Genomic DNA, 52,919 nt, shown 5'->3' on the forward strand with positions numbered 1-52,919 from the left:
CTATGTCAAACCCGAGGGTGCGCGCCGCTGCATAAAGGTTGGAACCGTCAATAAACAATGCCAACCGGTCATCTTTGTAAAACATTTTATGTCCCCTGAAACCAGCCCTCGGGCTCATCGACGGGAGTGGTGGCGACCGTCAGATGCTGCCTTTGCGGACTGCAGAACGTTAAATCGTGTAAAACATCGGCTGCCGCAACAGACCTCAACCGAAAGTGTAACATTGCTGTCACCCTCCGAAAAGCGCGTCATCATTGCAGCAGGCGCAAATCTGCCTGTAAAACCTGGCAAAAACGGCCCCGGGGCCTCAGCCCCCGAGGGGCCCTGTGGGACAATCAGCCGCGTCGCCGGGCAGCTGGAATCATCAGGTTTTAAAGGGCTGATCGCCAGTCCTGTATACCGTACCCCGGCTTTTCCCGCCGGTTCGGGGCCGGATTATGCAAATGCCGCGTTCTCGGCCCTCTGGAGCGGTAGTGCGACAGAGGCTCTGGCCGCTTTGCACGCCATCGAGGCCGAGGCCGGGCGGGAGCGGCTGACCCGCTGGGGCGCGCGGACACTGGATCTCGATCTGATCGCGGTGGACAATGCGGTGCTGCCGGATCGTGCGGGCTTTGACACCTGGCTCAATCTGCCTGCCGCAGATCAGATCCGTCGCAGCCCGGATCAGCTGATTTTGCCCCACCCGCGCCTGCAGGACCGGGCCTTTGTGCTGGTGCCGGTGGCCGATGTGGCCCCCGACTGGCGGCACCCGGTTCTGGGCCGCACGATCCGCGAACTCTGTGACGCGCTGCCCGCGACGGAACGGGCAGAGGTGCGGCTCTGGGATCACAGCGAAACGTGACCGCCCTGCGGCAGGGCCGCCCTTGTCAAGCCCCGATATTTCAATTAAACGATTCCTTCCCATGCCCTATCCAAACCGGAGTACCACATGGCCCGCGTGACGGTCGAAGATTGCGTTGACAAGGTCCCGAACCGTTTCGAGCTGGTGATGCTCGCTTCGCATCGTGCCCGTGAGATTGCTGCCGGTTCCCCCATCACGGTTGAGCGTGAGCGGGATAAGAACTCGGTTGTTGCCCTGCGCGAAATCGCAGAAGAAACCCAGCTGGCAGATGCACTGCGCGACCGTATGATCGCCAGCCTGCAGACCCAGATTGAGGTCGATGAGCCGGAAGAAGACAAAATGTCTCTGCTGATGAGCGCCGAGATGGACCGCCCTGCCTCTGACGATATGTCGGAAGAGCGCATGCTGCGGATGCTCGTCGAAGCACAGCGCGAAGACTGACGCGCCCTTTTATATAAGACCCGGACGGACCTGCGATGATTGATGTTGAAGATCTGATCGCGCTGGTCCGTCTTTACAACCCGCATACCAATGCAGCGCTCATCCGCGAGGCCTATGCCTATGGGATGAAAATGCATGAAGGGCAGTTCCGCCGCTCAGGCGAGCCCTATTTCACCCATCCCGTTGCCGTCGCCGCCATCCTCACGGAAATGCGGCTGGATGATGCAACGCTGATCACCGCGCTTTTGCACGACACCATCGAAGACACCAAATCCACCTATACTGAGGTGGAGCGGATGTTTGGCTATGAAGTCGCCGAGCTCGTCGATGGCGTGACCAAGCTGACCAATCTTCAGCTGTCCTCGACCGAATCGAAGCAGGCTGAGAACTTCCGCAAACTCTTCTTCGCGATGTCGAAGGATCTGCGGGTCATTCTGGTGAAACTCGCGGACCGGCTGCACAATATGCGCACCATCCGCTCGATGAAGCCGGAGAAGCAGGCGCAGAAGGCCCGCGAAACCATGGAGATCTATGCGCCTCTCGCCGGTCGCATGGGGATGCAGTGGATGCGCGAAGAGCTGGAGGATCTCTCCTTCCGCGTGCTGAACCCTGAGGCGCGCAACTCGATCCTGCGCCGCTTCATCACGCTGCAGCGCGAATCGGGCGATGTGGTGCATGTCATCACCAATGACATCCGCACCCTGCTGGAGAAGGCCGGGATTGAGGCCAATGTCTATGGCCGCGCCAAGAAACCCTATTCGATCTGGCGCAAGATGCAGGAAAAGGATCTCGCCTTCTCGCGTCTCTCAGACATCTATGGCTTCCGCGTGATCACCGACACGATGGAAAACTGCTACGCGGTTCTGGGCCTGGTGCATCAGCGCTGGCGTGCGGTGCCGGGGCGCTTCAAAGATTACATCAGCCAGCCGAAGCAGAACGGCTACCGCTCGATCCACACCACGGTCTCGGGCCGTGACGGCAAGCGCGTCGAAGTGCAGATCCGCACCCGTGAGATGCATGAGGTGGCCGAAGCCGGTGTGGCTGCGCATTGGTCCTATAAGGACGGTGCACGCACGGTGAACCCCTTTGCGGTCGATCCGGCGCGCTGGATTGCGCAGCTGACCGAGCGGCTGGAAGAGGCGGATCACAATGAGTTTCTCGAGCATGTGAAGCTTGAGATGTATCAGGATCAGGTCTTCTGCTTCACGCCCAAGGGCGATGTGGTGCAGCTGCCGCGCGGGGCGACGCCCCTCGATTACGCCTATGCCATTCACACCCGCATCGGCAATGCCTGCGTCTCGGCCAAGGTCGACGGCATCCGCGTGCCGCTCTGGACGCGGCTGAAGAACGGGCAATCGGTCGAGATCATCACCGCCGAAGGTCAGAAGCCCCAGGCGACCTGGATCGACATTGTGGTCACCGGCCGCGCCAAGGCCGCGATCCGCAAATCGCTGCGCGATGAAGACCGCGAGCGCTTTGTGAAGCTGGGTCGCGAACTGGCAAGGGTCAGCTTTGAGCGTCTGGGCAAGAAAGCCACCGATAAAGCGCTGGAAACCGCCGCCCGCACCCTCTCGCTGCCCGATGCCGAAGAGCTTCTGGCACGGATCGGCTCGGCCGAACTGACCGCCCAGAAGGTTGTGGCGACGCTTTACCCTGAGCTTTCGGTCAGCAATACCGAAGTGGACGAAAGCCGCCCCGTGGCCGGTCTCGCCGATGATCAGACCTTCCACCGCGCCAGTTGCTGTCAGCCCCTGCCCGGAGAGCGGATCGTCGGCATCACCTACCGCGGCCGCGGTGTGGTGGCCCATGCCATCGACTGCCCGGTGCTGGAGGAATACGGCGATCAGCCCGCGCGCTGGATCGATCTTCGCTGGCATCCCGGCCGGCACGCGGCGGTCAATACCGTCTCGCTCGACATCACCATGGCCAACCACTCGGGCGTGCTGGGGCGGATCTGCACGCTGATCGGCGATCGTCAGGCGAATATTTCGGACATCGTTTTCACCGACAAAAAGCCGGATTACTACCGCATCCTCTTTGATGTGGACCTGCGCGATATTGAGCATCTGCACACACTGATGATGACCCTTGATGCGGAAACCGATGTGGCCCGCGTCTCGCGCCGCCGCGATCCGTCGCGCAAACCGGGCAGTTAAGCGCCGCCTTGCGGCTTTTGTTCAAATTCCGCCGATTTCCCGATTGTGATCGGCGGGGGGCTGCGCCACATCTGTGAAAGCGCCCACATCAGAGAGCCACAGGTCCGCCCCCGCGGGCCCTGCCGGATCTCTGTCTGAAAAGGACTGCCCCTCTGGTTTTCAAACGCCGCGACAGCCGCCCGCTCTGGCGCTCTGCACTGGAAATGATCTGGCCGAGCAGCGGCTGGAAGCGGGCTGCGACCTATGTCTGGCACCGCATGCGCCGCCTGCCCGACACGCCGGAGCGGATCGCCCGCGGCCTTTTTGCCGGGGTCTTCATCTCTTTCACCCCGCTTTTTGGCTTTCACTTCCTGGGTGCGGCGGGGATTGCCTGGGCGATGCGCGGCAATATTCCGGCAGCACTCCTGGGCACCTTTGTCGGTAACCCGCTGACAACGCCCATTTTTATGACGCTTTCGCTTGAAACCGGCTATTGGCTTCTGGGCACGGAAAACCGCCTGACCCTGTCGCAGGTGCTGCCGTTCTTCTCTGAGGCGTCAGCGCAGATCGCCCGCAATCTTTTGTCCTTCTGGACCGGCGGCGAGAGCGACTGGACGCCTTTGCGGGAGTTTTTTACCCGCATCTGGTTTCCCATGCTGGCCGGGTCGGTCATTCCCGGCACGATCGCCGGGCTGATCTTTCAATGGGGCAGCCTGCCGCTCATCCGCGCCTGGCAGCGCCTGCGCGCGCGCCACCGGGATGCGCGCATCGCTGCGGCCCGGGCGCGGGGAACAAAGCCGTGAAAGCGGTTTCCTTCCCCGGACCTCAGGGCTAATCTTCGCCCAAATTCGCTTCTCACCGGAGTTCTGCAATGTCGGCAGCTCAAGCCCTTCGCCTTGGCGTCAACATCGACCATATCGCCACGTTGCGAAATGCCCGCGGCTCGGCCTATCCTGATCCGGTGCGCGGGGCGCTGCTGGCCCAGGCTGCCGGTGCCGATGGCATCACCGCCCATCTGCGCGAAGACCGCCGCCACATCATCGACAGCGATATTGAACGGCTGATGGCCGCCATCTCGATCCCGCTGAACTTTGAGATGGCCGCCACCGATGAGATGCAGGCAATCGCGCTGCGCCATAAACCTCATGCGGTCTGCATCGTCCCCGAAAAGCGCGAAGAGCGCACGACCGAGGGCGGCCTTGACGTCCTCTCCGATGAAGCGCGTCTGACTGACTTTATCGCGCCCCTGGCTGCGGCAGGCTGCCGGGTCTCGCTTTTCATCGGCCATGATGCGCGTCAGATCGAAGCAGCCGCCCGCGCCGGCGCGGCGGTGGTGGAACTGCACACCGGCCACTATTGCGATCTTCACGCCGAAGGCCGCATGGCCGAGCGCGACAATGAGTTGCGCGATCTGATGGGCGGCGCAGCGCTTGCCGCCTCGCTGGGCCTTGAGGTGCACATGGGCCACGGCCTCAGCTTTGAAACGGTCGAACCCATCGCCGCCATCCCGGAAGTGGTTGAGCTGAACATCGGCCATTTCCTGATCTCGGAATCGGTTTTCATGGGCCTTGATCCGGCGATCCGCGAGATGCGCCGCCTGATGGATCTGACCCGTCAGGCCATGGCCTGATCATGCTGGCGCCTGGCGGAATGATCCTCGGCATCGGCACGGATCTGGCGAATATTGATCGGATTTCCGCCACGCTGGACCGCTTCGGCGACCGCTTTCGCAACCGCGTTTTCACGGAAGCCGAGCAGGCCAAAGCCGAGCGGCGTCGCGAAGTGGTCGCCACCTATGCCAAACGCTGGGCCGCCAAAGAGGCCTGCTCAAAGGCGCTTGGCACCGGCCTGCGCATGGGCATCGCCTGGCGCGATATGGAGGTCGCAAACCTTGCGACCGGCCAGCCGGTGATGAAGGTCCACGGCTGGGCCGCCGACCGTCTGGCCGCGCTGACACCTCCGGGCCATGAAGCCATTATCCATGTCTCGCTGACCGATGATCACCCCTGGGCTCAGGCCTTTGTGGTCATCGAGGCCCGCCCGCTGGCGCGCGATCCCGTCGCTTGACAGCCGCCCCCCTCACGCGCACATAGCACCGAAGCTCAGGAAAGACGGAAAATGGCAGCCAAAGCGGAAAAAAAAGACGGCATCTTTGAAACGGTGAAGACCGTGGTCTACGCGGTTGCGATCGCGGCTGTCTTTCGGACCCTGCTGTTTCAGCCCTTCTGGATCCCGTCGGGCTCGATGAAGGAAACGCTGCTGATCGGGGATTTCCTCTTCGTCAATAAGATGGCCTATGGCTATTCGCGCTATTCCTGCCCCATGGGGCTTTGCCCCTTTGAGGGCCGCCTGCTGGCCTCAGAGCCTGAGCGCGGTGATGTGGTGGTCTTCCGCCATCCGGTCAACGGCTCGGATTTCATCAAGCGCCTGATCGGCCTGCCCGGCGATACCGTGCAGATGGTGGACGGCAAGGTGGTGCTGAACGGTCAGGAACTGCCCCAGACCCCGGCCGGAGATTTCATTGAGACCTATGAGCCCCAGGGTCCGATGAGCAATGAGCCGCGCTGCGCCAATGCCCCGGTGGGCCAGGGCGGCACCTGCATCAAGCCGCGCATGATGGAGACGCTGCCCGGGGGGCACAGCTATCCGGTGCTTAATATCGACAACGGCGGCTTCGCCGATAATACCCCGGTCTTCACGGTTCCGCCGGGGCATTACTTCTTCCTTGGTGACAACCGTGACAACAGCCAGGACAGCCGCTACGGCCGCGCCGTGGGTGGGGTGGGCTTTGTGCCCGCGGAAAATCTGATCGGTCGCGCTGACCGCATCATGTTCTCTTCGGCGGGCAAGTCGCTCTTCTTTTTCTGGACCTGGCGGGCAGATCGTTTCTTCAAGGCAGTACAGTGAGACTCTCGGCAGACCTTCAGGCATTTCAGATCAAACTCGGGCATGACTTCCGCAGGCCCGAGCTTCTGGTCCGCGCCCTGACCCATCCCTCCATCGCCACCGCCACCCGGCCCGACAACCAGCGGCTGGAGTTCCTCGGCGACCGCGTGCTGGGCCTTGTGATGTCCGAAGCCCTGCTGATGGCCGACCGTGCCGCCTCCGAAGGCCAGCTTGCCCCGCGCTTTAACACCCTCGTGCGCAAGGAAACCTGCGCTGAGGTCGCGCGTGAGCTTGGCATCGGCGATGTGCTGCGCCTTGGCCGCTCGGAAATGCTTTCCGGCGGGCGGCGCAAAGAAGCGCTTCTCGCCGATGCCATGGAGGCGGTGATCGCCGCCGTCTACCGTGATGCGGGCTTTGAAGTGGCCAAGGCCCTGGTGCTGCGCCTCTGGGGCAACCGCGTCACGGAGGTCCGCGCGGATGCGCGCGACCCCAAGACCTCGCTGCAGGAATGGGCCCAGGCCCGCGGTCTGCCGCCGCCGAGCTACACAGAAATCGCCCGTGAGGGTCCCCCTCACGAGCCCCGCTTCACCATCGCCGTCCGCCTCGCCTCCGGCGAGGAGGAACAGGCGAAAGCCGGTTCCAAACGCGCCGCCGAACAGACGGCCGCCCGCACGCTTCTCGCGCGCCTGGAGACTACCTCATGAATGACGACATCCACGACACCCCCGAAACGCCCGAGACGGTTTTTGCCGAAGGCCCGCAGCGCGCGGGCTTTGTCGCTCTCATCGGCGAGCCGAACGCCGGCAAATCGACGCTCCTGAACCGTATGGTCGGCGCCAAGGTCTCGATCGTGACGCATAAGGTCCAGACCACCCGCGCCCGCATCCGCGGCGTGGCCATGGCGCCGGCCGCCAATGCGCAGATCGTCTTTGTCGACACTCCGGGCATCTTCCGTCCGCGCCGCCGCCTTGACCGTGCCATGGTCACCGCCGCCTGGGGCGGTGCTGCCGATGCCGATCTGGTCGTGCTGCTGATCGAGGCGCACCGCGGCCTCACGGAAGGCACCAAAGCCATCATCGAGGCGATCCGCGACAAGCTGCCGGGCAAAACCAAAGTGGCGCTTGCGATCAATAAGATCGACCGCGTCAAAGCCGAAACCCTGCTCGCGCTGACCCAGGAAATGAACGAAGCCTATCCCTTCGTCAAAACCTTCATGGTCTCAGCAGAACGCGGCTACGGCGTTGAGGATCTGCGCAACTGGCTAGGCAATGAGCTGCCCGAGCACCCCTGGCTCTACCCGGAAGACCAGATCGCCGATCTGCCCATGCGCATGATCGCGGCCGAAGTCACCCGCGAAAAGCTGACCCTGCGCCTTCACGAAGAGATCCCCTATCAGCTGACCGTTGAGACCGAAAAGTGGGAAGACCGCAAAGACGGCTCCACCCGGATCGATCAGCTGATCTATGTCGCCCGCGACGGCCACAAGGGCATCATCCTCGGCGCCGGCGGCTCGACCATCAAAGCGGTCTCCACCGCCGCCCGCCAGGAGCTGACCGAATTCCTCGGCCGTCCGGTCCATCTGTTTTTGCAGGTAAAAGTCCGCCCCGAATGGCTCAATGAAAAAGAGCGCTATTCGGAAATGGGCCTCGACTTCAAAGACGGCGACGCCTGATTTTGGTTTTTTAAAAATACTCCGGGGCCCGGGGCAGCGCCCCGGACCTCTCCACCCGGACCAACGGCCCCGGCTGACGCCCCCGCCCGCAGCGCCGACCCCGGGGCATCCCACGGCACCGCCACTGCCCCGCCTCTCTCCCCCAGCCCGCGCCAGGGACATAATATGAGCCCCCCCCGTCTTACCGCTGATTTCTGGGTGAAAGCCTATCTCGCCCGGCTCCGGCTGACGGATATTGCTGCCTACGTCACCGCCAAAGGCGATCCGGACGCAGGCTCAGTCGTGGTGAAATGCGCCACCCTCGACGGTCAGGCCCGCGCTTTCTGCCGCAGCTATGATCTTATGAGTGGCGCCCGTCTCTGGATGGAACTCGCCTCCGGTCCGGAGACCGAGGTTGATGAGGCCTTACAGCGCGCGCGCAGCCGCGACCCCGACCTCTGGATCATCGAGATTGAGGACCGTCAGGGCCGCACCCTGCTCGATGAGCCGGGACTGGCTGAGTGAGACCGGGCCTGACCCGTCTCAGCCCAGAACCGGGACACAGATCAGGATCTCAGCGTCATCGGGCTGGACACCAGGCTCAAGACTGTCGGCATAAAGTTCAAAAGGCTTGCGGCTGTCATCAATCTGCTCACCCGAGCCCGGGATCCACTCGTCATAAAGCCAGCACCAGGCTTTCATCAGACTGTTGAATCCCCCCTTATGGGTCAGCACCGCATAGCGGCCCGGCTTCAGGTCAGAGGGGGTCATCCCCTCAGGTGCCGCCATCACCTCTGACATCAGCACGCCCAGATCGGCGCGCTGCTCTTCCGGCGGGGTGGTGCCGGGATCATCGTGATAAAAACCGACAATAGCCTCAACCTCGGGGGCGAAAACCTGCGCGGCGGCCAGAATTTCCTCAAGCTTTTCAAACCCTTTTTCAACTTCGGAATAGGGCCCCGTCCAGGGCATCAGCAACATGGGCTGCTGTTCAAGGGTTGTCACTCGTACCGGATACATAGGGGGCTCCTTAACTTATTTGCAGGAAACGCCCCGACAGGCCCCGAGTTTCCCGGCGCATGCATTTAAAACAAGTTTTCGAGGAAGGATCACATACTCTTGATTAACTAAATTCTTGGATGATTAATGGTGGAATTAATCAACCTTAAAGATAGTCATGAAGACCTTTCTCCTGATCGGCGCAGTTCTTGTCTCCGGCTGTGCAACGATCACCCGTGGCAGCGAAGACGTGCTGCAGATTGTCACCCAGCCCTCCGGGGCCCAGGTGCAGACCAGCAATGGGATGAGCTGCGCTTCCACCCCCTGCGCGCTGAAAATGCCGCGTCGATCCGACCTCGTGGTCACGATCTCAAAGCCGCGCTGCCAGACGGCTCAGGTCAATGTCACCCACAGAACGGCGGATGCCGGGGCAGCCGGGATGGCCGGTAACGTCCTCGTCGGCGGCCTGATCGGCCTTGCGGTGGATGCCGGCAGCGGCCCGACCCAGGAGCTGGTCCCCAATCCGGTCACGGTCAATCTGAACTGCCGCTGAGCGGTGCCTGCCCCGCTGCCCCGGCCCTGTGCCTGCGGCGGGGCAGCCCCCCGACCGGGGTCAGGCCTGGTCAAATGCGGATCGGACGCGTGATCGGGTTGAACCTGCGGCCACACTTCTCCATATAGGCAGGGTTCCTCCGGAGGTCCGTAGTTGATGCAATATCTCGAATTCGAAAAACCCCTCGCTGAAATCGAAGGCAAGGCGGAAGAGCTGCGTGCCATGGCACGGGCGAATTCAGAGGCTGACGTCAGCAAAGAAGCCGATGCGCTTGACCGCAAGGCCGAAGCGCTGCTGAAAGACCTCTATAAAGACCTGTCGGCCTGGCGCAAATGCCAGGTGGCCCGTCACCCTGACCGGCCGCATTGTAAAGATTACATCGACACGCTCTTCACTGAATACACCCCGCTTGCGGGCGATCGTAACTTCGCTGACGACCATGCCGTCATGGGCGGTCTGGCGCGGTTTAACGACCAGCCGGTCGTGGTGATCGGCCAGGAAAAAGGCCATGACACCAAGTCGCGCATTGAGCGCAACTTCGGCATGGCCCGCCCGGAAGGCTACCGCAAAGCCGTCCGCCTGATGGAAATGGCGGCCCGCTTTGGCCTGCCGGTCATCACTCTGGTCGACACCCCCGGTGCCTATCCCGGCAAAGGCGCGGAAGAGCGCGGCCAGTCCGAAGCCATTGCGCGCTCGACTGAGAAATGCCTGCAGATCGGCGTGCCGCTGATCTCGGTCATCATCGGTGAAGGCGGCTCGGGCGGCGCCGTGGCTTTTGCCACCGCCAATAAAGTCGCCATGCTGGAGCATTCGGTTTATTCGGTCATCACGCCGGAAGGCTGCGCCTCGATCCTGTGGAAAGACGCCGACCGCGCCCGCGACGCCGCCGAAGCGCTGCGCCTGACCGCGCAGGATCTGCTGAAACTCGGCGTGATCGACAAGATCATCCGCGAGCCGCTGGGTGGCGCACAGCGCGACCGCGAAAGCACCATTGCGGCCGTGGGCGATGCCATTGCCGCAATGCTGAAAGATCTGAACGGCAAATCGCCCGAGGCTCTGGTCAAGGCGCGTCGTGAGAAGTTCCTCGGCATGGGCGCGCGCGGCCTCGCCGCCTGATCGCATCGGGCTTTGTAAAAGAAACACCGGCAGCGCCTCTGGCCTGCCGGTGTTTTTCATTCAGAAACAGCAGATTGGTTATTTCAGGCAGTCGCTGATCTTTACTGCCAGATCCCGCATCAGCGCCGCATAAAGCCCCGGCCCTTTCGGCAGTGATGAGCCTGACGGATCCAGCGCCGCGCCCTTTTTTACCGAACTCCCCTCAAGCACGGTGTCAAGAAGCCGCTCAGACTGGCCCACCTCCGGGAAGGCGCAGACCACCTTCTCTTCACTGAGGCGCGCGCGCAATGCGCTCAGATGCTGCGCCCCGGGCCCCGCCGCATCGCCCCCCGCCACGGTTCCCGCAGCATGCAGCCCGTAATGTTCCGTGAAATAGCCATAGGCGTCATGGCCCAAGACGAAGGGACAATCCTTCACCGGGGCCAGCAGGTCGCGCAATTCACCGTCGAGCGCCCGCAGTGATGCGGCGGCGGCTTTGGCATTGGCCTCATAATCGCCGGCATGATCGGGATCTGCCTCAGAGAGATGACGCGCGATCAGGGTGAGCCAGTAGAGCGCATTGGCCGGCTCCAGCCAGGCATGCGGATCATTCGCGCCATGGGCGTGGTCATGCCCCTCATGATCGTGGTGGTTATCATGGTCCCTGGCTTCATGGTCATGCCCTTCGTGACCATGGGCGTCATGGTCGTGACCGGCGTGGTCGTGATCCCCGTGATCGTGATATTCATGGTCATGGTCATGCCCGTGACCGCCAGCGGCTTCTGCCCAGGCCCGCAGTCGGGTGCCCGGGGCCTGCAGCAGCGGCAGAGCAGACGGACCGCCGCCTTCCAGCGCGCGCGCCATCCAGGGCGCCATATCCGGCCCCGTCCAGATCACCAGATCTGCCCGCGCCAGGGCCGAAGCCTGGCTGGGGCGAAGAGCAAAGTTATGCCCATCCCCCGCTTCATCCATCAGCAGCACCGGCTCTGCCCGCTCTCCGGCGACCAGCGAGACCAGCGCGTGCACCGGGGGCAGATCCGTCACGATGCGCAGCTCTGCCGCCTGCAGCATCAGCGGCATCAGCGAGACGACCGCCGAAGTGCTTAAGAATTTCAGCATCACGGGCTCCTTTGCGGGCTTTCCTTCGGGCGACAGTTTCTGTATGTGATAATATAACATGTCAAGCGGTGAAATTCGGATGCATCCCACGGCCTTTCATCACCACGAACACCACCACTGCACCGGTGCGGTCCTCGAGCAGGCGGAACTTCGTGCCCGCGAGGCAGGCGTGCGGCTGACCCCGGTGCGCCGGCGCACGCTGGAGATCCTGCTGGAGGAACATCGCGCCATGGGGGCCTATGAGGTGCTGGACCGGCTGGCCACAGAGGGCTTTGGCCGTCAGCCTCCCGTGGTCTACCGCGCCCTGGAATTCCTTGTGGAACAGGGGCTTGCGCACCGCGTCCAGCGGCTGAACGCCTTTGCCGCCTGTATGCATCCGGCGGAAGATCATGAACCCGCCTTCCTGATCTGCCATCTGTGCAAACGCATCGCCGAGGCCCCCGCCGATGAGATCCGCGCGGCGCTGATCGCCACGGCGTCCGCCTTTGGCTTCAAGGTTGAAGGCATGAGCCTGGAGGCCACCGGGCTTTGCCCCGATTGCAGCGAGGGCGATGATGCTCGTTGAGGCAAAGGGGCTGACCATCCGGCGCGGCAGCGAAACACAGCTCGCGGCGGTCGATTTTCATATCAAAGCCGGTGAGATTGTCACCGTGCTGGGGCCGAACGGCTCAGGTAAATCGACGCTGATGCGTGCGCTTCTGGGAATTTTGCCACCGTCTTCGGGCGAGGTGCGTCGCGCGCCGGGGCTGGTGATCGGCTATGTGCCGCAGAAACTGGCGGTTGACCACAATCTGCCGATGACGGTGCGCCGCTTCCTCTCGCTGCCCAAACGGGTCAGCGATGCTGAGGCTTTTGCCGCCCTCAGCCGCACCGGCGTCGATTCGGCCTTCGCGCAGCGGCAGATGTCGGCGCTTTCAGGCGGGCAGCTGCAGCGCGTCCTTCTGGCCCGGGCGCTGCTGGCCAAACCACAGCTTCTGGTGCTGGATGAGGCAACCCAGGGCCTGGATCAGCCGGGAGAGGCGGCCTTTTACCGCCTGATCGCCGAGATCCGCGAAGAGACCGGCGCGGCAGTGCTGATGGTCAGCCATGATCTGCATGTGGTGATGGCCGCCTCTGACCGGGTGGTCTGCCTGAATGGCCATGTCTGCTGCGAGGGGACGCCGCGGGTGGTGTCAAATGCGCCGGAATATCGCGCGCTCTTCGGGCTTGGCACCCAGGGGGCGCTGGCGCTTTACCGCCATGAACATGACCACGGGCATGATCACAGCCACGACCAGGCCCCCGGCCTGCATCTGCCCGCCACCCATCACCACGGACCCGGCTGCAACCACGGACATGCCCATAATGCCTGATGAATTTCTGATCCGCGCGGGTCTTGCCGGAGTGGGCGTGGCCCTGGCTGCCGGGCCTTTGGGCTCTTTCGTGATCTGGCGACGGATGGCTTATTTTGGGGATGCGACTTCTCACGCCGCTATCCTTGGTGTGGCACTGGCGCTTGCGCTGAACCTGCCGGTGCTGGCGGGAACGGCGATCGTGGCGCTGGCTATGGCGGGGACCGTTTCGGCCCTGGCCGGGCGCGGCTGGGCCATGGATACGCTGCTGGGTGTGATTGCGCATTCGGCGCTGGCCTTCGGGCTGGTTGCCGCCTCGCAGATCCCGGGGGCGCGGATGGGGCTGGAGAGCTGGCTTTTCGGCGATATCCTCGCGGTCAGCCGCGCCGATCTTTGGGTGATCTGGGGCGGTGCTGCGGTGGTTGTGGCGCTGCTGGCCTGGCGTTGGCAGGCGCTTTTGACCTGCACGCTGAATGAGGATCTGGCGCAGTCGTCAGGTCTGCATCCGGGGCGCGAGCGGCTGATCCTGACGCTGGCTCTGGCGCTGACGGTTGCGGTCTCTCTGAAGGTGATCGGGGCGTTGCTGATTGCGGCGATGCTGATAATCCCGGCGGCCGCCGCGCGGATCGTGACCCGCACGCCTGAGAGCATGGCCGCGACGGCGGCAGGGCTGGGCGCATTGGCCGCCCTTGGTGGTCTTTTCCTTTCGTTTCAAAAGGATACAACGGCCGGCCCTTCGATCGTGGCGGTGGCAGCTGTTCTTTTTGCGGTGCTTCTGGCGTCAGGTGCGCTGCGCCGCAGGGGTTAAACGCCAAGGCCCAATTCCGGGCAGTTCAAGGGTGCGGCACTGCGCGAGGCTTCGGTGAGTGAGCGGGTCTGGCCGAGGCCCAGAAACTGCGCCGAAAGGCCGGATGCCGCGACCTCAAAGCGCCAGCATTGTGGCGCATCGCGGTGCTCATAGAGAAAGCAGATCCGGCCCGGCTCAGGCTCAGTCCAGGTGCCATAGTGGCAGGCGCCGCCTTCAGACTGCCAGATGACCCGGCGATCCCGCAGATATTGCTCGGCTCCATAGGGGGTGCCGTGGCTCTGCCACCGCAGGGTCTGCCCGGTCACTGAGGCTTCAAAGCCCGCCCCGTCCAGCGCATCTGCGGGGGAGGCCATGAGAAGAACCAGAAACAGGGATGCACGCATAACAACCTCCACCCTCACAGGAAGCAGAGTGGCAGATCGCCACCGCCTGCGGCCAGTCACATTTCAGCGCGGCAGATGTCTGTGCATCACCCGAAACCACAGCGGCGGCATCAGCGCGAGGACGGCCATCACCGGAAGGCTGTAGGGCAGCCGCAACCCGCCCTCCGGGAGCAGAAGACCGGGATAGGCGCGGCGCGGATTGGCATGGTGATCGGCATGACGCGGCGCATTCAGCATCAGCGCCGAGGAGGCCCAGGCCGGTGCATCCCAGGAATGCTGCGGGCCGATCGGCTCCAGCCGCCCGTCGGGCTGCCGCGCGCGACGCAGCCCGTAATGCTGCACATAGTCCGACAACAGCAGTTGCACCTGGGCATAAGCCGCCAGCCCCGCCCAGATCAGCACGCCCCGCGCACCGCCGAGCGCCAGGGACAGCGCCGCCGTGGCCAGTGTGATCGCCGCATAGATCCGATAGGGCGAAGACGCCCCCGCCCGCAAAGCCGCCTCTGCGGCGCGGCCGGCGCGATATTCCGCAGGCCAGACCCGCAGCAGATAGCGCCAGAACCCCTCCCCCCGCCGGGCGGTATTGGGGTCGCTGTCACTGGCCACATAGCGGTGATGTACCAGTCGGTGCGCCGAGGCATGATGTCCGTAACCTATTGTTGAATATAGAAGAACACCAAGACCACGCAGAAAGCGGCTGTCGCGGTGGATCAGTTCATGCGCATTGGAATTGGACACCTGCCCCAGCCAGAGCGCAAAGCCCGCAAACAGCGCCAGCCGCGCGCCTGTGCTCAGGGACGGATCGGGCTGAGACAGCCGCCAGATCAGCCAGGGCAGCAGCAGAAGATGCAGCACCGCCAGCACAACGCAGAGGGCCTGCGCCGCCGGAAACTCCTCTGCCTCAGGCACCAGGGGGGCGGCCAGCGCGGCAAAGCGGTCCAGCGCGGCGACCATAACCGCAATAAAGATCAACGAAAGTGGCGCAGCCCAGCCGCCACAGGCCGCCCCGAACAGAAACAGCGCCACCGGCGCCAGCGTCATCGCTGAAAACAAAGACAGCGCCCGGCGCGTGGCAGCAGTTCCGGCAAAGTCAGTCACGGCATTCACTTTCTGACGGTCCCGTCCTGAGGCAGAACCGTCAGTCTCGCAGTCAGTTCCTGCGAAAAGGTTACACCCTGACTGCCTCAGCGCAAAGTTTCGAGAATCCAGTCGAGGGTGATCGGCATGGCGATCATCTCGCTCGACCCCGCGCGCCGCTTCAGCGCCAGCCGCGAGGCCGGGCGCAGCCAGGCCAGTGCCTTTGCACGCTGCACGAGTGCCCCCGACAGCCCTTCAGGCGCAGTTGCCAGCCAGGCTTTCAGCACGATGCCCGCCTCTTCCGCGCCGTCTGGCCGCAGCGAGAACAGCGAATGCAGCAGTACCAGCATATCCTGCGCCATCAGTTTCCGGCTGCTCTCGCCCCGGCGGTAGCGCTCAAAGTCGATAAGCCGCGCCTGATGACCATCCCAGCAGATATCGCGCAGCTTCGGGCGGCCATGGACCACCCCCGCGCTGTGAAAGGCCCCGAGAGCGCGGCCCGCGGCCTCAAGCGCGGGGGCGAGCTCTGCCGCGCTTTGCGAGCCGCGCAGGAAATGCGCAACCGGCGTGCCGATTTCGGTGGTGGCGAAGAAATCCCGCCCTTCGGCACGGATCGCCGGAACCGGAAGGTCCTGTTTGGCAAGATCTTTCAGCGCCAGGCGGTCGGCCTCAAAGGCGCGACGGCTGTTGCCTTTCAAAAGCCGCCACCACAGCGAGAGGCTGTCTTCCTTTTGCTTCAGCCAGAGCGCTTCGCCGCCGCCCTCGACCCGCTGCACGCGCTGCGGCGGCGCGCTCAGCGCCTGCGCCAGCGCCGCACGCAAAGGGGCGGGAAGGTTGGGGTCGATGTACTCAAAAGCGGGGGGCATGCAAAAATCAGATCCAGAGGCAGCCAAAAGGGGCCGAACCTGCGCCATATAGGCCGGAGCGGGGTGTTTTTCCACCTCCTGCATTGTCTGCGCCGCTTTCCACCGCCCCGGCCTTGCGCTAGCAGAGGGAAAGCCATCACGACTGAGGGGCCGGCCATGTCATTTTTCGGAAAGCTCAAGGAGCGTCTGTTCAAATCTTCCTCCCGCCTCTCGGACGGGCTGGATGAGATTGTCGCCGACCAGAGCAGCACGGCCGCAGATGCCGATACCGGTGCAGAGCCGCCTGCGGCGCCCCCTGCCGCCGCACCTGCCGCTTCTGCCCCCGAGGCCCCCGCTGCGCGGACGGACCCCGCATCGTCCCCTGAGCCCGCCCGCGGGCCGGAGCCGGAGGCAGAACCCGAACAGCCCGCCGCCCGACCCGGCTTTTTCGCGCGGCTGACCGGTGCCGTGATCCCTGAGACCGAGCAGCGCCGTCTGGTCGATGATGAGATGCTGGAGACGCTGGAGGATCTGCTGATCCGCGCCGATATGGGTGTGGAAACCGCAGCCCGCGTCACCGCCAATATCGCCGAGGGCCGCTTTGGCCGCCGCATCAGCGCGCGCGAGCTGCGCGAGGCGCTGGCCGGTGAAGTCGCCCGCATCCTGGAGCCTGTAGCGAGACCGCTGCCGATCTATCCCAAGCGCCCGCAGGTGGTGCTGGTTGTGGGGGTCAATGGCTCCGGCAAGACGACGACCATCGGAAAACTCGCCTCGCAGTTCCGCGCGGCGGGCAAAAAGGTGGTGATTGCCGCTGGTGACACCTTCCGGGCCGCTGCTGTGGAGCAGCTGCAGGTCTGGGGCCGCCGCGCCGATGTGCCGGTGCTGACGGCGGCGCAGGGTTCGGACCCGGCCTCCCTGGCCTTTGATGCGCTGACCCAGGCGCAGCGCGACGGGGCGGATCTTTTGCTGATCGACACCGCGGGCCGGCTGCAGAACCGTCAGGATCTGATGGAGGAACTGGCCAAAATTGTGCGCGTGTTGCGCAAGGTCGATCCGGATGCGCCGCATAACACTCTGCTGGTCCTGGATGCCACCACCGGTCAGAACGCGTTGGCGCAGGTTGAGGTTTTCCGTAAGATCGCCGATGTGACCGGCCTTGTGATGACAAAGCTTGACGGCACGGCGCGCGGGGGGGTGCTGGTGGCGCTGGCCGATAAATTCGGCCTGCCGATCCATGCAATCGGCGTGGGCGAGCAGATCGACGATCTGGCCCCCTTTGATCCGGAAGAATTTGCCCGCGCCCTTGTGGGGGCGTCGGACTGATCGGAGGGGCAGGCGCTGTCCGGGCTGACAGCGCCGGGGGCTTTGCGCCCCCGGACCCCCGCAGAGTATTTGGAAAAAGCCAAAGACCGGCTGCGCTGATGCGAAGGGACGAGGCCTGTGACTGAGCTGATCCTTTCGCTGGAGGGCACCGCCGAGGGGCGGCAGATCGCGCTCTGGCTGGCGCTGCTGGCGGCCTTTTGTCATGCAGTGATGAGTGCTTTGCAAAAGGGCCGCTTTGATCCCTGGCTGATGCGCGGCGGGATGGATCTGACCTATGGGCTGATCGCGCTGCCGCTGGTGATCTTTGTGGCGCCGTTTCCGGCCGCGCATCTCTGGCCCTTTCTGATCGGCTCTTTTCTGCTGCACAGCCTGTTTAAACTGGCGCAGGGGGCGGCGTTTTCCCGCGGGGCTTTTACGGTGGTTTATCCCACCAGCCGTGGCACCGGGGCGCTGGTCTCGATCGCGCTGGCCTGGGTGCTCTTTGGCGAGACGCTGGCGGGCTGGCAATGGGCGGGGCTGGCGCTGCTGATCACCGGGATCGGCGGGCTGGCGCTCTGGAACCTGCGCTATGTGACGATGAGCCGGGAGACCCTGGCCCCGGCGCTGGCCTTTGCCGGTCTGACAGGGGCGCTGGTTGCGCTTTACACCAGCTTTGATGCCTGGGGGCTGCGCGCCTCGGGGCCGGAGCCTTTCAGCTTCATCGCCTGGTTTTTCCTGCTCGACAGTCTGCTCATGCCGTTTCTGGCGCGGCATCGTTTTCGCGCCCTGCCCCGCGCCGATCTGCGGCCCATGGTCCTGCGGGCCATTGCGGGCGGGGTAACGGCCTGGATCAGCTTTGGCTCAATTCTCATTGCGACGCGGATCGGCAATCTGGCCGAAGCTGCGGTGGTGCGCGAAACGGCGACGGTCTTTGCGGCGCTGCTGGGCTGGCTGATCCTTGGGGAGCGTTCACGCCCGCAGCAGATTGCGCTGATGGGTCTCATTGCGCTTGGCGCGATCGGGGTCAAACTCTTCGCCACAGCCTCGTGACGGGTTCTGCCCCAAAGCAGACCCGTGACAGAGGCCCGGGCAGAAGGTTATCTTTGCGTGAAAGTGATGGCCTGGCGCTTGTGCCGCCCGGGGCGGGCTGCGAAAAACCCGGTCAGATCTGAGTTCCTGAAGGATGCGAGAAATAATGTCGGAGAAACGCGCGGTCAGCCCGCTTGTCAAACTGGGGCTGGAGCTGGGTCCGGTGGTCTTGTTCTTCATCGCCTACAGCCGCTGGAAAGATGAGGTTTTCACCTTCGGGGGCACCGATTATTCGGGCTTCATCGTTATCACTGCGGGCTTTATCCCGATCATGGTGCTCTCCACCCTTCTGTTGTGGAAGCTGACCGGGCATCTGAGCCGGATGCAGCTGATGTCGACCATTCTGGTGGTGGTCTTTGGCGGGCTGACGGTCTGGCTGAATGATGACACCTTTTTCAAGATGAAGCCGACGATCATCTATGCGCTTTTCGCGGCGCTGCTGGGGATCGGTCTTCTGCGCGGTGAATCCTGGCTGGCGGCCGTCATGGAAGGCATGGTTCCCATGACCCATGAGGGCTGGATGGCGATGACGAAGCGGATGTGCGGCTTCTTCTTTGCTCTCGCGGTGCTCAATGAGGTGGTCTGGCGGACGATGTCGACCGATACCTGGGTCAGCTTTAAGACCTTTGCTCTGCCGCTCGCGCTCTTTGTCTTTATCATGTCGCAGAGCGGGCTGATCGCGCGCCATAAACTGCCGAAAGATCCGGGGCAGTGATTGCCACCCTGGGCGCCCTGGGGACCGGTTTTGCGCTGGTTTACTGGCTGAAAGGCCGGGGCGCTGAGGGGGAAAGGGGCTGGCGCTGGTCGTAGCCAAGACCGCCGCGACGGCCTGTCTGGCGCTGGCGGGCCTGGTGGCGGGGATAAATCCGCTGATAACGGCGGGTCTGGCCTTTGGCGCTTTGGGCGATTTTGCCCTGGCGCAAAAGGGGCAGCGCGCTTTTCTGGCAGGGCTGGTCGCCTTTGCCATCGGGCATCTGCTTTATATTCCGGGCTTTCTGAGCGGTTTCGGTGCCCCCATGGCGCCGCCCCTTTGGGCCCTGGCGCTCCTGCCGCTGTTTCTGAGCACGTTTTACTGGCTTTGGCCCCATGCGGGGGCGCTGCGGCTGGCCGTCACCTGCTATGCGGCGATCATCTCTCTGATGGGGCTTGCGGCCCTGATGGTCCCGCCCGGTGAGGCCCGGGAGCTTCTCAGGGCGGGGGTTTTGCTCTTTGTCGCCTCAGATGTGATCCTGGCGCTGCGGCTGTTTCGACTGACAGCGCCGCGCGCGCGGCAGATCGCCTCTCTCACCCTCTGGCCGCTTTATTTCGCGGGCCAGGGGCTGATTTTGCTGGCAGGTCTCAGCGCTTAGTCGCGCTTGCCGAACAGCGCCTTCTGCGCCTCTTTGCTCATCGGCGCGTTGGAGCGCTTTTCAGCCCCCACATCCCGCCCCGTCGCAAAGCCGGGCCGCGCGGCGAGGGCATCAAGCCAGCGCTTCAAATGTGGTTTGTCGGAGATATCCTGTTCCTGCCGCTCCCAGAGGATCGCCCAGGGCCAGATCGCCATATCGGCAATCGAGAGGAAATCGCCCGCCACAAACTCATGTTTTGCAAGCTGACGGTCGAGCACGCCATGCAGGCGGTTCACCTCGCTGCGGTAGCGATCCTGCGCATAGGGCAGCACCTGAGGCGGATCGAGCTGCGGCGCATAGGTCAGGAAGTGATGCGCCTGGCCTGCCATGGGACCAAGGCCGCCCATCTGCCACATCAGCCACTGCTCTACCGCCGCCTGTTCGCGGGCGTTGGAGCCGCCGAATGTGCCGGTCTTGCGTGCGAGATACTGCAGGATCGCGCCGCTTTCAAAGATGCTGATCGGCTGGCCGTCAGGGCCATCAGGGTCGGTGATCGCAGGCATGCGGTTGTTCGGCGCGATGGCCAGAAACTCAGGCGCGAACTGTTCGCCTGCGCCGATGTTGATGTAGTGCAGCTTATAGGGCAGCCCCATCTCTTCGAGGGCGATGGAGATTTTCCAGCCATTGGGCGTGGGCCAGTAAAAAACTTCGATGGGCTGAGCCATGGGACCTCCTGATTTATGCCGCGCCGGGGAACCCGGCAGGGCCTCGCGGGCTTTCCCCCCGCAGTTCCGGCGTCAGTCAGAAGGAAAGGACGTCAAATGTCGATACTCAATTCTCTGGTCACGGCCCTGACCGGCGGCGGGGCGGGCGGCGCATCCAAAGGCGGCACGCTGGCCAATATTGCCCGCGTCGCCATGCGCAATCCGCAGCTTCTGGCGGTGGCCGCCGCAATGTTCACCAGCGCCAATAAACACGGCGGCCTGACGGGCATGATCGATAAATTCAAACAGCACGGCCTTGGCGATGTCGCCCAGAGCTGGGTCGGCGAGGGCGAGAGCAAAGAGGTCAATGCCGATCAGATCCGCGAAGTCTTCGGCGAACAGGGCATTGAGCGCATCGCTCAGAAATCGGGGGCAACGCCGCAGGAAACCCCGGATCTTCTCGCCTCTGTTCTGCCCGGTCTGGTCAATATGCTGACCCCCGGCGGCCGCACCCCGCCCCAGGCGGAAGCCCCGAAAAGCAGCGAAGATGTGCTGGCCATGCTGCAAAACATGCTCAGAGGCCGCTGAGCCTGCCCGGGCGGGGGCCGGGCTTCCGCCCCCGCTTGACCTTCCGATACAAGGGGCGTAAGCGCGGGTCGTGGCGCTTTGTTTCCGGATTGCGGGCCACGTTAAATAAACCGCTAAAGAGGAGCCACGGCCCCGGACAGATCCTGTCCCCGACCCGGCCCCCTCATCTTCCGGAGGCTTGTGTCGAAGGGGATACCTTATGAGCACCGACTGGAAAACGCGCACGAAACTCGTTCACGAGGGCGTTCGTCGCAGCCAATTTAACGAAATGTCGGAAGCCATCTTCCTGACCCAGGGCTTTGTCTATGACAGCGCCGAACAGGCAGAGGCCCGCTTCATCAACTCGGATCCGAACGAGTTTATCTACGCCCGCTACGGCAACCCCACCACCCGCACCTTTGAAGAGCGCGTCGCAGCGCTTGAAGGCACCGAAGACGCTTTTGCCTGTGCCTCGGGCATGGCGGCGGTCAATGGTGTGCTGACCTCGCTGCTGAAAGCCGGGGATCACATCGTTGCGGCGCGGGCGCTTTTTGGCTCCTGTATCTATCTGATGTCGGATGTGCTGGGTCGCTACGGCGTGAAGGTCACCTATGTCGATGGCACCGATCTGAACGCATGGCGCGAGGCCGTGACGGAAGAGACAAAGCTCGTCTTCTTCGAATCCGTCTCGAACCCGACGCTGGAAGTGATCGACATCCGCGCCGTGGCTGAGATCGCCCATGCCAAAGGTGCGCTGGTCGTGGTCGACAACGTCTTCGCGACCCCGGTCTTTTCGGATGCCGTCGCCCAGGGCGCGGATATCGTCGTCTATTCGACCACCAAACATATCGACGGCCAGGGCCGTGCGCTTGGCGGCATCATCTGCTCCACCAGCGAGATCATCCGGGGCAAAATTGAGCCCTATATGAAGCATGCCGGAGCGGCGATGAGCCCGCATACTGCCTGGCTGATGATCGGCGGTCTGGTGACCCTGGATCTGCGCTGCCGGGCCATGGCCGATTCGGCGCTGGCGATTGCCCGTGCGCTGGAGAACCACCCGAATGTTGAGCGTCTGATCTATCCGGGTCTGGAGAGCCATGCGCAGCATGCGCTGTCGATGGAACAGATGAACGGCTCGGGCGGCACGCTGATCGCGATCGACGTGAAGGGCGGCAAGGATGCGGCCTTCAAGGTGCTGAACGCGCTGACCATCGCCAAGATCTCGAACAACCTCGGCGATGCGAAATCCATCGCAACCCATCCGGCGACCACCACGCACCAGCGTCTGCCGGAAGATCAGAAGGCGCTTCTGGGGATCACCCCGGGCCTGCTGCGCATCTCGATCGGCCTGGAAGACAAAGACGATCTGATCGCAGATTTCAAAGCCGCGCTCGACGCGCTGTAAGATTTAAGCGGCTGCGGGAAACCGCAGCCGTTTCACCTCTCAGGGGCAGCTTTGCAGCTCAGCCCCTGCCCCTCTGCCGGGATCAGACCTCCGTCTTTTTCGCGCAGCCGAAAGGCGAAAGTGATCCCCGGTCCTGCGGGGAACGTGCTGGCGGAGGCATAAAGAAAGATCACGCCGTCTTTGCGGCTTTCGGCCCTGCCTGCGCCCAAAAGCGCGCCACGCGGGCTTTGCAGAAGGAAACTGCCGTCCCGGTCCAGGGTCAGCAGGATCTTGCGCCGGGTGTCACCCTCGTCCCAAAGGCAATGAAATGCCCCTTCCGGCAGCGCCTGGGCCAGAGCGGGCCAGAGCAGCAGCAGAAGGGCGAGCGCTTTCATCTGAGGTTCAGACCTTCCAGGGGATCACTCAGAACAGCTTTCATCCGGGCCGCCACGTAATCAATGAACAATCGCGTTTTCGGGTCCTGAAGCTTGCGATGCGGCATCAGGACGGAGAGCTGAACCGGCAGCGGCGGGGTTTGCCGCGCCACCGGGACCAGCGTGCCTGCGCGCAGGTGGTCGGCCACCTCAAAGATCGGCTTCATCACCACACCCCGTCCATCAAGCGCCCAGCCGGTCAGCACATCGCCATCATCGGATTCAAACGGCCCCGAGACCTCAAAGCGCTGCGGGCCCTCAGGCGTGACCAGCGTCCATTGAAACTCCCGCGCGCCGGGGTAGCGCAGGTTCAGACAGTCATGGCTCTGAGCGATCAGATCCGCGCCGCTCTCCGGCAGGCCGCGTTTGGCGATATAGGCGGGTGCTGCGCAAAGAATGCGCGGGCAATCGGCCAGCACCCGCAGTTTCAGGTCCGAATCCTGCGGGATGCCCAGATGAAAGGCGAGATCGAGCCCCTCTGCCGTGACATCAATACCCCGGTCTGAGAGGCGCAGGCGCACGTCGATCTGCGGCCATTCATCCTTGAAATGTGGCACCAGCGGCGCGATCAGCCGCCGCCCGACGCCGAGCGGGGCCGCGATGAACAGGGTGCCGCGCGGATTGGCCCCCGCATCGGTGACCGCAGCCTCTGCCTCTTCAATCGCCTCCAGGATGCGGCGGGCGCCGTCATAGAAAATGCGGCCATTGCCCGTCGGCTGCAGCATCCGGGTGGTGCGGTTGAAGAGCCGCACCCCGAGATGCTTTTCCAGCTCTGAAATCCGGGCTGATGCCACCGCCGGAGAGGTGCGCTGGTCGCGTGCTGCAGCCGACATGCTGCCCAATTCATAGACACGCACGAACATGCGGATGGTGCTGACATAAGACATCGGCAGGCCCCCCCGGTGCGACCGGCGTTTTTCGGTGATTTTTTGAAACTGCCTTGCGATTATCCAAGGTAACGAAAGGGTGTGCAACCGTATACCATCGGCAGCGTAGCGAAGAGGAACGGCCATGTATGATCTGATGGTTTTTGGCGCCTGGGCGGAATTTGCAGTGCGCTGGCTGCATGTGATCACGGCAATCGCCTGGATCGGCTCAAGCTTTTATTTCATTGCGCTGGATCTGGGGCTGCGCAAAGCGCCCGATCTGCCGGAAGGGGCGCACGGCGAGGAATGGCAGGTTCATGGCGGGGGTTTTTATCACATCCGCAAATATCTGGTCGCCCCCGCCTCGATGCCCGAGCATCTGACCTGGTTTAAGTGGGAAAGCTATGCGACCTGGATGTCGGGCTTTGCGCTTCTGGTGCTGGTCTATTACCTCGGCGCGAATTTCTATCTGGTTGATCCCAATGTGCTGGATATTCCGGTCTGGGGGGCGATCCTGATCTCAATGGGTTCGCTGGTCTTTGGCTGGCTGGCTTATAACCAGCTCTGCAAGACCTTCGTGAACGCAAACCAGACCGTTGTGATGGTGGCGCTGTTCTTCGTGCTGGTGGGCATGGCTTATTTCTACACCAGCGTCTTTTCGGGACGGGCAGCGCTGCTGCATCTGGGGGCTTTCACGGCCACCATCATGTCGGCCAACGTCTTTATGGTGATCATTCCGAACCAGAAAATCGTGGTGGCGGATCTGATTGCCGGGCGTAAACCCGACCCGAAATACGGCAAGATTGCCAAGCAGCGCTCGACGCATAACAACTATCTGACGCTGCCGGTGCTGTTTTTGATGCTCTCGAACCACTACCCGCTGGCCTTTGCGAGCGAGTATAACTGGATCATCGCAAGCCTTGTCTTCCTGATGGGCGTCACGATCCGGCATTACTTCAACTCAAACCATGCCCGCACCGGCAATCCGATCTGGACCTGGGGCGCGACGGCGGTGATTTTCGTGCTGATCATGTGGCTGTCCTCGGTGCCCTTCCGCACGCAGGAAGAGGCGGCGCTGTCGCCCGCTGCCGCGCGCTTTGCCGAAGTCGAGGGTTTTGACCAGGTGGCAGAGATCGTCATGGGCCGCTGCGCGATGTGCCACACCGCCGAGCCTGCCTTTGAGGGTCTGATGTGGGCGCCGAAAGACGTGCATCTCGACACCCCTGAGCGGGTTGCCCATCATGCCCGTGAGGTCTGGCTGCAGGCGGGGATGAGCCATGCCATGCCCCCGGCCAATCTGTCGTTCATGGAAGAGGAAGAGCGTGCAGCGATCCGCGCCTGGTTCCGGCGCGCGGCTGAAGGCTGAGAGCCGGGTCTGAAGGGGGCCGCTTCGCGGCGGCCTCCGGCGGGAGTATTTTTCAAAAGCCAAAGCTGAGACGCCCGGCCCCGAGAGGATCGGGCGTTCTAGTTTTTGAAGCGGGCTTTGAAGCGCTGCCAGCGGGACCCGGCGCGGGCGCGGGCGCGGGCGGCATCGGCGCGGGCGTCGATTTCATCAATGCGGTCGGTGACGCGGTCGCTCATCGGGTCGATCACGCGCTCGCGGAAGCGCGCGAACATGCGCCAGATCAGGATGAGCAGAAGCGCCAGTGCGATCAGGATCGAGATTGCGGCCCAGGGGAAGATCGAGACATCCGGGCCTGCGACCGGGCGGATCGAGATGGCATTGGGGAAGATGGAGAAGAACTCATTGCGCCAGCCGTAGTGTTTGACGGCGACCCATTTCGGGTTCTCGGCGGTGGAGTTCATCGAGGAGGACAGCGCCTGAAGATCGAAGCTGTTGAATTTGAAATAGGGCGGCCAGCCCCAGGCGGTGTCTTCATTGCGGTAGACCATGGGTTTGCCGTTGGGGCGGATGGTCTCAATGAAGAAGACATCGCGGGTCATGCCCTCGCTGGCCATGCCGCTTTCGGGGGCGGACCAGAAGAAGGAATTTTCCCCGAAGTCGATGCGCTTGGTGCCCGCGCCGACAATGCGGACCACATCGGTCTGCGGCAGATTGTAGTGAAGCACTGAGCCGATCAGCAGAATGACGACCAGCAGCAGGCCGCGCAGAAACCAACGCATCGGCAGATCCTTTCAGTTAAAATTTGTTAACCACACCAATACAGCAATTGTGACCGGTGGCACGATCCAGATCGCCATGAGAAGCCGGCGACGGGCGGATTTATCGTAAAGCCTGAGGCCTGCGGCGATGAAGTCTTCGCGCCGTCCGGCGTGGGGTTTGGCTTCCCAGCGTCTTTCCAGCCGCTCCCGTACCAGAGAGCGGGCGTAGAGGGCGACGAGGACATAGGTGATGCTGAGGATAACCAGAAGAAAAACCGCGAGGCGCAGGAGGCCGATCATGGCACTTCCCCCTTGCGGCGGGCCAGGCGGATTGTGGCTGCCGCAAGCGCCGACCAGAGCAGCAGCCAGAGCAGATAATCAAGCGCCAGCCAGGGCAGCAGGCCACCGCCCCAGGCGTCGAAGCTGGCGGGTTTGCTGAGGACCCTGTCGTTCCACCAGAAGGCCATGGCCGAACTGAGTGCGCCGAGAAAGACCAGCACGAGGGCCGGCGTGGTGACCCTGCCGCCTTTTCTGCGCGCAGCCTCAATCAGGGCGCGGAAGGCGGTGAGGATCATCATCAGCGGCATGGCGATGGCGAGAAGTGATCCCAGGGAGGAACCTGCGGGGGCCATGGGGGGTCCTTAGCGAAACGAGCCTTTGTGCAGCATAGACCGCCCGCCCCCCTGCACGCCACGGCTTTCGGCAGGCTTCCCTGAGAGAAGGCTTGCCTTGCAAAATCACCTCGCGCATCGTTGCGACATTATGACCGAGACACGCATCCTTTCCGAGATTACCGCGCGCCGTGACGATCTGATCGCGCTGACCCAGGGCCTTATCCGCATCCCGACGCTGAACCCGCCGGGGCGCAATTACCGAGATATCTGCGACTATCTGGCTGCGCGGCTGGAGCCGAAGGGCTGGAAGGTCGAATTTATCCGCGCGCTCGGCGCGCCAGGGGACAGCGAGACCTATCCGCGCTGGAACCTGCTGGCCCGCTATGAGGGCGGATTGCCGGGCGACTGCGTGCATTTCAACAGCCACCATGATGTGGTCGAAGTGGGCCACGGCTGGACGAAAGACCCCTTCGGGGGCGAATTGGAAGACGGCAAAATCTACGGGCGCGGCGCCTGCGATATGAAGGGCGGGCTTGCGGCCTCGATCATCGCGGCGGAGGCTTTTATCGCGGCCTGCCCTGAGTTTAAGGGCGCGATTGAGATCTCAGCCACCGCCGATGAGGAATCGGGCGGCTTTGGCGGCGTGGCCTATATGGCGGAGAAGGGTTACTTCAGCCCTGAGCGCGTTCAGCATGTCATCATCCCGGAGCCTTTGCACAAAGACCGCATCTGTCTGGGCCATCGCGGCGTCTGGTGGGCGGAGATCGAGACCAAAGGGCGGATCGCCCATGGCTCTATGCCCTTCCTTGGCGACAGCGCGATCCGGCACATGGGTGCGGTGCTCGAAGAGATGGAGCATCAGCTTTATCCGCATCTGACCACCAAACACACCGAGATGCCGGTGATCCCTTTGGGGGCGCGGCAGTCGACGATGAATATCAACTCGATCCATGGCGGTGAGCCGGAGCCGGAGCCGGGCTATACCGGCCTGCCTGCCCCCTGTGTGGCGGACCGCTGCCGGATGATCATCGACCGGCGCTTCCTCATTGAAGAGGACATCAAAGAGGTGAAGGGCGAGATCACCGGGCTGCTGGAGCGGGTGAAGGAAAAACGCCCGAACTTTCAGTATGAGGTCCGCGATCTCTTTGAGGTGCAGCCCTCGATGACCGATACCGATGCCCCGGTGGTGAAGACGGTGGCCGGCGCGATTGCGAAAGTGCTGGGAACCCATGCGGAATATGTTGTCTCGCCCGGGACTTACGATCAAAAGCACATCGACCGCATCGGCAAGCTGAAGAACTGCATCGCCTATGGGCCGGGGGTGCTGGATCTGGCGCATCAGCCCGATGAATGGGTGGGTGTTGAGGATATGATCGACAGCGCCAAAGTCATGGCACTGACGCTGCAGGAACTGCTTTTGTAACGATGCCGGGGCGGCGATTTCGCCGCGACACAGACTAAAGGGCCCCGGAGAGGCCCGTGAGGAGGATAGATGTTCAACCGTCTGAAGCTTTCCGTGGCCGCCCTGGCGCTGGTGGCAGCGCCGGCGCTGGCCGCGAATGACAGTGTGATTATCGGCATTGCGCTGGAGCCGCCGACCCTGGATCCGACCAGCGGGGCGGCTGCGGCCATCCGTGAGGTGACGCAGGTCAATATCTATGAGGGTCTGACCCGCTTTGGTCCCGACGGCTCCATCCTGCCGGCGCTGGCGAAATCCTGGGATATTGAGGAAAACGGCAAGGTCTGGATCTTCCATCTGAATGAAGGTGTGAAATTCCACGACGGCTCAGATTTTGATGCGGAAGACGTGAAATTCACGCTGGAGCGCACCACGGCTGAGGGCTCCACCAATGCGCAGAAGCAGCTCTTCAACGGTATTGAGACCGTGGAAGTGGTTGATGCGAAAACCGTGAAGATCACGCTTAAAGCGCCGGATGCGAACTTCGCCTTCAATATGGCCTGGGGCGATGCGGTGATGATGGCCCCGGAATCGGTGGCAGATAACGCCACGAAGCCCGTCGGCACCGGTCCCTATAAGCTGGGCGAATGGGTCAAAGGCGACCGTATCGATCTGGTGGCAAACCCGGACTATTGGGGCGCAAAACCGGCGATTGAAAAGGCGACCTTCAAGATCATCGCCGATCCGACTGCCGCGCTGAACGCGATGATGGCGGAAGACGTCGATGTTTTCCCGATCTTCCCGGCACCGGAAACTCTGGCGCAGTTTGAGGGCGATTCGCGCTTTCAGGTGCTGAAAGGCACCACCGAGGGTGAGACGATTCTGGGGCTGAACAACCAGAAAGCGCCGCTCGACAATGTGAAGGTCCGCGAGGCCATTGCCCATGCCGTAAACCGCCAGGAGATCATCGATGGCGCGATGTTCGGCCTTGGCACGCCGATCGGTACCCATTTTGCGCCGCACCATCCGGCCTATGTGGATCTGACCGCGCAGTCGGCCTTTGATCCGGAGAAGGCCAAAGCGCTGCTGAAAGAGGCAGGCGTTGAAAACCTGAAGCTGCGCCTGGCGCTGCCGCCGCCGATGTATGCCCGTCGCGGTGGCGAAATCATCGCTGCGCAACTGCGCAATGTGGGGATTGAGACGGAAATCTCGAATCTGGAATGGGCGCAGTGGCTGGAACAGGTCTTTAAGGGCAAAGACTTTGATCTGACGATCATTTCTCACGTCGAGCCGATGGATATCAATATCTACGCCCGCCCGGATTACTACTTCGGCTACGGCAAGCCCGAGTTTGTGGCGATCCTCGATGAGCTGGCGGTAACCGCGGATGACGCGAAACGCACTGAACTGCTGCAGTCGGCGCAGAAGATGATCGCGGATGATTACGTCAACGTATACCTCTTCCAGCTGGCGAAGGCCGGTGTGGCAAAGGCGGGGCTGAAGGGCCTCTGGCCGAATTCTCCGGCCCCGATCATCGATATCGGTGCGCTGTCCTGGGAGTGATCTTCGCAAAGTTCTCAAAGCCGGGGGAGACCCCGGCTTTTTCATGGAAAGTTCAGAAATGCTTATTGAAAAATTGACCCGCGACGGCATTGAGCCGGAAGTCACCCGCCCTGAGCCGGAGAAGCTGGTTTCGGGGGATCCGGTGCACACCACCTGGAACCTTGATGAGGCTGAGGGGCTTTATGCCGGGCTCTGGCAGTCCACGCCCGGTGCCTGGCGGGTAAATTATGAGGAATGGGAATATATCCGCGTCCATGAGGGCCATTCGGTCCTCACCGGCGATGACGGCAGCCGGGTCGAGCTTCGGGCCGGAGACAGCTGGCTGATCCGGCCCGGCTATTCGGGCGTCTGGGAAGTTCTTGAGACCACGCTCAAGGACTATGTGATCAAAGTCTGATCACGCCCCGTTCACTCCTGAACTTTACGCACGAACTCGGACTTCAGCCCCATCTGGCCGAAGCCCGGGATCTTGCAGTCGATGTCGTGATCGCCGTGCACCAGGCGGATGCCGCGCACCTTGGTGCCGACCTTCACCATATTGCTGGAGCCCTTCACCTTCAGGGTTTTGATCACCGTCACGGTGTCGCCGTCCTGCAGGATGTTGCCCACGGAATCGCGGATCTCGCCCAGGGCGCCGGCTTCCACGCCGCCGGGGGTCCATTCATGGCCGCACTCCGGGCAGGTCAGACCCGCTTCGCTTTCATAACAATAGACCGATTTGCACTCGGGACAGGGGGGCAGAGTGTCAGACATGACAGGTTCCTTGGTCGTAAAAGAAAGCGACACCGGAGCGATCCGGTGCCGCCAAAGTCAGAGCCGCTGAGGCGCTTAGTCCAGCGTTTCAGTGGTCCGTTCGATTTCAGCCGCAACCAGAAGCTGCGCCTGCTGGCGCTCTTCCGCGCCGGCCAGCCATTCGGCATCCGCAGCCAGGGCCGCATCCACCGCCGCATCCCCCTCAAGCGCGCGGGATTCAGCCACCGAGCGGATCTTCACCGTCGCGCCGCTGTCCACCGCTTCATAAAGCGCCAGGATATCCTGGTTATAAAGCCGGATGCAGCCCGCAGAGGTGGCCCGACCGATCGAGGTGAAATCCCCGGTTCCGTGGATACGGAACATGGTATCGCGCCCGCTGCGGTAAAGGTAAAGCGCCCGTGCGCCCAGCGGGTTCAGCGGACCAGACTCCATCCCGGCAGCTTTATCGGCGTAAAGCTCGGGCATGGTGCGGATCATGTTTTTGGTCGGCGTCCAGCGCGGCCAATGGGCCTTGCGGCCGACGTAGGTCGTGGCCTTCAGCCCGCGCCCCTCATCGCCCACCGCGATGCGGTAGCGGTCTGCCGACCCGTCAGCGCGCACGTGATAGAGATATTTCACATGTGGATCGACAACGATGGTCCCGGGTTTCTCACTCCCGTTATAGGCGACCGTGGTGCGGCGGTTTTCCGGCGGAACATAACGCGCGGGAACGGCCGGAATGGTGAAACCGCCATCCTCGATGGCACCGTAGCCCGGCACCTCCTGGGGCGTGACGGAAGCCGGCGGCGCACCACAGGCAGCGAGAAAAGCCGCGGCGCTCAGAGCACAGACGGCACGAATAATGGTGACAGACACGTAACCTATTCCCCCGGGGAAATGAACGTTGGGCAGCTGCGCCTATTGCACCGGCTCAGGCAGGCCCGGTCAAGGTCTGCAAAGCCTCAGCCGCGATGAAAGCCGAAAGGCGTTACCCCCGTGCCGCAGCGCGTCTGCGCCGCCCTTCCCGCCAGAGTGTGAAAATTCCCGAAGCCACAACCACCGCAGCGCCGAAAAGCGTCAGCCCGTCGGGGAAATACCCCGAGATCAGCCAGCTGAGCAGCAGCGCCCACAGGAGCGCTGAATAGCGAAAGGGGGTGACGAAGCTGACATCCCCTGTCCGCATGGATCGAATCACCGAAATATAGCCCGTCACCAGGGCACAACCTGCCCCGAGCAGCAACGGGATCGCCTCCGCAGGCACCGCGTCCCAGGGCTCACGAGAGGCGATCGCCAGCGAGACGAGAAAGACCCCGCTCGCCGCCAGAAAGGCGACACTGGCCGAGGGGATGTCTTTCGGCAGCCGCCGCGTGCTCAGATCGCGCAGCACCACAAAGCAGACCGAGATGAGCACAAAAACCGTCGGCAGCCCAAAGCCGTCAGAACCGGGCCGGATGATGAGCAGCACCCCGCAAAACCCCGCGCAGATCGCCAGAAGACGCGGCAGCCCGACCTTTTCGCCCAGAAAAAGCGCAGCCGCTGCCGTCACCGCGAGCGGCGTGGCCTGCAGAATGGCCGTCACAATCGCCAGCGGCAGCGCCACCAGCCCCAGAAAAAAGGTCACCGTTGAAAGCACTTCGGCAAAGGTGCGCAGCCCGATCAGCCTGCGCTCGCGCCAGAGGCGGTCGAAATGCAGCCCCCCGCTTACTTTGCCGACCAGCAGCAAAAGCGGCAGCGTCATCAGACCGCGCAGCGCAACAGCCTGATAAAGCGGCATCATCTGCGAGACCTGCTTCATCAGCGAATCGCCGATGGTAAAAGCTGCCATAGCCAGCAGCATGAAGCCCGCGCCTTTCAGATTCTCCCCCGAGGCCAGACCTGCGCCCCCGGAACCGTCACTGCCAGTCATCTCGCGGACCTTCCCTCTGCCCTCAGCAAAGGCCTAGCATGGCCTTTTCACCCCTGCCAGAGCGGCGGTGCCGGGAGAGCCGGGCGGCGGCATTTCCGCCACGGGGGACCGGGCCAGTCAGTCAAATCTGAAGCATTTTTCCCGCGAGGTCGCCCCGCGCACCAGGGTCAGCCGGGTTTGCGCCACGCCCATGGCTTTTGCCAGCAGTCGGCGCACGGCGTCATTGGCCCTGCCATCCTCCGGCGGGGCCGAGACGCGGACTTTCAGACCGTCTGCGGTCTCTTCAATCGCATCACGGCCGCCGCGCGGGGTCACGCGCAGGCGGATTTCGGTGCCAGGCTCGGCCAGGCGGGACAGATCAGGCAGGCTCATGCCCCGGGTTTAGCCGCGCCTTTCATCTGCTGGCAAGAGAGCGGCGCTAAACTGGCGTCTTTGCGTTAACTTGGATGCAATCACAGAAGGAGGCGCCCCATGACTGCCCAGCCCACAGGCCGCACGGCCCTTGTTCTTGGCTCCGGGGGCGCGCGGGGCTGGTGTCACATTGGTGTGCTGCGCGGGATCGACGCGCTTGGTCTGCGCCCGGATATGCTGATCGGCTGCTCGATGGGGGCGCTGGTGGGGGCCGCCTGGGCGGCGGGCAGGCTGGATGCGCTTGAGGATTTCGCCCGCAGCCTGACCCGCAGCCGGGTGCTGAGGATGCTGGATCTGCGCCCGGGCTCAGGCGGGCTGATCGGCGGCGGCGGTATCTCGCATCTTTTGGGAAGCCTGGGGCTGAGCGGGTCTTTTTCGGATCTGTCGCTGCCCTTCACGGCGGTTGCAGCGGACCTGAATCTAGGACAGGAGATCTGGCTGCAACGGGGGGATCTGGCCCCCGCGATCCGCGCCTCGGCCGCCATGCCGGGGATCCTGGCGCCCCAGTGGCTGGAGGGGCGCTGGCTCATCGACGGGGCGGTCGTCAATCCGGTGCCGGTCTCGGTCGCCCGCGCCATGGGGGCCGTCAGCGTGGTGGCGGTCAATCCCACCACCCGGGTGCTGCGCCCCACAAGCCACCCCCTGCCCCCGGAGGGTGAGGCTGCAACGGCTCCGGCCCCCTCGCGCTTTGCGCGGCTGATCCCGCTCCGCTCCGATAAACTGCCGCGGGCTGCGCCGCCCGCGCCGGGGTATCTCTCGCTGGTGGCCCAGGCGCTCGACATTATGTCAGAGCGGATCCGCCGCAGCCGTCTGGCCGGGGATCCGCCGGATCTGCTGATCGGGGCGCGGCTGCAGGATCTTTCTGCTCTCGATTTTCACCGTGCGGCAGAGGCGATTGATGAAGGCCACCGCATTGCGGAACTGCACCGCGATGTGCTGCGCGAATGGCTCAGGCCGTCAGCTTCGACAACAGCAGAAAAACCCCCGCCGAAAGCGCCGCCGTCAGCGGCACCGTGATGATCCAGGCCGTCAGCATGGTCAGCACATGCGAGCGGCGCACCAGGCGGCGGCGGTGGCGCTCTTCCACCGGGGCATCCGCTTTTCCGCGAAGCTTGCGGCCCCGCGCCGCCTCGCGCCATTCGCGGTAAAAGCCAAGGCCGAAGATCGCCCCCACCGCGATATGCGTTGAGGAGACCGGCAGCCCCATGGCCGCCGCCGCAATCACGGCCACCGCCGTGGCAAGCGCCACGCAGAAAGCCCGCACCGGATTCAGCCGGGTGATCTCTTCGCCGACCAGCAGCACAAGGCGCGGGCCAAAAAGCAAAAGCCCCAGCGCGATGCCCGCCCCGCCAATGGCCATGACCCAGAAAGGAAGGCCCACGGCCTCCATATAGGCCCCGCCGCCCCCCTCTGAATAGACCCCCACGATCGCCGCCAGAGGGGCGACCGCGTTGGAGACATCGGAGGCCCCATGCCCGAAGGACAGCAGCGCCGCCGAGACGACCAGCAGCGGAGAGAACAGCTTTTTCAGCGCCTTACGCTTGTTCGACAGCCCCTCAGCCTGCCGCCGCACCAGGGGCCGTGCGCCCCCCCAGGTCAGCAGCGCCACCACGAGCCCCAGCCCCAGCGCCGTGCGCCAGCCGCTGCCCGTATGCACCGCCAGGCCCTTTGCCCCCAGATAGACCGTGAAGGCCCCCGCCATCAGCGCCATCAGCACCGGCAGCCAGAGCCGCGCTGCCGCAATCCGGTCCTCAGCCTCTGCAATCGCGTGGTTGATGAAGGCCAGAAGCGCGGCCGCCAGCAGCCCGCCCACCAGCGGCGAGACCACCCAGCTGAGGGAGATCACCCCCAGAAGTCCCCAGTCCACCGCCTGCGGCCCTGCAGCGGCCAGAGCCGCCCCTGCAACGCCGCCGATAATCGAATGGGTGGTTGAGACGGCGGCCCCCGCCCAGGTCGCCAGATGCAGCCAGAGCGCCGTGGCCAGCAGTGCCGCCATCATGGCCCGCACAAAGGCCCCCTCGGAGGGGAAGACTTCAGCATGGATGATCCCGTCTGAGATCGTCGCCACCACATCGCTGCCCGCGATCAGTGCACCCGCCATCTCGCAGACCGCCGCCAGCACGAGCGCCCCGCCCAGGGTCAGGGCCCGCGCGCCCACGGCGGGGCCGACGTTATTGGCGACATCATTGGCCCCGATCGTCAGCGCCAGATAGGCCGCAAGGATCGAGGCCAGGATCACCGGCAGACCGCCCCCCGCAGAGACCGGCACAATGCCCGAGCCCAGCGCCACAATCGCCACGAAGGCCAGAGCCAGCCCCGGTGCCAGCAGTGGCCGCGCCACATGGCGCCCCGCAAGCTCCAGCGTGCCGATCCGGCCCAGGTCTTTATCGAGCGTTTTCCATTGCGGATCGGGCGGCAGCGCCATGGCGGTCAGGGTCTCCGGGTCGGTCAGGGGGGGCCTGCGACCTTCGGCGAAAGTGCAGCAAAGGACAAGTGCGGCGGATCAGCCCTGCGGCGGCGCTCCGCCCAGACGCTCGCTGAGGGCTGTAATCACCTCTCCGAGGGCGTCGACATCAGCGCGGCGGGCGGCCAGATCGATGGGCCACATTCTGCGTTCGCGTTTTCCGGCCTCGGGGTAGTCGTCGAGCAGTTCAGTCCCGGTCATCACAAAAATCGCCAGATCCGTCGGCACCTCAAGCCCGCCGTTGCGCCGCTTGTTAGAGGGGATCCGGGCAAATTCCTCAGGCATCATCCGCCCCTTCGCCCCCGCCTCTTCCCAGGCTTCAATCTCGGCCGCTTCCGCCAGGGTTTTGCCATCCATCGGCCAGCCCTTGGGGATGATCCAGCGACCGGTATCAAGGGTCCGCACCAGCAGCACCTCATAGCCCTCAGGCCCCTCGCGCAGGCAGATGACCCCGGTCTGCAAGGCCCGGGGCCGGAAGATCATACCGCGCAGAAATGCCATCAGGCCCAAGGATCTTCCTTTCCGTCCAATACTTTACGCGCAAAGCCAACCGCCCGCGCAATATGGCTTTTCTGCACCGGGTGTTCCATCGGCAGACGGGTCATCACCCATCCCACCGAGGCGCAGCAGCGTGCCAGCGTCATCACCGGTAAAAGATCCGCATCCAGCACACGCACCGCGCGATACCCTTCACAAAGCGCCTGCACGAGATCCGGCAATCCCGGCTCGCTCAGGCTCTGGCTGAGCAGAGTGCCAGGATCATAGGCGCGCAGGCCAAAGCCTGAATCGTCAAAGTCGATCAGGGAATAGCCCTTTGGTCCGGAAAGAACATTCTCGCGCAGCACATCAGCGTGGATCAGACCGTAATCGCCTGAAATTTGTGCGGACTTTGCCCGCTCAAAGACAACTGCCTGAGATTTGTGCAAAATATCGCGGTCTGCGGAGGTCAGCAGCGGGTGATCCGTAAAGCGCCCCCAAAGCGGGTTTTCCCCGGCCAGCCCTTCGGCATCCCAGGAGGGGCGGGTGAACCCCTGCGGCAAAGAGAGCCCGTCGGTGGCCTGATGACAGGTGGCGATCAGACGGCCAACGCCCGCCATCAGCGCCTCTTTCGCGGCCATTGTGCCCGCAAGGGGCAGAGCTGCCGCGCCGATGGCCTCTCCCTCAACCCAGTCGATCACCGAGACGAGCCGCCCGCCGGAGAGCTGCTGCAACAGCTCTCCCGACAGCGCAGGCAGCGGCGCAGGGACCGGCGCCCCGGCCGCGGCCAAAGCCGCGCACCACCAAAGCTCGGACCGGATGGCCGAGGGTTCCTGATAACCGCGCCGGTGAAGCCGCAGGGCAGCCGGACGCCCCTCCGGCAGGGTGATTGCATAAACGGCATTCTCACGCTCGGTGATCGGGCGCAGATCCCGTGCCCCCCAGAGGGCGGCGGCCTCAACCGCCTCCGCGCTCATGCCCGCACCGGAGTGCTGTTCAGCGCGTCCTGCAGAGCGGCGATCAGCATGTCAGCGTTTTCGCGGGTAAAGGGCATCGGCGGGCGCATTTTCAGCGTGTTCCGGTTGCGTCCGATGTTGTTGAGAATAACGCCGCGCTCCAGCATGGCCTCGATGACATCGGCTACAAAGGCGGTGGCGGGTGCACCTTCGGGCGTCAGGAACTCCAGACCAAAGAAGAGCCCCTGCCCCCGTGCCTCCGCGATCCAGGGGTGCGAAAGACTGCGCAGACCGTCCAGCGTATAGGCTCCGACCTCGCGGGCGTTCTGCTGCAGGCCCTCTTCTTCCATGACATCCAGCACCGCCATGGCCGCAGCCGCCGAGACCGGATTGCCGCCGAAGGTGTTGAAATAGGCGAAAACTTCGCGGAAGGCACGCATCACATCGGGCCGCGCAAAGACTGCGCCGATGGGATGGCCGTTGCCCATGGGCTTGCCCAGGGTCACGATATCGGGGGCAAAGCCTAAGACCTCATGGCCCCAGAAGGCCTCTCCGGCGCGGCCGAAACCGGGCTGCACCTCATCGCAGATGATCACACCACCCGCCGCCCGCACCGCAGCCACCGTGGGATCGAGGAAGCCCTTTTTCACACAGGGCAGCCCCTCATTGGCGAACAGCGGGCAAAGGATCAGCGAGGAAAATCCAAAGCCCCGGGTCTCAAGCTCAGCAATCGCCGCCTTCACATGCGCGGCAAAGGCCTGGGCCTGACCTTCCCGACTGCCGCCCACGGGGGCCAGGCTGTCGGGCGCAGGCACCCGGATGATATTTTGCGGATAGCCCCCCACCGGCGGGCGGCGCGACGACAACCCGGAGGTCAGGGCCGAATTGCCGTGATAGGTATTGTCGGTGGCGATAATCCCGGTCTTGCCGTTCACCGCCTGGGCCATGCGCAGCGCCAGATCATTGGCCTCGGATCCGGTGCAGACCATGATGGCCTGGGTGGTCTCATGGCGGAAGGTGGCGCCCAGGCGCTCGATATAATCCAGCACGCCTTCGTGCAGATAGCGGCTGTGGGTGTTCAGCGTCAGGGCCTGGGCGGTGATCGCCTCAACCACTTTGGGGTGCGAATGCCCGACGTGGGGGACGTTGTTGTAGCAGTCGAGATAGCGTTTGCCCGCTTTGTCCCAGAGCCAGACCCCCTCACCCTTCACCAGATGGAGCGGGTTGCGGTAAAAGGTCGGCACCTCCGGCCCCATCAGCCGGGCGCGGCGCGCGAGCAGATCTTCGGTCATTCGTCTTCGTCCCCCACTTTGGCGCGACTGGACTTCAGCGCGCCCCTTGCCTGCTTTGCTGCCACCCGTCTGCGCTGACTGGCAAGGGTGGGCTTTGTGGCAATGCGGCGTTTCGGGGCCACAAGGGCCGCGCGGATCAGCTCAACCAGCCGCTCACGGGCGATTTCGCGGTTGCGCGCCTGTGACCGGGTCTCCTCTGCCCGGATCAGGATCGCCCCGTCCTCAAGCCACCGCCGCCCGGCCAGCCGGCGCAGCCGGTTCTTCACCGGATCGCTCAGCCCCGGCGAACGCGCCGCCTCAAACCGCAGCTCAACTGCAGTTTCCACTTTATTTACATTCTGCCCGCCCGGACCCTGAGATCGGGTAAACTGCTCTGTCAGTTCCCAGTCTTCGATCCGGATTTCATCCGTTATCCGCAACATAGGGCCACGCTATCGCGTCTGCGGCTGCGGCGCAAAGGCTCTGGCAAAAGCGGCCTCGCAGACCCATATGACCTGCGAAGGAGCCAAAGCCATGACCGTACAGATGATCCCGGCCTATAACGCCGCCGGCCAGCTTGCCCCGATGGAAAAGCTTGAGGTGCACAGGCGGGGCCTGCGCCACCCTGCGATCTCAGTTTTTGTGCGCCGTGGCGAAGAAATTCTGCTGCAACAACGGGCCTTTGGCAAATATCATACCCCCGGCCTCTGGGCGAATACCTGCTGCACGCACCCGCATTGGGAAGAAGAGATGCAGGCCTGTGCCAGCCGCAGGCTGCGTGAAGAACTGGGAATTACCGGGCTGACGCTTTCTGCGGCCGGAGAGGTCGAATACCGCGCCGATGTCGGCGGCGGACTGACCGAGCATGAGGTTGTGCAGATTTTCACGGCCGAAGCGCCGCCGGATATGCCCCTCGCGCCCGCTGCCGAAGAGGTCGCCGCAACCCGCTGGATGACCGCTGACGCCCTGCGCGAGGCGATCCGAATCACACCCGAGGCTTACACCCCCTGGTTGCGCATCTATATCGATCAGCATTACGATCAGATTTTCAGCTGATCGCACAATAAAAAGGCACCGCAGACTGCGGTGCCTTTTTTCTGTTTTTCTGTCTCAGATCAGATCGGAAGATCAATCTGCGCCACGGAAGGGCTGCACATATTGCAGCGCCATATCCCAGGGGAAGAAGATCCAGGTGTCCTGGCTGACCTCTGTGATGAAGGTATCCACCTGCACGCGGCCCGCCGGTTTGGCGTAGACGGTGGCGAAATGCGCTTTGGGATAGAGGCGACGCACCAGCTCAATGGTTTTGCCGCTGTCGACCAGGTCATCAACGATCAGGATACCTTCGCCATCGCCCAGAAGATCGGCCTGGGGCGCTTTGGTCACCACGGCTTCGGCGCGGTCCTGATGCGAGTAGCTTTTGACCGAAATGGTATCGACCACGCGGATGTTCAGCTCACGCGAGACGATCATCGCCGGAACAAGACCCCCGCGGGTGATGCCGACCACAGCTTTCCAGGTGCCGCCTTCCCCAGGGCCGCGGCCGTCAAGGCGCCAGGCAAGCGCACGGGAATCGCGGTGGATCTGGTCCCAGGAAATGTGGAACCCTTTTTCATGAGGCAGACGCTCGGGAGCCATAGGATCCTCTCAGGTAATGGCGATATGACAAGGCTCCAGCCCCGAAGCACCACCATCCGGCCCCGCAACGGCTCTGACGCCTAAATAAATACGGCGGCTGCCCTCAGGGAGAACAGCCGCAGACCGAAGCCGGTCGGCTTCACAGCCTGATTGTGCCACAGCCGCCCCGCCAAGCCAAGCGCTGAGCCACCGGCTGCGGCGAACTGACGAAAAAATCTCAAAGATCGAGGCCCGGAAGTGGTCTGCGCCGCCGGGCATCGCAGCGGCAGCCCCACCCTGTTCTGCACCGGATTTGCAGCGCAGGAAGGCTTTGCAGAGCTTCACCTCTTCCCGGACAGGGTATAGGTCTGAGACAGGATCCGGCAGCCGCGAGAGGGGACGACCATGGACCGCACTGGTATTTTCGCAGGGGAAACCCCGTCAGAAATCGCCCGCCGCTGGCTGGCCGAGGCAGAGAAGACCGAACCCAATGATCCCAATGCCATCGCGCTTTCGACGGTGGATGCGGATGGGCTGCCCAATGTGCGCATGGTGCTTCTGAAAGACATCGGCGAGGATGACTTCACCTTTTACACCAACTACACCTCAGCCAAGGGGCGCGAGATTGAGGCCAGCGGCAAAGCGGCCTTCGTGATGCATTGGAAAAGCCTGCGCCGCCAGATCCGGGTGCGCGGTCTTGTCAGCCGAAGCGAAGGCCCGGAGGCCGATGCCTATTACGCCAGCCGCAATCTGCAGTCGCGTCTGGGCGCCTGGGCCAGCCGGCAGTCTGAGCCGCTCGACTCGCGCGCAACACTGCTGGCGGAGGTGGCAAAGGTCACTCTGAAGCAGGGCCCGTCACCCAGGCGCCCGCCCTTCTGGGGGGGCTTCCGGATCACGCCGCTTGAGGTCGAATTCTGGGCCGATGGCGCCTTCCGTCTGCACGACCGCTTCCGCTGGCGGCGGGAGAGCGTTGAAGCCCCTTGGGAAATTTTGCGTCTTAACCCCTGAGGGATTGCGCATCACTCTTTCGCATAGATTGCGCCGGGGCAAACTTTCCTAAAGCTGCGCCCCGGAACTCCTGGCGATTGACCTTGATTAACACATCAGGCAAGGGCACAACCACGGAGTGTGAGCTGAGACTGGGGAAAAGGCTCGAACAATGGAAGATAACAGCAAGATCCTGGATCGGGAACGTATCCAGGGTCGGGTAAAGTGGTTTGATCCGGTAAAAGGCTTTGGCTTCATCGTCAGCGATGAAGGCGGACCGGATATTCTTTTGCATGCAAATGTGCTGCGTAATTTCGGACAGGGCTCGATCGCGGACGGGGCCGAGATCGATGTCGAGATTCAGCGGACCGCGCGGGGGACGCAGGCCGTTGAAATTATTTCGATTCGTCCGCCCGAGAGCACCGGGCCGGCGCTGACTGAGGATCTCTCGCCTGAGATGGCAGAGCGGATCGGCGATCTGGCCATTGAGCCGGCGCGGATTAAGTGGTTCGACAAGGGCAAGGGCTTCGGCTTTGCAAATGTGTTCGGACGTCCTGAAGATATCTTCGTGCATATTGAAATTCTGCGACAGTCAGGTTTTGCTGACCTTCAGCCCGGCGAAGCCGTAGGCCTGAGAATCATCGAAGGGAAGCGCGGTCGTATGGCCGTGCAGGTGCTGTCATGGGAAGCTGCTTTACGCGACAACTGACGGGGGCTCTGGCTGCCGTATTTCTGGCGGGCGCTGCTGCGCCTGTCACCGCACAAACCTGCCGCCCCGATCTGGTGGAGCTGAAAGGCGCCTCCGGCGAAATGCGGTTTCGCGTTGAGGTGGCCGACAGCGATGCCACCCGCGCGCGGGGTCTGATGTGGCGCGACCATCTCGACCCGGGTGCGGGGATGATCTTTATCTATGACCGCCCCGGTCCGGGGCAGTTCTGGATGAAAAACACGCTGATCCCGCTCGATATGATCTTTGCCGATGAGACCGGCACGATCCGTCACGTTCATTCCAACGCAAAGCCTCAGGATGAAACCATCATCGACGGCGGAGATAACGTGCTGGCAGTGCTGGAAATTAACGGCGGTTATGCCCGGCGCATGGGGATTAAGCCCGGCGATGTGATGCGACATCCGGCCTTTTCGCAGGAAACTGCAGCCTGGCCGTGCGACTGACCTTTTCAAGCCGCAAATCCTTCGCTAAGGAGAGGGCAGTCGGGGCGTAGCGCAGCCTGGTAGCGCGACGGTTTTGGGTACCGTAGGTCGAGAGTTCGAATCCCTCCGCCCCGACCATCTTCCACAAATAAGACGTCAGATCCGGAGCTTATGGCGCCGGATGTGCTGTGGCCGTCATCCCGCCCGCTCAGCGTGGTGGCGCATGCGGTTGGTGGCGGCGACCAGGTCTGCTGCGATTCCCGGCTCGGACATGGCATGTCCGGCCATGGGCACCATCTGCAGCTCCGCCCCCGCCCAGCCTTCGGCCAGACGCGACGCCGCAAGCGGCGGGCAGATCATGTCAAAACGACCCTGAACGATGATGGCGGGAAGATGGGCAATGCGCGCGCGATTTTGCAAAATCCAGCCATCCGTCTCCAGAAAGCCAGCGTTATGGAAATAGTGGCACTCCAGCCGCGAGAAAGCCCTTGCGTAATCGCCCGGGACATCGCCCGCCGCGATATGGCGGGCTGAGGCCAGTGCGTTCTCCCATCCGGCCCAGATCCGGGCGTGGCGGATCTCCTCGCTCAGATCGCCGCTGAAGAGGCGCGCGTGATAGGCGGCGATCAGATTGCCGCGCTCCCCCTCAGGGATAGGCGCCACGAAACGCGCCCATTCGCGGGGGTAAAACTGCCCGGCCCCGCCGCCGTAGAACCAGGCCAGCTCAGAGGCTTCCATCAGGAAGACCCCGCGCAGCACTAGCCCGGTGACCCGCGACGGATGGGTGATGGCATAAACCAGCGAGAGCGTGGCCCCCCAGGAGCCGCCAAAGAGCAGGAAGGCTTCGATCCCGAGTGTTTCGCGGATCATTTCCATATCCGAGACCAGATGCCAGGTGGTGTTCCTCACCACGCTGGCCGAGGGCTGCGAATGACCACAGCCGCGCTGATCGAAAAGCACGATCCGGTAATGGTCGGGGTCAAAAAAGCGCCGCATCGCCGGACTGCAGCCGCCGCCGGGGCCGCCATGGACCACGAGAACGGGCTGCCCCAGAGGGTTGCCGCATTGCTCGACATAGATGCGATGCCCGTCGCCTGTCTCGATCATCCGCCGGTCAAAGGGCTCAATCGCCGGATAAAGATAATCGAAGGCGGTCGGCTGTGCGGTTGTCCTGTCCATCGGCTCCCCTGTATATCTGTCTAAAGTGGCCCGATCAAAGCCGCGCCGCAAGGAGCAAGCAGATGAGCAGCACCATCGACCCCGCCGAAGTGGCAAAGTTTGAGGCTATGGCCGCTGAATGGTGGGACACCAATGGTAAATTCCGCCCTTTGCATATGATGAATCCCTGCCGGCTGGATTACATCTGCCAGCAGATCGCCGGGGAATTCGGGCGCGACCTTAAGGCGGAAAAGCCCTTTGAGGGGCTGAGGCTGCTGGATATCGGCTGCGGCGGCGGATTGCTCTCAGAGCCCATGGCACGGCTGGGGGCCACCGTTGTGGGCGCCGATGCGGCCGAAAAGAACCTGCCGGTGGCGCGGATCCATGCCGCGCAGTCGGGGCTCGAGATCGATTACCGTCACACCACGGCTGAGGCTCTGGCCGAGGCGGGAGAGCAGTTTGATGTGGTGCTGAATATGGAGGTGATCGAGCATGTCTCGGATCCCGCCGCCTATCTGCGCGCCTGCCATGATCTGTTAAAGCCCGGCGGGCTGATGGTCTGCTCGACGCTGAACCGCAATCCGAAAAGTTATCTGATGGCGATTATCGGGGCGGAGCATGTGATGCGCTGGCTGCCGAAGGGGACCCATGACTGGGCAAAGTTCATCACCCCCGATGAGCTTTATGAGCTGATCCGTGGCGCGGGTCTGACCCCGGTGGACCGGCGCGGCATGGTTTTCAATCCGATTTCCTGGCGCTGGAGCCTGTCGGCGAAGGATCTTTCGGTCAATTATGCAACGACCAGTCTGAAGCCTGTCTGAAGCCGGTGGCCTGTCCTTCGCAGGGGGGGGGCGTGACAGGCGGCTACGCCGCGGGGGCTGCCTGCCCCCGCACCCCCGGGAGTATTTAAAAAAAGCCAAAGACAGGGCCTGTTTCGGCTTAAAAGACAGGCTGCGGCGGGGCAGGCTGCCTTTCCGCTTGACCTCGACGCCCCTTCTCTGTTGAACCACCTCACCAGAATAGCAGGTGGTTGCCCATGGACGATCAGAACAAGAACCTCATACTGGCGACGGCACTGAGCTTTCTCGTGATCCTCGTCTGGTTTGTGGTTTTTCCTCCCGCAGACCCGGTGACGGACCCGAATGCTCCGGTCGCAGTCCAGGGTGAGACTTTGCCACCCGCCCTTGCGGGTGTGACCGGCGAGACCGCCGCCATTCCGGCGCCTGAGACCGCGCGTCTGAAACTTGACACGCCGCGTCTGACCGGCTCGGTCGCGCTGACCGGGGGTCGTCTCGATGATCTGCAGCTGCGTGATTACCGCGAGACCACCGACGATGCCTCGGATATCGTGCGCCTTCTGCGGCCGATGGATGGCTCGAACGCCTTTTATGCGCTTTACGGCTGGGCCCCCGGTGGCAGCCTGACCCATGACGATGTACCGGGCCCGAATACGCCCTGGCAGGCCGTCTCGGGTGAGGTGCTGGCTCCTGGCAATCCGGTGACCCTTGAGTGGGCCAATACCAAAGGCCAGACCTTCCGCCGCGTTTTTGCGGTGGATGAGAACTATATGTTCACCGTCACCCAATCGGTCGAGAACCAGAGTGCTGAGGCCATTCGCCTTGCGCCCTACAGCATGATTTCGCGTCACGGGATCCCGACGGATTACCAGAGCTTCTTCATCTCGCATGAAGGGCTGCTGGAAGTGGCCGACGGCATTCTGACCGAAACGGATTACAGCGACCTGCAGGACGCGCGTACCTCGGACACCGAGGGTGTGCCGATGCTGTCGACGGACGTGAAAGAGGGCGGCTGGCTGGGCTTTGGTGACAAATACTGGCTCACCGCGCTGATCCCTTCGGCGGGTCAGGCCTATACCTCGGTGCAGAAATATTTCCCGGCCCGTGACGTTTATCAGGCCGAGGCCCGTCTTCCGGCGGTGACCGTTGAGCCGGGTGCGACGGCGAGCGCCGAGAGCCGCCTTTATGCCGGTGCGAAAGAATGGGCGACCATTCGCAGCTATGAAAATGATCCGGGCTTCCTTGCGCGTCTGACCGGCGCAGAGGCGGATCCCTCACAGCAGAAGATTGAGCGCTTTGTCGATTCGATCGACTGGGGCTGGTTCTTCTTCCTGACCAAGCCGATCTTTGCAGTGCTGCACTGGCTCAATGGCCTGATCGGCAATATGGGCTGGGCGATCGTGGCGCTGACCTTCATTCTGAAGGCGCTGGTTCTGCCGCTGGCTTATAAATCCTACGTCTCGATGGCGCGCATGAAAGAACTGCAGCCGGAGATGGAGGCCCTGAAGGAGCGCGTGGGCGACGACCGCCAGAAGCTTCAGCAGGAGATGATGAAGCTTTACCGCGAGAAGAAGGTGAACCCGGCTGCGGGCTGCCTTCCGATGCTGCTGCAGATCCCGATCTTCTTCAGTCTTTACAAGGTGATCTTCGTCACCATCGAGCTGCGTCACGCGCCCTTCTTCGGCGTGTTCCAGGATCTCTCGATGCCGGATCCGACCTCGATCTTCAACGCCTTCGGCTTCCTGCCCTGGGCAGCGCCTGAGCCGAATTCGATGCTGGCGATGATCTTCATCGGGATCCTTCCGATCCTGCTGGGGTGCACCATGTGGCTGCAACAGAAGCTGAACCCGGCCCCGGCTGATCCGATGCAGCAGCAGATCTTTGCCTGGATGCCCTGGATCTTCATGTTCGTGCTGGGTGGTTTTGCCTCGGGTCTGGTCGTTTACTGGATCACCAACAACATCATCACCTTCATCCAGCAATATGTGATCATGCGCAGCCATGGCCATAAGCCCGATATCTTCGGCAACATCAAAGCCGCGCGGAAACGCAAATCGCTGCGTGAAGCCCTGGCAGAGAAAGCCGCGGAAGCGGAACGGGCTGCTGAGAAGAAAAAGAAATAAGGGCTGACGCCCCGTTTTCGAGCCGCGGACGCGAGGGGGTGCCCCCGCGTCCGCTTCTCATTTATAAGATCCCCTGACATATTGACGTGCGGCCCGTCCGCCCAAGCTCTTAAAGGTGCCCCAGGATGAGCCTGAAGTTCCCTCTCGCCCCCGAACCCGAATTTGAAGCTTCTGAAAAAGGCCGTCTGCTTTTTGCGGGTCCGGTTGAATTTCTCAAGGGCGTGGTTGCCATGTCCGGCATGCCGCCCGCCGACCGGATTGAGGTCTGTTTTGCGGGCCGCTCAAACGTCGGAAAATCCAGCCTGATCAACGCGCTGACCGGTCGCAAGACGCTGGCACGGGCCTCGAACACGCCGGGCCGGACCCAGGAGATCAACTTCTTCACACTCGGCGAAGAGCGCTATCTCGTCGACCTTCCGGGCTATGGCTATGCCGAGGCTCCGGTGGCGATTGTGGCCAAATGGCAGGCGCTGCTGAAGCAGTATCTCTCGGGCCGCGCCACGCTGCGCCGGGCCTTTGTGCTGATCGACACCCGCCACGGGGTGAAGGCGGTCGATGAAGAGATCATGAAGCTTCTGAACCGCTCAGCCGTGACCTTCCAGGTGGTGATGACCAAATCGGACAAGGTCAATAATGCCACCCGTGAGGCCAATATTGCCCAGGTGCAGGCTGCGCTGGCCAAACATCCGGCGGCCTATCCTGAGATCATCATCACCTCTTCCGAGAAGGGTGAGGGCGTTGAGACACTGCGTGCGACCATCGCCGGGCTGGTCTGACCGGGATCTGAGGGCTGCAAAAAGGCCGGGGGGTCCCCGGCCTTTCTTTATCTCAGCGCGGAGCGGCGGCGCGCTTCAGCCGGTCGTTGATGGCCAGTCCAATCCCCGTGGCCGGAACCGGTGCGATGGCGATGCGCCCCCCCTGCCCGGCCAGCCGGTCGGCGGCGCGCAACACGGCGAAAAGGCGGGCCGCCGCTTCCGCCGGATCGCCTGAGGGCGAGAGGTTCAGTTCGGGCGCCCCCCCGATCGGGCCGAAGCCGATGAAGATCTCATCCGGGCCGGCGGTCTCAGCGTTCAGGCGCACGAGGGCCTCAGGCGCGTAATGCGACGAAAGCTGCCCCGGAGCGACGGGGCGCGCCGGGTCCTGGTCCGGGCGCAGTGGCAGCCTGCCCAGCACCTCAAGGATGTCTTCTGCAGAAATGCCACCCGGCCGCAGCAGTTGCGGCGGCTCTCCCGGCGCGAGGATCGTCGATTCGACCCCGACCTGGCAGGCCCCGCCATCAAGAACCGCTGCGATCCGGCCGTCGAGACCTTCGAGGACGTGATCTGCCGTGGTCGGGCTGATGCGGCCCGAAGGATTGGCCGAAGGCCCCGCCATCGGCACGCCCGAGACCTGCAGAAGGGCCCGCGCCACCGGATGGGCCGGAATGCGGACCGCAAGCGAACTGTTGCCCGCCGTCACCCTTGGGGAAAGTCCGGCATCGGGGCGCAGCGGCAGCACCAGGGTCAGTGGCCCGGGCCAGAAAGCGCGGGCCAGCGCCTCTGCCTCAGGGCCGACCTCGGCGTAGCGGCGCACGGCGTCGAGATCAGGCAGATGCACGATCAGCGGATTGAAGGAGGGGCGGCCCTTGGCGGCATAGATCCCCGCGACCGCGTCATCGTTGCGGGCATCGCCGCCGAGGCCGTAAACCGTCTCGCTCGGGAAGGCGACAAGCCCGCCCGCCCGCAGCAGTTCCGCAGCGCGGAAAATACCCGCTTCATCGGGTTTCAGACGTAGGGTCGTAAGCATATCTGACGCCGCGTATCGGTTGCGAGGAACGGGGCAGCGGCTAGTCTGCCCGCGAAACACCCGTGCCACAGCCCCGCCGGTCCTGCAACCCGGCAGCCCTCCGGAGGACCTTATGCCCTATCGCGCGAATGTCGAAGAGTTCCGCTTCATTCTCGATCATGTCGTTGATTTTGCGCAGGTCAGTGCGACAGAGCGTTTTGCGGATGCGACACCGGAGACCGTGGATGCGATCCTGAGCGGCGCGGGACGGCTGAGCGAAGAGGTGCTGGCCCCGCTCAATCGCAACGGCGATCTGCAGGGCGCGAAGCTGGAGAATGGCGTGGTCCGCGCCAGTCCCGGTTTCGCTGACGGCTACCGCCAGATCGCCGAAGGGGGATGGGTCGGCACCTCGGCGGATCCGGAGTTTGGCGGCATGGGGCTGCCGCTGACGCTTAACAGCTGCGTCAATGACATGATGGGCGCGGCCTGCCTGGCGCTGCAGCTCAACCCGCTGCTGACCCAGGGGCAGATCGACGCTCTGGAGCATCACGCCTCTGATGAGATTAAGGCGCTTTATCTGCCAAAACTCATCTCGGGTGAATGGACCGGCACCATGAACCTGACCGAGCCCCAGGCCGGGTCAGACGTCGGCGCTTTGCGCAGCCGGGCCGAGCCGAAGGGCGACGGCAGCTATGCGGTGTCCGGGCAGAAGATTTTTATCTCCTGGGGCGATCATGATGTGGCCGAAAATGTCTGCCATCTGGTTCTGGCCCGCCTGCCCGATGGCGCGCCCGGCACCCGGGGGATCAGCCTTTTCATCGTGCCGAAATATATCCCCGATGCTGAGGGCAACCCCGGCGTGGCCAACAGCCTGAAGGTCGTGAGCCTCGAGCATAAGATGGGTCTGCACGGCAGCCCGACGGCGGTGATGCAGTTTGACGGTGCCACCGGCTGGATGGTGGGTGCGCCGCATAAAGGCATGGCGGCGATGTTCACCATGATGAACAACGCCCGTCTCGGCGTCGGCATCCAGGGGATCTCGGCGGCGGAGGGGGCGTACCAGCATGCGCTGGCCTATGCGATGGAGCGGGTGCAGGGCAAACCCGTGGCCGGCAGCCATGGTGCGATCATTGACCACCCGGATGTGCGCCGCATGCTGGTCACCATGAAGGCTGAACTTTTCGCCGCCCGCGCCATTGCGCTGGCCAATGCCGTGGCGATCGACATGGCCCGCGCCACCGGCGATGCAGAATGGGAGACCCGCGCCGCCCTGCTGACCCCGCTGACCAAAAGCTATGGCACCGACACCGGGATCGCGGTCGCTCAGGCAGGGATCCAGATCCACGGCGGCATGGGCTTCATTGAAGAGACCGGCGCCGCGCAATACCTGCGCGATGTCCGCGTCACCGCGATTTATGAAGGCACCAACGGCATTCAGGCCGCCGACCTTGTGGGCCGCAAGATGATGGATCAGGGCGAGGCTGCCTTCCGTCTGATCGAGGAGATCGAAGAGGGTGCCGAGGCTGCCCGCGCCGGTCTGCCCGATCTGGCCGGGGCGGTCTGGCAGGCCGCGGAATCGCTGCGCGAAGGCACGGATGCGCTGCTGGCGCAGCAGATGACCGACCGCCTGGCCGGCTCGGTCGCCTATCAGCGGGCCTTTGCCCTGGTGCTCGGGGCGCATTTTCATCTGAAAGCGGCTCTGGCCGAAGGCGGCACGGGGGCACGCACCGCGCTGGCGCGCAGCTTTATCCTGCGATTGCTGCCACAATATGGTGCACTTCTGGCTGAGATGCGCGAAGGTGCGGGCGATCTTTACGCCCATAACATCGAATCGCTCGCTTCATGACCCAGACGACCAGTTCCGGCCCGATCCGTTTTCCCTTTCCCGATGCGCCGGAGCCTGGTCAGGCCGTTGAAATCGCTGAAGGTGTGCTGTGGATCCGCATCCCGCTGCCCTGGGTGCTTGATCACGTCAACGTCTATGCCTTTGACGACGGCGATGGCTGGACCATCGTCGACACCGGGATCGATACCCGCAAAATCCGCGGCGTCTGGGATGCCCTTCTGGCGGGGCCGCTGGCGTTCCGGCCGGTCAGACGGGTGCTGCTGACCCATCACCATGTCGATCACACCGGGCTTGCGGGCTGGTTTCAGGATCAGGGCGCGCAGCTTCTGACCTCGCGCACCTCATGGCTGATGGCGCGGATGCTGCTTCTGGATGTCCAGGAGGCGCCGCCGCCGGAAACGGTCCGCTTCTGGAAAGCAGCCGGGATGGATGAAGCGCGCATCGCCCAGCGCCTTGCGGAGCGTCCGATGAACACCGCCGATAAATCGGCCCCCATGCCGCTGGGCTATCTGCGCCTGCAGGAGGGCGAGCGGCTGCGCATGGGCGGACGTGACTGGCGGGTCCGCATCGGCCATGGCCATGCCCCGGAGCATGTGACCCTCTGGGAAGAGGGCGGCCCTCTGGTGATTGGCGGCGATCAGATCCTGCCCGGTATCTCGGCCAATATCGGCATCTATGCCACCGAGCCTGAGGCTGATCCGATCACCGAATGGATGGCGGCCAATGACCGCTTCCTGCCCCATGCCCGCGAAGACCATCTGGTGCTGCCCGGCCATAAGTTGCCCTTCACCGGCCTGCCGACCCGGCTGCGGCAGATGACCGAGAACCACCACGGCGCCTTAAAGCGGTTGCGCCGGCATCTGGCAGAGCCGCGCACCGCCTGCGACTGCTTTGTCCCGCTCTTCGGGCGTGAGATCACGGGCGATCAGTTCGGCCTCGCCATGGCGGAATCGGTGGCGCATCTCAACCACCTCTGGAAAGCCGGAGAGATCAGCCGCACCCTCGACGAAAACGGCGTCTGGCAGTGGCAGATGCTTTAATCCTGCGCAGCGCGGTTCCGGCGCAACAGGGCCGGATTGCACCGCGAAGGGGTAATGACACAGACGCGCTAATCCGCTAGCACTGCGACAGATTGACTGAGGAGATTACCAACATGGCCGAACACAAACACGGCAGCATGGACATCACCGTCCACCAGGCGACCTATAAAGGGTTCATCAAATTCGCGACCTGGGTGGGCATTCTTTCGGCGCTGACGCTGGTCTTCCTCGCGCTTGCCAACGCCTGATCCGGGACTTCTTACATGGTGCGTTTTGTAGCGGGTGTTCTCGTGGCCCTCAGCCTCTCGGGCTGTGCAGCGGAACGGGTCTGGGCTCCGGATGAGGCGGTGAAAGCCGCGCGTTATGTTCATCAGGGCCCGCCTGAGCTGATGCTGGTCACCTCGATCAATGACCGCTCGGGAGAGGGTGCGCATACGGGGCTGCTGATCAACGCCTCTGAGCGCGTGCTGTTTGACCCCGCCGGCAACTGGGACGACCCGCGCGCACCTGAGCGCCACGATCTGCGCTATGGTATGACCCCGCAGATGCAGGCGAATTACTTCGCCTTCCAGTCGGCCGGCCCCTTCCATGCCGTGATCCAGCGCGTGCAGGTCAGCCCCGAAGTCGCAGAGCGCGCCTATCAGCTCGCCCGCGACAACGGCCCCGTGCCTTCGGCCTTCTGCACCTCTGCCACCTCAAAACTGCTGAGCCAGCTGCCGGGCTTTGAGGGCGTTCAATCGACCATGTTCCCGAAAAGCCTGATGGAAAGCTTTGCCACCCTGCCGGGTGTGAAAACGCAGATCGTCTACGGCTCGCCGGATCAGAATGAGCCGGACCGCGTGCCGCTGGTCTCGCCGGTGATTGCAAAGGCGATCCAGGGCGGCAACTGACGCGCCGGTCCGTTTAAAACGCAAAGGGCGGCTCTTTCCGGAGCCGCCCTTTTGCATTGCCGCAGCAAGTCTCTCAGCCGAAGACGAAAGCCTGCAGCAGAAAGAAGGTCACCGCGCCGCCCAGGATCGCCAGCAGCATATTGCGCAGATACCAGCCAAGCCCCGCCGTCACCCCGGCGGCGATCAGCCGCGCGGGATCGGTCGCCCCGCCTGCCGCTGCGGGCCAGAGCACCAGGGGTGCCACGATCCCCGGCAGCACGGCCACGGCGGTGTAGCGCAGCATCCGCTGGAAAAACACCGGAAGCTCGCGAGAGCCGATCAGCCCCAGAAACGAGAACCGCAGAAGGAAGGTGCCGACACCCAGCCCGATGATGATGAACCAGATCTCAAGCGTCGAATAGCTCATGCCCGTTTCTCCAGAGCCATCTCGGTGAAGGCGCCCGCCAGCATGGCCGTGATCGCCGCGACCAGAATGCCGCTCGACCAGGGCAGCCAGGTCAGCGTCAGCGCCAGAGTAACCGAGGTGAAGGCCGCCACCAGATGCGGGATCGTCCGCAGCATCGGGGCGGTCAGCGCGATAAAGCTCAGCGGCATTGCGAAATCCAGAGCCAGTTCCGGCGGGATCTGCGCCCCGAGGATCGCCCCCGCCCCGGTCGCCAGATACCAGAAGGGTGCAATCAACACGACGGTGCCGAAGAAATAGGCCAGACGTTCCGGCCCGGTCAGCTTCGGATTACGCTCATATTCCGCGACCGAAGCCGCATAGGACTGATCGACCAGCAAAAAGGCCACCCAGGCGCGGGACCACAGGCCCAGCCGCCCAAGCCAGGGCGTCAGCGCAGCCGAATACATCGACATCCGCAGGTTCACCGCCAGCGAGGTCGCAAGGATCACCGCCGCCGGCGCATTGTCCTGCATCAGCTGCAGCGCCGTCAGCTGCGACGAGCCTGCAAAGACCGCCACCGTGAAGGCCATAACCGTCAGCAGATCAAGACCCGCTTCGGTCGCCAGCACGCCAAAAAGCATCGCAAAGGGGATGATGACCAGCAAAAACGGCGAGGAGACGAGGACGCCGCGCAGAAAAGCGCGCCGCACCGAACTTTTGTCGCCGATTGAACCGGATGTGCTTTGCTCTGCCTGCATTGCCCCCTCCCCGCGGGATCTGTAAATCTCGCTTAAGGCTTCACCCTGACGAGAGCAATGGGCCGCAGAGGCAGTCACCTTTGAACCAGGATTTCCGCATTCTTCCGCTGCATTTTCTGGCAGAGGGCGCCCGCGATCAGGCGGCCGGCCTCTATTGGCAGGCCTTTGAGGGCAAGCTGGGCCGCCTCCTCGGGCCGTCGCCGCGCGCCCTGCCCGTGATCCGCGCGGCCCTCGACCCGCACCACGCGCTTGCGGCCGTCACAGCGGCGGGCGAAGTGGTTGGTGTGGCTGGCTTTCGCAGCCCCGGCGGCAGTTTTGTCAGCCTGACGCCGGGGCTCCTGCGGCGCTTTTACGGCCCCGCAGGCAGCCTCTGGCGGATCGGCGCGATGCGGCTTCTGGGCGTCGACACCGACAATGAGCGTTTCCTCATCGACGGCATCAGCGTCGCACCCGCCCGCCGCAGCCAGGGGATCGGGCGCGCCCTTCTGGAGGAACTGGCCACCCGCGCCCTGGCGGAGGGCTATCAGGCCCTGCGCCTTGATGTGGCCGAGAGCAACCCCCGGGCGCGGGCGCTTTATGAGCGCTGCGGCTTTCGCCTGATCAAACGGCAGCGCATGCCCTTTGCCGCGCCGGTCTTCGGCATCAGATCCTGCGACGTGATGGAAAGC

At 63.4% G+C, this 52,919-nt stretch carries 64 protein-coding genes, 1 tRNA gene and 1 riboswitch (2 of these 66 only partly in view); of the genes, 39 read left to right on the forward strand and 26 right to left on the reverse strand.

Annotated features, from left to right (window positions below; genetic code table 11):
* Window positions 1-85 carry the 5' end (the start) of a LabA-like NYN domain-containing protein gene (locus EP867_RS06815; RefSeq protein ID WP_128487470.1) on the reverse strand. Its footprint begins 515 nt before the window's first position, so only the first 85 of its 600 coding nucleotides appear in the window; its start codon is at window positions 83-85; the stop codon falls past the left edge of the window.
* Between the two features lie 3 nt (window positions 86-88).
* Between EP867_RS06815 and folK the strand changes: the two genes are divergently transcribed.
* The 10 genes from folK to EP867_RS06865 all read left to right on the forward strand — a co-directional run bounded on the left by folK (window position 89) and on the right by EP867_RS06865 (window position 8,479).
* The gene (folK, locus tag EP867_RS20195) at window positions 89-841 is read left to right on the forward strand and encodes a 2-amino-4-hydroxy-6-hydroxymethyldihydropteridine diphosphokinase (protein WP_128487472.1); all 753 of its coding nucleotides are present in this window, start codon (window positions 89-91) and stop codon (window positions 839-841) included.
* A gap of 87 nt (window positions 842-928) precedes the next feature.
* Complete coding sequence (rpoZ, locus tag EP867_RS06825) at window positions 929-1,282, forward strand: DNA-directed RNA polymerase subunit omega (RefSeq protein WP_128487474.1); 354 nt, start codon at window positions 929-931, stop codon at window positions 1,280-1,282.
* A gap of 35 nt (window positions 1,283-1,317) precedes the next feature.
* Entirely contained in the window at window positions 1,318-3,438 is a 2,121-nt protein-coding gene (locus tag EP867_RS06830) for a RelA/SpoT family protein (RefSeq protein WP_128487476.1), read from the forward strand.
* Between the two features lie 203 nt (window positions 3,439-3,641).
* On the forward strand, window positions 3,642-4,220 hold the full coding sequence (locus EP867_RS06835) for a DUF2062 domain-containing protein (protein WP_241656845.1): 579 nt from the start codon (window positions 3,642-3,644) through the stop codon (window positions 4,218-4,220).
* Between the two features lie 68 nt (window positions 4,221-4,288).
* Window positions 4,289-5,047 (forward strand): pyridoxine 5'-phosphate synthase, encoded by a 759-nt coding sequence (locus EP867_RS06840; protein ID WP_128487480.1) that lies wholly within the window; start codon window positions 4,289-4,291, stop codon window positions 5,045-5,047.
* Between the two features lie 20 nt (window positions 5,048-5,067).
* Entirely contained in the window at window positions 5,068-5,484 is a 417-nt protein-coding gene (gene acpS, locus EP867_RS06845; protein ID WP_128487611.1) for a holo-ACP synthase, read from the forward strand.
* A gap of 51 nt (window positions 5,485-5,535) precedes the next feature.
* The gene (gene lepB / locus EP867_RS06850; protein WP_128487482.1) at window positions 5,536-6,324 is read left to right on the forward strand and encodes a signal peptidase I; all 789 of its coding nucleotides are present in this window, start codon (window positions 5,536-5,538) and stop codon (window positions 6,322-6,324) included.
* Window positions 6,321-7,007: a ribonuclease III gene (gene rnc, locus EP867_RS06855; protein ID WP_128487484.1), complete on the forward strand. Its 687-nt coding sequence runs from the start codon at window positions 6,321-6,323 to the stop codon at window positions 7,005-7,007. Before lepB ends, rnc begins: the two co-directional genes overlap by 4 nt.
* Complete coding sequence (gene era / locus EP867_RS06860) at window positions 7,004-7,975, forward strand: GTPase Era (RefSeq protein ID WP_128487486.1); 972 nt, start codon at window positions 7,004-7,006, stop codon at window positions 7,973-7,975. Before rnc ends, era begins: the two co-directional genes overlap by 4 nt.
* Window positions 7,976-8,140: 165 nt before the next feature.
* Window positions 8,141-8,479: a DUF1491 family protein gene (locus tag EP867_RS06865; RefSeq protein WP_128487488.1), complete on the forward strand. Its 339-nt coding sequence runs from the start codon at window positions 8,141-8,143 to the stop codon at window positions 8,477-8,479.
* Window positions 8,480-8,497: 18 nt separating this feature from the next.
* Here EP867_RS06865 and EP867_RS06870 read toward each other — a convergent pair whose 3' ends face one another.
* Window positions 8,498-8,974 (reverse strand): AraC family transcriptional regulator, encoded by a 477-nt coding sequence (locus tag EP867_RS06870; protein WP_128487490.1) that lies wholly within the window; start codon window positions 8,972-8,974, stop codon window positions 8,498-8,500.
* Between the two features lie 157 nt (window positions 8,975-9,131).
* Here EP867_RS06870 and EP867_RS06875 point away from each other — a divergent pair, with 157 nt between their 5' ends.
* On the forward strand, window positions 9,132-9,506 hold the full coding sequence (locus EP867_RS06875; protein ID WP_128487492.1) for a translation initiation factor 2: 375 nt from the start codon (window positions 9,132-9,134) through the stop codon (window positions 9,504-9,506).
* A gap of 156 nt (window positions 9,507-9,662) precedes the next feature.
* Window positions 9,663-10,622: an acetyl-CoA carboxylase carboxyltransferase subunit alpha gene (locus tag EP867_RS06880; protein ID WP_128487494.1), complete on the forward strand. Its 960-nt coding sequence runs from the start codon at window positions 9,663-9,665 to the stop codon at window positions 10,620-10,622.
* Window positions 10,623-10,700: 78 nt separating this feature from the next.
* Here EP867_RS06880 and EP867_RS06885 read toward each other — a convergent pair whose 3' ends face one another.
* On the reverse strand, window positions 10,701-11,720 hold the full coding sequence (locus EP867_RS06885) for a zinc ABC transporter substrate-binding protein (protein ID WP_164888785.1): 1,020 nt from the start codon (window positions 11,718-11,720) through the stop codon (window positions 10,701-10,703).
* A gap of 58 nt (window positions 11,721-11,778) precedes the next feature.
* On the opposite strand from EP867_RS06885, the gene EP867_RS06890 reads away from it, so the two are divergent.
* Genes EP867_RS06890 through EP867_RS06900 form a run of 3 tightly spaced genes read left to right on the forward strand, consistent with a single transcriptional unit; the run spans window position 11,779 to window position 13,859 of the window.
* Window positions 11,779-12,285 (forward strand): Fur family transcriptional regulator, encoded by a 507-nt coding sequence (locus EP867_RS06890; RefSeq protein WP_241656846.1) that lies wholly within the window; start codon window positions 11,779-11,781, stop codon window positions 12,283-12,285.
* Window positions 12,272-13,072 (forward strand): metal ABC transporter ATP-binding protein, encoded by an 801-nt coding sequence (locus tag EP867_RS06895; RefSeq protein WP_128487498.1) that lies wholly within the window; start codon window positions 12,272-12,274, stop codon window positions 13,070-13,072. The genes EP867_RS06890 and EP867_RS06895 overlap by 14 nt, the downstream gene beginning before the upstream one ends.
* On the forward strand, window positions 13,065-13,859 hold the full coding sequence (locus tag EP867_RS06900) for an iron chelate uptake ABC transporter family permease subunit (RefSeq protein WP_128487500.1): 795 nt from the start codon (window positions 13,065-13,067) through the stop codon (window positions 13,857-13,859). The genes EP867_RS06895 and EP867_RS06900 overlap by 8 nt, the downstream gene beginning before the upstream one ends.
* On the opposite strand, the gene EP867_RS06905 is transcribed toward EP867_RS06900, so the two are convergent.
* From EP867_RS06905 to EP867_RS06915, 3 genes are all read right to left on the reverse strand, one after another.
* Complete coding sequence (locus EP867_RS06905; RefSeq protein WP_128487502.1) at window positions 13,856-14,242, reverse strand: hypothetical protein; 387 nt, start codon at window positions 14,240-14,242, stop codon at window positions 13,856-13,858. The two genes, EP867_RS06900 and EP867_RS06905, sit on opposite strands and share 4 nt — an antisense overlap.
* 63 nt (window positions 14,243-14,305) lie before the next feature.
* Window positions 14,306-15,340 (reverse strand): alkane 1-monooxygenase, encoded by a 1,035-nt coding sequence (locus EP867_RS06910; RefSeq protein ID WP_241656847.1) that lies wholly within the window; start codon window positions 15,338-15,340, stop codon window positions 14,306-14,308.
* Between the two features lie 86 nt (window positions 15,341-15,426).
* Complete coding sequence (locus tag EP867_RS06915; protein ID WP_128487504.1) at window positions 15,427-16,185, reverse strand: BUD32 family EKC/KEOPS complex subunit; 759 nt, start codon at window positions 16,183-16,185, stop codon at window positions 15,427-15,429.
* Between the two features lie 156 nt (window positions 16,186-16,341).
* Between EP867_RS06915 and ftsY the strand changes: the two genes are divergently transcribed.
* The 4 genes from ftsY to EP867_RS06935 all read left to right on the forward strand — a co-directional run bounded on the left by ftsY (window position 16,342) and on the right by EP867_RS06935 (window position 19,904).
* The gene (gene ftsY / locus EP867_RS06920) at window positions 16,342-17,487 is read left to right on the forward strand and encodes a signal recognition particle-docking protein FtsY (protein ID WP_128487506.1); all 1,146 of its coding nucleotides are present in this window, start codon (window positions 16,342-16,344) and stop codon (window positions 17,485-17,487) included.
* Window positions 17,488-17,604: 117 nt separating this feature from the next.
* Window positions 17,605-18,516 carry an EamA family transporter gene (locus tag EP867_RS06925; RefSeq protein ID WP_128487508.1) on the forward strand — a complete coding sequence of 304 codons (912 nt, stop codon included), beginning with the start codon at window positions 17,605-17,607 and terminating at the stop codon, window positions 18,514-18,516.
* A 145-nt stretch (window positions 18,517-18,661) separates the two neighbouring features.
* Window positions 18,662-19,270: an inner membrane-spanning protein YciB gene (locus EP867_RS06930; protein ID WP_128487510.1), complete on the forward strand. Its 609-nt coding sequence runs from the start codon at window positions 18,662-18,664 to the stop codon at window positions 19,268-19,270.
* A gap of 85 nt (window positions 19,271-19,355) precedes the next feature.
* Window positions 19,356-19,904, forward strand: coding sequence for a lysoplasmalogenase (locus EP867_RS06935; RefSeq protein ID WP_277749358.1), 549 nt, complete (start codon window positions 19,356-19,358; stop codon window positions 19,902-19,904).
* On the opposite strand, the gene EP867_RS06940 is transcribed toward EP867_RS06935, so the two are convergent.
* Window positions 19,901-20,608: a glutathione S-transferase N-terminal domain-containing protein gene (locus tag EP867_RS06940; RefSeq protein WP_128487515.1), complete on the reverse strand. Its 708-nt coding sequence runs from the start codon at window positions 20,606-20,608 to the stop codon at window positions 19,901-19,903. The genes EP867_RS06935 and EP867_RS06940 overlap by 4 nt on opposite strands.
* 15 nt (window positions 20,609-20,623) lie before the next feature.
* On the opposite strand from EP867_RS06940, the gene EP867_RS06945 reads away from it, so the two are divergent.
* Window positions 20,624-21,175 (forward strand): YidB family protein, encoded by a 552-nt coding sequence (locus tag EP867_RS06945; RefSeq protein WP_128487517.1) that lies wholly within the window; start codon window positions 20,624-20,626, stop codon window positions 21,173-21,175.
* A gap of 60 nt (window positions 21,176-21,235) precedes the next feature.
* Window positions 21,236-21,315, forward strand: a riboswitch (SAM riboswitch).
* Between the two features lie 59 nt (window positions 21,316-21,374).
* A complete protein-coding gene (metZ, locus tag EP867_RS06950; protein WP_128487519.1) occupies window positions 21,375-22,559 on the forward strand; it encodes an O-succinylhomoserine sulfhydrylase in 1,185 nt (394 codons plus the stop codon).
* Between the two features lie 32 nt (window positions 22,560-22,591).
* Here the strand turns inward: metZ and EP867_RS06955 are convergent, their stop codons facing one another.
* Window positions 22,592-22,933 carry a hypothetical protein gene (locus EP867_RS06955; RefSeq protein ID WP_128487521.1) on the reverse strand — a complete coding sequence of 114 codons (342 nt, stop codon included), beginning with the start codon at window positions 22,931-22,933 and terminating at the stop codon, window positions 22,592-22,594.
* Window positions 22,930-23,859 carry a LysR family transcriptional regulator gene (locus tag EP867_RS06960; protein ID WP_128487523.1) on the reverse strand — a complete coding sequence of 310 codons (930 nt, stop codon included), beginning with the start codon at window positions 23,857-23,859 and terminating at the stop codon, window positions 22,930-22,932. Before EP867_RS06960 ends, EP867_RS06955 begins: the two co-directional genes overlap by 4 nt.
* Before the next feature lie 124 nt (window positions 23,860-23,983).
* Between EP867_RS06960 and EP867_RS06965 the strand changes: the two genes are divergently transcribed.
* Entirely contained in the window at window positions 23,984-25,204 is a 1,221-nt protein-coding gene (locus tag EP867_RS06965; protein ID WP_128487525.1) for a urate hydroxylase PuuD, read from the forward strand.
* Window positions 25,205-25,302: 98 nt separating this feature from the next.
* Here EP867_RS06965 and EP867_RS06970 read toward each other — a convergent pair whose 3' ends face one another.
* Genes EP867_RS06970 through EP867_RS06980 form a run of 3 tightly spaced genes read right to left on the reverse strand, consistent with a single transcriptional unit; the run spans window position 25,303 to window position 26,573 of the window.
* Window positions 25,303-25,962: a DUF1523 family protein gene (locus tag EP867_RS06970; protein ID WP_128487527.1), complete on the reverse strand. Its 660-nt coding sequence runs from the start codon at window positions 25,960-25,962 to the stop codon at window positions 25,303-25,305.
* Window positions 25,963-25,974: 12 nt separating this feature from the next.
* Window positions 25,975-26,241: a hypothetical protein gene (locus EP867_RS06975; RefSeq protein WP_128487529.1), complete on the reverse strand. Its 267-nt coding sequence runs from the start codon at window positions 26,239-26,241 to the stop codon at window positions 25,975-25,977.
* The gene (locus EP867_RS06980; RefSeq protein WP_128487531.1) at window positions 26,238-26,573 is read right to left on the reverse strand and encodes a hypothetical protein; all 336 of its coding nucleotides are present in this window, start codon (window positions 26,571-26,573) and stop codon (window positions 26,238-26,240) included. Before EP867_RS06980 ends, EP867_RS06975 begins: the two co-directional genes overlap by 4 nt.
* 130 nt (window positions 26,574-26,703) lie before the next feature.
* Between EP867_RS06980 and EP867_RS06985 the strand changes: the two genes are divergently transcribed.
* The 3 genes from EP867_RS06985 (at window position 26,704) to EP867_RS06995 (ending at window position 29,914) form a co-directional block, all read left to right on the forward strand.
* Window positions 26,704-27,978, forward strand: a complete 1,275-nt coding sequence (locus EP867_RS06985) for an acetylornithine deacetylase/succinyl-diaminopimelate desuccinylase family protein (protein WP_128487617.1) — start codon at window positions 26,704-26,706, stop codon at window positions 27,976-27,978.
* 69 nt (window positions 27,979-28,047) lie between these two features.
* Window positions 28,048-29,517, forward strand: coding sequence for an ABC transporter substrate-binding protein (locus tag EP867_RS06990; RefSeq protein WP_128487542.1), 1,470 nt, complete (start codon window positions 28,048-28,050; stop codon window positions 29,515-29,517).
* Between the two features lie 58 nt (window positions 29,518-29,575).
* On the forward strand, window positions 29,576-29,914 hold the full coding sequence (locus tag EP867_RS06995; protein WP_206616312.1) for a cupin domain-containing protein: 339 nt from the start codon (window positions 29,576-29,578) through the stop codon (window positions 29,912-29,914).
* Between the two features lie 11 nt (window positions 29,915-29,925).
* On the opposite strand, the gene EP867_RS07000 is transcribed toward EP867_RS06995, so the two are convergent.
* The 4 genes from EP867_RS07000 to EP867_RS07015 form a co-directional block, all read right to left on the reverse strand.
* Window positions 29,926-30,270 (reverse strand): zinc ribbon domain-containing protein YjdM, encoded by a 345-nt coding sequence (locus tag EP867_RS07000; RefSeq protein WP_128487546.1) that lies wholly within the window; start codon window positions 30,268-30,270, stop codon window positions 29,926-29,928.
* A gap of 75 nt (window positions 30,271-30,345) precedes the next feature.
* Window positions 30,346-31,125, reverse strand: coding sequence for a L,D-transpeptidase (locus tag EP867_RS07005; protein ID WP_128487548.1), 780 nt, complete (start codon window positions 31,123-31,125; stop codon window positions 30,346-30,348).
* Between the two features lie 112 nt (window positions 31,126-31,237).
* A complete protein-coding gene (locus EP867_RS07010; RefSeq protein WP_241656849.1) occupies window positions 31,238-32,155 on the reverse strand; it encodes a DMT family transporter in 918 nt (305 codons plus the stop codon).
* Window positions 32,156-32,272: 117 nt separating this feature from the next.
* Complete coding sequence (locus EP867_RS07015) at window positions 32,273-32,527, reverse strand: DUF167 domain-containing protein (protein WP_128487550.1); 255 nt, start codon at window positions 32,525-32,527, stop codon at window positions 32,273-32,275.
* A gap of 99 nt (window positions 32,528-32,626) precedes the next feature.
* Here EP867_RS07015 and EP867_RS07020 point away from each other — a divergent pair, with 99 nt between their 5' ends.
* Window positions 32,627-33,583 carry a patatin-like phospholipase family protein gene (locus EP867_RS07020; protein WP_128487552.1) on the forward strand — a complete coding sequence of 319 codons (957 nt, stop codon included), beginning with the start codon at window positions 32,627-32,629 and terminating at the stop codon, window positions 33,581-33,583.
* Here the strand turns inward: EP867_RS07020 and EP867_RS07025 are convergent.
* From EP867_RS07025 to arfB, 5 genes are all read right to left on the reverse strand, one after another.
* Window positions 33,516-34,991, reverse strand: coding sequence for an inorganic phosphate transporter (locus EP867_RS07025; RefSeq protein ID WP_128487554.1), 1,476 nt, complete (start codon window positions 34,989-34,991; stop codon window positions 33,516-33,518). The genes EP867_RS07020 and EP867_RS07025 overlap by 68 nt on opposite strands.
* A 78-nt stretch (window positions 34,992-35,069) precedes the next feature.
* Complete coding sequence (locus tag EP867_RS07030; RefSeq protein WP_128487556.1) at window positions 35,070-35,531, reverse strand: NUDIX hydrolase; 462 nt, start codon at window positions 35,529-35,531, stop codon at window positions 35,070-35,072.
* Window positions 35,531-36,484 carry a phosphotransferase enzyme family protein gene (locus EP867_RS07035; RefSeq protein WP_128487558.1) on the reverse strand — a complete coding sequence of 318 codons (954 nt, stop codon included), beginning with the start codon at window positions 36,482-36,484 and terminating at the stop codon, window positions 35,531-35,533. The genes EP867_RS07030 and EP867_RS07035 overlap by 1 nt, the downstream gene beginning before the upstream one ends.
* Window positions 36,481-37,755: an aspartate aminotransferase family protein gene (locus EP867_RS07040; RefSeq protein ID WP_128487560.1), complete on the reverse strand. Its 1,275-nt coding sequence runs from the start codon at window positions 37,753-37,755 to the stop codon at window positions 36,481-36,483. The genes EP867_RS07035 and EP867_RS07040 overlap by 4 nt, the downstream gene beginning before the upstream one ends.
* Entirely contained in the window at window positions 37,752-38,177 is a 426-nt protein-coding gene (gene arfB / locus EP867_RS07045; protein WP_128487562.1) for an alternative ribosome rescue aminoacyl-tRNA hydrolase ArfB, read from the reverse strand. The genes EP867_RS07040 and arfB overlap by 4 nt, the downstream gene beginning before the upstream one ends.
* 91 nt (window positions 38,178-38,268) lie before the next feature.
* Between arfB and idi the strand changes: the two genes are divergently transcribed.
* Window positions 38,269-38,790: an isopentenyl-diphosphate delta-isomerase gene (idi, locus tag EP867_RS07050; RefSeq protein WP_128487564.1), complete on the forward strand. Its 522-nt coding sequence runs from the start codon at window positions 38,269-38,271 to the stop codon at window positions 38,788-38,790.
* 72 nt (window positions 38,791-38,862) lie between these two features.
* On the opposite strand, the gene gpt is transcribed toward idi, so the two are convergent.
* On the reverse strand, window positions 38,863-39,372 hold the full coding sequence (gene gpt, locus EP867_RS07055; RefSeq protein ID WP_128487566.1) for a xanthine phosphoribosyltransferase: 510 nt from the start codon (window positions 39,370-39,372) through the stop codon (window positions 38,863-38,865).
* 384 nt (window positions 39,373-39,756) lie between these two features.
* Here gpt and pdxH point away from each other — a divergent pair, with 384 nt between their 5' ends.
* From pdxH to EP867_RS07075, 4 genes are all read left to right on the forward strand, one after another.
* Window positions 39,757-40,359 carry a pyridoxamine 5'-phosphate oxidase gene (pdxH, locus tag EP867_RS07060; RefSeq protein ID WP_128487568.1) on the forward strand — a complete coding sequence of 201 codons (603 nt, stop codon included), beginning with the start codon at window positions 39,757-39,759 and terminating at the stop codon, window positions 40,357-40,359.
* Between the two features lie 151 nt (window positions 40,360-40,510).
* Window positions 40,511-41,047 (forward strand): cold-shock protein, encoded by a 537-nt coding sequence (locus tag EP867_RS07065; protein WP_128487570.1) that lies wholly within the window; start codon window positions 40,511-40,513, stop codon window positions 41,045-41,047.
* A complete protein-coding gene (locus EP867_RS07070) occupies window positions 41,020-41,511 on the forward strand; it encodes a DUF192 domain-containing protein (protein ID WP_128487572.1) in 492 nt (163 codons plus the stop codon). Before EP867_RS07065 ends, EP867_RS07070 begins: the two co-directional genes overlap by 28 nt.
* 40 nt (window positions 41,512-41,551) lie before the next feature.
* Window positions 41,552-41,628, forward strand: a tRNA-Pro gene (locus EP867_RS07075).
* A 57-nt stretch (window positions 41,629-41,685) separates the two neighbouring features.
* On the opposite strand, the gene pip is transcribed toward EP867_RS07075, so the two are convergent.
* A complete protein-coding gene (pip, locus tag EP867_RS07080; protein ID WP_128487574.1) occupies window positions 41,686-42,669 on the reverse strand; it encodes a prolyl aminopeptidase in 984 nt (327 codons plus the stop codon).
* A 62-nt stretch (window positions 42,670-42,731) separates the two neighbouring features.
* Here pip and ubiG point away from each other — a divergent pair, with 62 nt between their 5' ends.
* The 3 genes from ubiG to yihA all read left to right on the forward strand — a co-directional run bounded on the left by ubiG (window position 42,732) and on the right by yihA (window position 46,344).
* On the forward strand, window positions 42,732-43,469 hold the full coding sequence (ubiG, locus tag EP867_RS07085) for a bifunctional 2-polyprenyl-6-hydroxyphenol methylase/3-demethylubiquinol 3-O-methyltransferase UbiG (protein WP_128487576.1): 738 nt from the start codon (window positions 42,732-42,734) through the stop codon (window positions 43,467-43,469).
* A gap of 215 nt (window positions 43,470-43,684) precedes the next feature.
* A complete protein-coding gene (gene yidC / locus EP867_RS07090) occupies window positions 43,685-45,568 on the forward strand; it encodes a membrane protein insertase YidC (RefSeq protein WP_128487578.1) in 1,884 nt (627 codons plus the stop codon).
* 125 nt (window positions 45,569-45,693) lie between these two features.
* On the forward strand, window positions 45,694-46,344 hold the full coding sequence (yihA, locus tag EP867_RS07095) for a ribosome biogenesis GTP-binding protein YihA/YsxC (protein WP_128487580.1): 651 nt from the start codon (window positions 45,694-45,696) through the stop codon (window positions 46,342-46,344).
* Between the two features lie 52 nt (window positions 46,345-46,396).
* Here yihA and EP867_RS07100 read toward each other — a convergent pair whose 3' ends face one another.
* Entirely contained in the window at window positions 46,397-47,353 is a 957-nt protein-coding gene (locus EP867_RS07100) for an L-threonylcarbamoyladenylate synthase (protein ID WP_128487582.1), read from the reverse strand.
* A gap of 112 nt (window positions 47,354-47,465) precedes the next feature.
* On the opposite strand from EP867_RS07100, the gene EP867_RS07105 reads away from it, so the two are divergent.
* The 4 genes from EP867_RS07105 (at window position 47,466) to EP867_RS07120 (ending at window position 51,108) form a co-directional block, all read left to right on the forward strand.
* A complete protein-coding gene (locus EP867_RS07105) occupies window positions 47,466-49,178 on the forward strand; it encodes an acyl-CoA dehydrogenase (RefSeq protein WP_128487584.1) in 1,713 nt (570 codons plus the stop codon).
* Window positions 49,175-50,218: an MBL fold metallo-hydrolase gene (locus EP867_RS07110; protein WP_128487586.1), complete on the forward strand. Its 1,044-nt coding sequence runs from the start codon at window positions 49,175-49,177 to the stop codon at window positions 50,216-50,218. The genes EP867_RS07105 and EP867_RS07110 overlap by 4 nt, the downstream gene beginning before the upstream one ends.
* Before the next feature lie 113 nt (window positions 50,219-50,331).
* On the forward strand, window positions 50,332-50,466 hold the full coding sequence (locus EP867_RS07115) for an aa3-type cytochrome c oxidase subunit IV (protein WP_128487588.1): 135 nt from the start codon (window positions 50,332-50,334) through the stop codon (window positions 50,464-50,466).
* Between the two features lie 15 nt (window positions 50,467-50,481).
* Window positions 50,482-51,108: a hypothetical protein gene (locus tag EP867_RS07120; RefSeq protein ID WP_128487590.1), complete on the forward strand. Its 627-nt coding sequence runs from the start codon at window positions 50,482-50,484 to the stop codon at window positions 51,106-51,108.
* 73 nt (window positions 51,109-51,181) lie between these two features.
* Here EP867_RS07120 and EP867_RS07125 read toward each other — a convergent pair whose 3' ends face one another.
* The gene (locus EP867_RS07125) at window positions 51,182-51,514 is read right to left on the reverse strand and encodes an AzlD domain-containing protein (RefSeq protein ID WP_128487592.1); all 333 of its coding nucleotides are present in this window, start codon (window positions 51,512-51,514) and stop codon (window positions 51,182-51,184) included.
* Entirely contained in the window at window positions 51,511-52,251 is a 741-nt protein-coding gene (locus EP867_RS07130; RefSeq protein ID WP_128487594.1) for an AzlC family ABC transporter permease, read from the reverse strand. Before EP867_RS07130 ends, EP867_RS07125 begins: the two co-directional genes overlap by 4 nt.
* 80 nt (window positions 52,252-52,331) lie before the next feature.
* Between EP867_RS07130 and EP867_RS07135 the strand changes: the two genes are divergently transcribed.
* Window positions 52,332-52,919: the 5' portion of a GNAT family N-acetyltransferase gene (locus tag EP867_RS07135; protein ID WP_164888786.1), read on the forward strand. 30 nt of this gene lie beyond the right edge of the window; 588 of the gene's 618 nt are visible here — the first part of the coding sequence; the start codon lies at window positions 52,332-52,334; its stop codon lies beyond the right edge, outside the window.

Origin of the sequence: Falsigemmobacter intermedius (assembly GCF_004054105.1) — a bacterium.
In the GTDB taxonomy this organism is placed as follows: Bacteria; Pseudomonadota; Alphaproteobacteria; order Rhodobacterales; family Rhodobacteraceae; genus Wagnerdoeblera; species Wagnerdoeblera intermedia.

Coding starts and splice junctions, on each gene's coding strand:
- EP867_RS07130 (WP_128487594.1), bottom strand. CDS start 52,251: ATGCAGGCAGAGCAAAGCACATCCGGTTCAATCGGCGACAAAAGTTCG.
- pdxH (WP_128487568.1), top strand. CDS start 39,757: ATGGACCGCACTGGTATTTTCGCAGGGGAAACCCCGTCAGAAATCGCC.
- EP867_RS07030 (WP_128487556.1), bottom strand. CDS start 35,531: ATGGCATTTCTGCGCGGTATGATCTTCCGGCCCCGGGCCTTGCAGACC.
- EP867_RS07100 (WP_128487582.1), bottom strand. CDS start 47,353: ATGCTTACGACCCTACGTCTGAAACCCGATGAAGCGGGTATTTTCCGC.
- ftsY (WP_128487506.1), top strand. CDS start 16,342: ATGTCATTTTTCGGAAAGCTCAAGGAGCGTCTGTTCAAATCTTCCTCC.
- metZ (WP_128487519.1), top strand. CDS start 21,375: ATGAGCACCGACTGGAAAACGCGCACGAAACTCGTTCACGAGGGCGTT.
- EP867_RS07120 (WP_128487590.1), top strand. CDS start 50,482: ATGGTGCGTTTTGTAGCGGGTGTTCTCGTGGCCCTCAGCCTCTCGGGC.
- EP867_RS06915 (WP_128487504.1), bottom strand. CDS start 16,185: ATGCCCCCCGCTTTTGAGTACATCGACCCCAACCTTCCCGCCCCTTTG.
- EP867_RS06930 (WP_128487510.1), top strand. CDS start 18,662: ATGTCGGAGAAACGCGCGGTCAGCCCGCTTGTCAAACTGGGGCTGGAG.
- EP867_RS07110 (WP_128487586.1), top strand. CDS start 49,175: ATGACCCAGACGACCAGTTCCGGCCCGATCCGTTTTCCCTTTCCCGAT.
- EP867_RS07010 (WP_241656849.1), bottom strand. CDS start 32,155: ATGACTGGCAGTGACGGTTCCGGGGGCGCAGGTCTGGCCTCGGGGGAG.
- EP867_RS07035 (WP_128487558.1), bottom strand. CDS start 36,484: ATGAGCGCGGAGGCGGTTGAGGCCGCCGCCCTCTGGGGGGCACGGGAT.
- EP867_RS06940 (WP_128487515.1), bottom strand. CDS start 20,608: ATGGCTCAGCCCATCGAAGTTTTTTACTGGCCCACGCCCAATGGCTGG.
- EP867_RS06895 (WP_128487498.1), top strand. CDS start 12,272: ATGATGCTCGTTGAGGCAAAGGGGCTGACCATCCGGCGCGGCAGCGAA.
- EP867_RS07040 (WP_128487560.1), bottom strand. CDS start 37,755: ATGACCGAAGATCTGCTCGCGCGCCGCGCCCGGCTGATGGGGCCGGAG.
- ubiG (WP_128487576.1), top strand. CDS start 42,732: ATGAGCAGCACCATCGACCCCGCCGAAGTGGCAAAGTTTGAGGCTATG.
- EP867_RS06905 (WP_128487502.1), bottom strand. CDS start 14,242: ATGCGTGCATCCCTGTTTCTGGTTCTTCTCATGGCCTCCCCCGCAGAT.
- EP867_RS06970 (WP_128487527.1), bottom strand. CDS start 25,962: ATGCGTTGGTTTCTGCGCGGCCTGCTGCTGGTCGTCATTCTGCTGATC.
- EP867_RS06985 (WP_128487617.1), top strand. CDS start 26,704: ATGACCGAGACACGCATCCTTTCCGAGATTACCGCGCGCCGTGACGAT.
- EP867_RS07025 (WP_128487554.1), bottom strand. CDS start 34,991: ATGGCGCTGCCGCCCGATCCGCAATGGAAAACGCTCGATAAAGACCTG.
- EP867_RS06890 (WP_241656846.1), top strand. CDS start 11,779: ATGTCAAGCGGTGAAATTCGGATGCATCCCACGGCCTTTCATCACCAC.
- EP867_RS07125 (WP_128487592.1), bottom strand. CDS start 51,514: ATGAGCTATTCGACGCTTGAGATCTGGTTCATCATCATCGGGCTGGGT.
- EP867_RS07015 (WP_128487550.1), bottom strand. CDS start 32,527: ATGAGCCTGCCTGATCTGTCCCGCCTGGCCGAGCCTGGCACCGAAATC.
- EP867_RS06980 (WP_128487531.1), bottom strand. CDS start 26,573: ATGGCCCCCGCAGGTTCCTCCCTGGGATCACTTCTCGCCATCGCCATG.
- acpS (WP_128487611.1), top strand. CDS start 5,068: ATGATCCTCGGCATCGGCACGGATCTGGCGAATATTGATCGGATTTCC.
- EP867_RS06995 (WP_206616312.1), top strand. CDS start 29,576: ATGCTTATTGAAAAATTGACCCGCGACGGCATTGAGCCGGAAGTCACC.
- EP867_RS06885 (WP_164888785.1), bottom strand. CDS start 11,720: ATGCTGAAATTCTTAAGCACTTCGGCGGTCGTCTCGCTGATGCCGCTG.
- EP867_RS07115 (WP_128487588.1), top strand. CDS start 50,332: ATGGCCGAACACAAACACGGCAGCATGGACATCACCGTCCACCAGGCG.
- EP867_RS06960 (WP_128487523.1), bottom strand. CDS start 23,859: ATGTCTTATGTCAGCACCATCCGCATGTTCGTGCGTGTCTATGAATTG.
- EP867_RS06830 (WP_128487476.1), top strand. CDS start 1,318: ATGATTGATGTTGAAGATCTGATCGCGCTGGTCCGTCTTTACAACCCG.
- EP867_RS06955 (WP_128487521.1), bottom strand. CDS start 22,933: ATGAAAGCGCTCGCCCTTCTGCTGCTGCTCTGGCCCGCTCTGGCCCAG.
- EP867_RS07105 (WP_128487584.1), top strand. CDS start 47,466: ATGCCCTATCGCGCGAATGTCGAAGAGTTCCGCTTCATTCTCGATCAT.
- EP867_RS06835 (WP_241656845.1), top strand. CDS start 3,642: ATGATCTGGCCGAGCAGCGGCTGGAAGCGGGCTGCGACCTATGTCTGG.
- rpoZ (WP_128487474.1), top strand. CDS start 929: ATGGCCCGCGTGACGGTCGAAGATTGCGTTGACAAGGTCCCGAACCGT.
- EP867_RS06900 (WP_128487500.1), top strand. CDS start 13,065: ATGCCTGATGAATTTCTGATCCGCGCGGGTCTTGCCGGAGTGGGCGTG.
- yihA (WP_128487580.1), top strand. CDS start 45,694: ATGAGCCTGAAGTTCCCTCTCGCCCCCGAACCCGAATTTGAAGCTTCT.
- lepB (WP_128487482.1), top strand. CDS start 5,536: ATGGCAGCCAAAGCGGAAAAAAAAGACGGCATCTTTGAAACGGTGAAG.
- EP867_RS06975 (WP_128487529.1), bottom strand. CDS start 26,241: ATGATCGGCCTCCTGCGCCTCGCGGTTTTTCTTCTGGTTATCCTCAGC.
- idi (WP_128487564.1), top strand. CDS start 38,269: ATGACCGTACAGATGATCCCGGCCTATAACGCCGCCGGCCAGCTTGCC.
- folK (WP_128487472.1), top strand. CDS start 89: ATGTCCCCTGAAACCAGCCCTCGGGCTCATCGACGGGAGTGGTGGCGA.
- EP867_RS07020 (WP_128487552.1), top strand. CDS start 32,627: ATGACTGCCCAGCCCACAGGCCGCACGGCCCTTGTTCTTGGCTCCGGG.
- gpt (WP_128487566.1), bottom strand. CDS start 39,372: ATGGCTCCCGAGCGTCTGCCTCATGAAAAAGGGTTCCACATTTCCTGG.
- EP867_RS06870 (WP_128487490.1), bottom strand. CDS start 8,974: ATGTATCCGGTACGAGTGACAACCCTTGAACAGCAGCCCATGTTGCTG.
- EP867_RS07000 (WP_128487546.1), bottom strand. CDS start 30,270: ATGTCTGACACTCTGCCCCCCTGTCCCGAGTGCAAATCGGTCTATTGT.
- EP867_RS06880 (WP_128487494.1), top strand. CDS start 9,663: ATGCAATATCTCGAATTCGAAAAACCCCTCGCTGAAATCGAAGGCAAG.
- arfB (WP_128487562.1), bottom strand. CDS start 38,177: ATGTTGCGGATAACGGATGAAATCCGGATCGAAGACTGGGAACTGACA.
- EP867_RS06965 (WP_128487525.1), top strand. CDS start 23,984: ATGTATGATCTGATGGTTTTTGGCGCCTGGGCGGAATTTGCAGTGCGC.
- EP867_RS07065 (WP_128487570.1), top strand. CDS start 40,511: ATGGAAGATAACAGCAAGATCCTGGATCGGGAACGTATCCAGGGTCGG.
- yidC (WP_128487578.1), top strand. CDS start 43,685: ATGGACGATCAGAACAAGAACCTCATACTGGCGACGGCACTGAGCTTT.
- EP867_RS07070 (WP_128487572.1), top strand. CDS start 41,020: ATGGGAAGCTGCTTTACGCGACAACTGACGGGGGCTCTGGCTGCCGTA.
- EP867_RS06840 (WP_128487480.1), top strand. CDS start 4,289: ATGTCGGCAGCTCAAGCCCTTCGCCTTGGCGTCAACATCGACCATATC.
- EP867_RS06990 (WP_128487542.1), top strand. CDS start 28,048: ATGTTCAACCGTCTGAAGCTTTCCGTGGCCGCCCTGGCGCTGGTGGCA.
- EP867_RS06875 (WP_128487492.1), top strand. CDS start 9,132: ATGAAGACCTTTCTCCTGATCGGCGCAGTTCTTGTCTCCGGCTGTGCA.
- pip (WP_128487574.1), bottom strand. CDS start 42,669: ATGGACAGGACAACCGCACAGCCGACCGCCTTCGATTATCTTTATCCG.
- EP867_RS06945 (WP_128487517.1), top strand. CDS start 20,624: ATGCCGCGCCGGGGAACCCGGCAGGGCCTCGCGGGCTTTCCCCCCGCA.
- EP867_RS06865 (WP_128487488.1), top strand. CDS start 8,141: ATGAGCCCCCCCCGTCTTACCGCTGATTTCTGGGTGAAAGCCTATCTC.
- era (WP_128487486.1), top strand. CDS start 7,004: ATGAATGACGACATCCACGACACCCCCGAAACGCCCGAGACGGTTTTT.